This is a genomic window from Methyloceanibacter methanicus, from assembly GCF_001723285.1.
GTDB classification, from domain to species: Bacteria; Pseudomonadota; Alphaproteobacteria; order Rhizobiales; family Methyloligellaceae; genus Methyloceanibacter; species Methyloceanibacter methanicus.
Genome location: NZ_LPWG01000012.1, coordinates 286441 through 341888, shown reverse-complemented (window position 1 = coordinate 341888; position 55448 = coordinate 286441). Strand labels below are relative to the sequence as shown.

The 55448-nt window shown below is 63.7% G+C and carries 60 protein-coding genes, 2 tRNA genes and 3 pseudogenes (2 of these 65 only partly in view); 25 read left to right on the top strand and 40 right to left on the bottom strand.

Translation table 11 applies throughout. From position 1 onward, the window contains the following. A protein-coding gene (glmS, locus tag AUC68_RS11310) for a glutamine--fructose-6-phosphate transaminase (isomerizing) (protein ID WP_069437714.1) crosses the window boundary here: on the bottom strand, window positions 1–1062 show its 5' portion. It extends 759 nt beyond the left edge of the window; 1062 of the gene's 1821 nt are visible here — the first part of the coding sequence; the start codon lies at window positions 1060–1062; its stop codon lies off the left edge, out of view. Window positions 1063–1189: 127 nt separating this feature from the next. After that, window positions 1190–2539: a bifunctional UDP-N-acetylglucosamine diphosphorylase/glucosamine-1-phosphate N-acetyltransferase GlmU gene (gene glmU / locus AUC68_RS11305; protein ID WP_069437713.1), complete on the bottom strand. Its 1350-nt coding sequence runs from the start codon at window positions 2537–2539 to the stop codon at window positions 1190–1192. 266 nt (window positions 2540–2805) lie between these two features. Between glmU and AUC68_RS16825 the strand changes: the two genes are divergently transcribed. Then, the gene (locus AUC68_RS16825) at window positions 2806–3423 is read left to right on the top strand and encodes a hypothetical protein (protein ID WP_158008300.1); all 618 of its coding nucleotides are present in this window, start codon (window positions 2806–2808) and stop codon (window positions 3421–3423) included. A 17-nt stretch (window positions 3424–3440) separates the two neighbouring features. Beyond that, a complete protein-coding gene (locus tag AUC68_RS16820; RefSeq protein ID WP_069437711.1) occupies window positions 3441–3791 on the top strand; it encodes an SPOR domain-containing protein in 351 nt (116 codons plus the stop codon). Between the two features lie 93 nt (window positions 3792–3884). Here the strand turns inward: AUC68_RS16820 and AUC68_RS11290 are convergent, their stop codons facing one another. The 5 genes and pseudogenes from AUC68_RS11290 to AUC68_RS18185 all read right to left on the bottom strand — a co-directional run bounded on the left by AUC68_RS11290 (window position 3885) and on the right by AUC68_RS18185 (window position 8900). Further along, window positions 3885–5018 carry an amino acid ABC transporter substrate-binding protein gene (locus AUC68_RS11290; RefSeq protein ID WP_280138549.1) on the bottom strand — a complete coding sequence of 378 codons (1134 nt, stop codon included), beginning with the start codon at window positions 5016–5018 and terminating at the stop codon, window positions 3885–3887. Between the two features lie 222 nt (window positions 5019–5240). Next, a pseudogene (gene ypfJ, locus AUC68_RS11285) lies at window positions 5241–6232 on the bottom strand (KPN_02809 family neutral zinc metallopeptidase). Window positions 6233–6652: 420 nt separating this feature from the next. Beyond that, entirely contained in the window at window positions 6653–6997 is a 345-nt protein-coding gene (locus AUC68_RS11280; protein WP_069437709.1) for a hypothetical protein, read from the bottom strand. 68 nt (window positions 6998–7065) lie between these two features. Continuing rightward, window positions 7066–8604, bottom strand: coding sequence for a monocarboxylate uptake permease MctP (gene mctP / locus AUC68_RS11275; RefSeq protein WP_069437708.1), 1539 nt, complete (start codon window positions 8602–8604; stop codon window positions 7066–7068). After that, on the bottom strand, window positions 8601–8900 hold the full coding sequence (locus AUC68_RS18185) for a DUF3311 domain-containing protein (RefSeq protein WP_069437707.1): 300 nt from the start codon (window positions 8898–8900) through the stop codon (window positions 8601–8603). The genes mctP and AUC68_RS18185 overlap by 4 nt, the downstream gene beginning before the upstream one ends. Window positions 8901–9118: 218 nt before the next feature. On the opposite strand from AUC68_RS18185, the gene AUC68_RS11265 reads away from it, so the two are divergent. Next, window positions 9119–9194: transfer RNA gene (locus AUC68_RS11265), tRNA-Lys, on the top strand. A gap of 97 nt (window positions 9195–9291) precedes the next feature. Here AUC68_RS11265 and AUC68_RS11260 read toward each other — a convergent pair. Continuing rightward, window positions 9292–9675, bottom strand: a complete 384-nt coding sequence (locus AUC68_RS11260) for a hypothetical protein (protein ID WP_069437706.1) — start codon at window positions 9673–9675, stop codon at window positions 9292–9294. Window positions 9676–9926: 251 nt separating this feature from the next. Here AUC68_RS11260 and AUC68_RS11255 point away from each other — a divergent pair, with 251 nt between their 5' ends. Together AUC68_RS11255 and AUC68_RS11250 are read left to right on the top strand one after the other, a co-directional pair. Continuing rightward, window positions 9927–10133 carry a hypothetical protein gene (locus AUC68_RS11255; RefSeq protein ID WP_069437705.1) on the top strand — a complete coding sequence of 69 codons (207 nt, stop codon included), beginning with the start codon at window positions 9927–9929 and terminating at the stop codon, window positions 10131–10133. A 78-nt stretch (window positions 10134–10211) separates the two neighbouring features. After that, window positions 10212–10403: a hypothetical protein gene (locus tag AUC68_RS11250; RefSeq protein ID WP_069437704.1), complete on the top strand. Its 192-nt coding sequence runs from the start codon at window positions 10212–10214 to the stop codon at window positions 10401–10403. 629 nt (window positions 10404–11032) lie between these two features. Here the strand turns inward: AUC68_RS11250 and AUC68_RS11245 are convergent. From AUC68_RS11245 to AUC68_RS11235, 3 genes are all read right to left on the bottom strand, one after another. Then, complete coding sequence (locus AUC68_RS11245) at window positions 11033–11248, bottom strand: hypothetical protein (protein ID WP_069437703.1); 216 nt, start codon at window positions 11246–11248, stop codon at window positions 11033–11035. A gap of 195 nt (window positions 11249–11443) precedes the next feature. Then, entirely contained in the window at window positions 11444–11737 is a 294-nt protein-coding gene (locus tag AUC68_RS11240) for a hypothetical protein (protein ID WP_069437702.1), read from the bottom strand. 186 nt (window positions 11738–11923) lie between these two features. Further along, window positions 11924–12331, bottom strand: a complete 408-nt coding sequence (locus AUC68_RS11235) for a dihydrofolate reductase family protein (protein ID WP_069437701.1) — start codon at window positions 12329–12331, stop codon at window positions 11924–11926. Between the two features lie 139 nt (window positions 12332–12470). Between AUC68_RS11235 and AUC68_RS11230 the strand changes: the two genes are divergently transcribed. Beyond that, window positions 12471–13424, top strand: a complete 954-nt coding sequence (locus AUC68_RS11230; protein WP_069437700.1) for a DMT family transporter — start codon at window positions 12471–12473, stop codon at window positions 13422–13424. Between the two features lie 25 nt (window positions 13425–13449). Here AUC68_RS11230 and tgt read toward each other — a convergent pair whose 3' ends face one another. The 7 genes from tgt to AUC68_RS11195 form a co-directional block, all read right to left on the bottom strand. Beyond that, entirely contained in the window at window positions 13450–14580 is a 1131-nt protein-coding gene (gene tgt / locus AUC68_RS11225) for a tRNA guanosine(34) transglycosylase Tgt (RefSeq protein WP_069437699.1), read from the bottom strand. Then, window positions 14577–15662, bottom strand: a complete 1086-nt coding sequence (queA, locus tag AUC68_RS11220; protein ID WP_069437698.1) for a tRNA preQ1(34) S-adenosylmethionine ribosyltransferase-isomerase QueA — start codon at window positions 15660–15662, stop codon at window positions 14577–14579. The genes tgt and queA overlap by 4 nt, the downstream gene beginning before the upstream one ends. A gap of 15 nt (window positions 15663–15677) precedes the next feature. Then, window positions 15678–16133 (bottom strand): DMT family transporter, encoded by a 456-nt coding sequence (locus AUC68_RS11215; protein WP_158008298.1) that lies wholly within the window; start codon window positions 16131–16133, stop codon window positions 15678–15680. A gap of 71 nt (window positions 16134–16204) precedes the next feature. Continuing rightward, a complete protein-coding gene (locus tag AUC68_RS11210; RefSeq protein WP_069437697.1) occupies window positions 16205–16672 on the bottom strand; it encodes a peptidylprolyl isomerase in 468 nt (155 codons plus the stop codon). A gap of 48 nt (window positions 16673–16720) precedes the next feature. Beyond that, on the bottom strand, window positions 16721–17365 hold the full coding sequence (locus AUC68_RS11205; protein ID WP_083240664.1) for a peptidylprolyl isomerase: 645 nt from the start codon (window positions 17363–17365) through the stop codon (window positions 16721–16723). 30 nt (window positions 17366–17395) lie between these two features. Then, window positions 17396–17890 (bottom strand): pantetheine-phosphate adenylyltransferase, encoded by a 495-nt coding sequence (gene coaD, locus AUC68_RS11200; protein WP_069437696.1) that lies wholly within the window; start codon window positions 17888–17890, stop codon window positions 17396–17398. A gap of 186 nt (window positions 17891–18076) precedes the next feature. After that, entirely contained in the window at window positions 18077–18790 is a 714-nt protein-coding gene (locus AUC68_RS11195) for an OmpW/AlkL family protein (RefSeq protein ID WP_069437695.1), read from the bottom strand. Between the two features lie 401 nt (window positions 18791–19191). Between AUC68_RS11195 and AUC68_RS11190 the strand changes: the two genes are divergently transcribed. Together AUC68_RS11190 and AUC68_RS11185 are read left to right on the top strand one after the other, a co-directional pair. Then, window positions 19192–19698, top strand: a complete 507-nt coding sequence (locus tag AUC68_RS11190) for a cyclic nucleotide-binding domain-containing protein (protein ID WP_141701234.1) — start codon at window positions 19192–19194, stop codon at window positions 19696–19698. Then, entirely contained in the window at window positions 19644–19880 is a 237-nt protein-coding gene (locus tag AUC68_RS11185; RefSeq protein ID WP_141701233.1) for a helix-turn-helix domain-containing protein, read from the top strand. The genes AUC68_RS11190 and AUC68_RS11185 overlap by 55 nt, the downstream gene beginning before the upstream one ends. Window positions 19881–19888: 8 nt before the next feature. Here the strand turns inward: AUC68_RS11185 and gyrA are convergent, their stop codons facing one another. Continuing rightward, a complete protein-coding gene (gene gyrA / locus AUC68_RS11180; protein WP_069437692.1) occupies window positions 19889–22663 on the bottom strand; it encodes a DNA gyrase subunit A in 2775 nt (924 codons plus the stop codon). A gap of 514 nt (window positions 22664–23177) precedes the next feature. On the opposite strand from gyrA, the gene AUC68_RS11175 reads away from it, so the two are divergent. Next, the gene (locus AUC68_RS11175) at window positions 23178–23666 is read left to right on the top strand and encodes a bacterioferritin (protein ID WP_069437814.1); all 489 of its coding nucleotides are present in this window, start codon (window positions 23178–23180) and stop codon (window positions 23664–23666) included. A gap of 144 nt (window positions 23667–23810) precedes the next feature. Here the strand turns inward: AUC68_RS11175 and AUC68_RS11170 are convergent, their stop codons facing one another. Next, a complete protein-coding gene (locus tag AUC68_RS11170) occupies window positions 23811–24275 on the bottom strand; it encodes a single-stranded DNA-binding protein (protein WP_069437691.1) in 465 nt (154 codons plus the stop codon). 411 nt (window positions 24276–24686) lie between these two features. Between AUC68_RS11170 and AUC68_RS11165 the strand changes: the two genes are divergently transcribed. Further along, the gene (locus AUC68_RS11165) at window positions 24687–25259 is read left to right on the top strand and encodes an MAPEG family protein (RefSeq protein ID WP_069437690.1); all 573 of its coding nucleotides are present in this window, start codon (window positions 24687–24689) and stop codon (window positions 25257–25259) included. Between the two features lie 146 nt (window positions 25260–25405). Here AUC68_RS11165 and AUC68_RS11160 read toward each other — a convergent pair. Then, window positions 25406–25964, bottom strand: a pseudogene (locus tag AUC68_RS11160) (DUF2585 domain-containing protein). A gap of 126 nt (window positions 25965–26090) precedes the next feature. Between AUC68_RS11160 and AUC68_RS11155 the strand changes: the two are divergent. The 4 genes from AUC68_RS11155 to AUC68_RS11140 all read left to right on the top strand — a co-directional run bounded on the left by AUC68_RS11155 (window position 26091) and on the right by AUC68_RS11140 (window position 32641). Beyond that, window positions 26091–26870 carry an AAA family ATPase gene (locus tag AUC68_RS11155; RefSeq protein ID WP_069437689.1) on the top strand — a complete coding sequence of 260 codons (780 nt, stop codon included), beginning with the start codon at window positions 26091–26093 and terminating at the stop codon, window positions 26868–26870. Beyond that, entirely contained in the window at window positions 26807–27658 is an 852-nt protein-coding gene (locus tag AUC68_RS11150; RefSeq protein ID WP_069437688.1) for a hypothetical protein, read from the top strand. Before AUC68_RS11155 ends, AUC68_RS11150 begins: the two co-directional genes overlap by 64 nt. An 81-nt stretch (window positions 27659–27739) precedes the next feature. Next, a complete protein-coding gene (uvrA, locus tag AUC68_RS11145; protein WP_083240661.1) occupies window positions 27740–30763 on the top strand; it encodes an excinuclease ABC subunit UvrA in 3024 nt (1007 codons plus the stop codon). A gap of 87 nt (window positions 30764–30850) precedes the next feature. After that, window positions 30851–32641 (top strand): ATP-dependent nuclease, encoded by a 1791-nt coding sequence (locus tag AUC68_RS11140; RefSeq protein ID WP_069437687.1) that lies wholly within the window; start codon window positions 30851–30853, stop codon window positions 32639–32641. A 1610-nt stretch (window positions 32642–34251) separates the two neighbouring features. Here AUC68_RS11140 and AUC68_RS11135 read toward each other — a convergent pair. Beyond that, entirely contained in the window at window positions 34252–34449 is a 198-nt protein-coding gene (locus AUC68_RS11135; RefSeq protein WP_069437686.1) for a hypothetical protein, read from the bottom strand. A gap of 435 nt (window positions 34450–34884) precedes the next feature. On the opposite strand from AUC68_RS11135, the gene AUC68_RS11130 reads away from it, so the two are divergent. The 6 genes from AUC68_RS11130 (at window position 34885) to AUC68_RS11110 (ending at window position 37524) form a co-directional block, all read left to right on the top strand. Further along, window positions 34885–35592, top strand: coding sequence for a DUF1826 domain-containing protein (locus AUC68_RS11130; RefSeq protein WP_204377023.1), 708 nt, complete (start codon window positions 34885–34887; stop codon window positions 35590–35592). A gap of 129 nt (window positions 35593–35721) precedes the next feature. Continuing rightward, entirely contained in the window at window positions 35722–36036 is a 315-nt protein-coding gene (locus AUC68_RS11125) for a hypothetical protein (protein WP_069437685.1), read from the top strand. A gap of 84 nt (window positions 36037–36120) precedes the next feature. Beyond that, entirely contained in the window at window positions 36121–36597 is a 477-nt protein-coding gene (locus AUC68_RS11120) for a hypothetical protein (protein ID WP_141701232.1), read from the top strand. A gap of 90 nt (window positions 36598–36687) precedes the next feature. Beyond that, window positions 36688–36763: transfer RNA gene (locus tag AUC68_RS16815), tRNA-Cys, on the top strand. Between the two features lie 157 nt (window positions 36764–36920). Continuing rightward, window positions 36921–37157, top strand: coding sequence for a hypothetical protein (locus AUC68_RS11115; protein WP_069437683.1), 237 nt, complete (start codon window positions 36921–36923; stop codon window positions 37155–37157). 172 nt (window positions 37158–37329) lie between these two features. Then, window positions 37330–37524, top strand: a complete 195-nt coding sequence (locus AUC68_RS11110; protein WP_069437682.1) for a hypothetical protein — start codon at window positions 37330–37332, stop codon at window positions 37522–37524. Between the two features lie 154 nt (window positions 37525–37678). Here the strand turns inward: AUC68_RS11110 and AUC68_RS11105 are convergent, their stop codons facing one another. Then, complete coding sequence (locus AUC68_RS11105) at window positions 37679–38293, bottom strand: L,D-transpeptidase (protein WP_083240660.1); 615 nt, start codon at window positions 38291–38293, stop codon at window positions 37679–37681. A gap of 194 nt (window positions 38294–38487) precedes the next feature. Here AUC68_RS11105 and AUC68_RS11100 point away from each other — a divergent pair, with 194 nt between their 5' ends. Continuing rightward, window positions 38488–39159 (top strand): DsbA family oxidoreductase, encoded by a 672-nt coding sequence (locus tag AUC68_RS11100; protein WP_069437680.1) that lies wholly within the window; start codon window positions 38488–38490, stop codon window positions 39157–39159. A gap of 51 nt (window positions 39160–39210) precedes the next feature. Here AUC68_RS11100 and AUC68_RS11095 read toward each other — a convergent pair whose 3' ends face one another. The 13 genes and pseudogenes from AUC68_RS11095 to AUC68_RS11035 form a co-directional block, all read right to left on the bottom strand. Next, entirely contained in the window at window positions 39211–40380 is a 1170-nt protein-coding gene (locus AUC68_RS11095) for an HlyD family secretion protein (RefSeq protein WP_204377022.1), read from the bottom strand. Next, window positions 40373–40981: a hypothetical protein gene (locus AUC68_RS11090; RefSeq protein WP_069437679.1), complete on the bottom strand. Its 609-nt coding sequence runs from the start codon at window positions 40979–40981 to the stop codon at window positions 40373–40375. Before AUC68_RS11090 ends, AUC68_RS11095 begins: the two co-directional genes overlap by 8 nt. A gap of 53 nt (window positions 40982–41034) precedes the next feature. Next, window positions 41035–41358, bottom strand: coding sequence for an HdeA/HdeB family chaperone (locus AUC68_RS11085; protein WP_083240659.1), 324 nt, complete (start codon window positions 41356–41358; stop codon window positions 41035–41037). An 18-nt stretch (window positions 41359–41376) separates the two neighbouring features. Further along, on the bottom strand, window positions 41377–42855 hold the full coding sequence (locus tag AUC68_RS11080) for a mechanosensitive ion channel family protein (protein WP_069437678.1): 1479 nt from the start codon (window positions 42853–42855) through the stop codon (window positions 41377–41379). Between the two features lie 111 nt (window positions 42856–42966). Then, window positions 42967–44382 carry a magnesium transporter gene (gene mgtE, locus AUC68_RS11075; RefSeq protein ID WP_069437677.1) on the bottom strand — a complete coding sequence of 472 codons (1416 nt, stop codon included), beginning with the start codon at window positions 44380–44382 and terminating at the stop codon, window positions 42967–42969. 205 nt (window positions 44383–44587) lie between these two features. After that, the gene (locus AUC68_RS11070; RefSeq protein ID WP_069437676.1) at window positions 44588–44851 is read right to left on the bottom strand and encodes a hypothetical protein; all 264 of its coding nucleotides are present in this window, start codon (window positions 44849–44851) and stop codon (window positions 44588–44590) included. A 105-nt stretch (window positions 44852–44956) separates the two neighbouring features. Further along, window positions 44957–45217 (bottom strand): hypothetical protein, encoded by a 261-nt coding sequence (locus AUC68_RS11065; protein WP_141701229.1) that lies wholly within the window; start codon window positions 45215–45217, stop codon window positions 44957–44959. 637 nt (window positions 45218–45854) lie between these two features. Beyond that, window positions 45855–46277, bottom strand: a pseudogene (locus AUC68_RS11060) (cell wall hydrolase); the annotation flags it as partial. Continuing rightward, entirely contained in the window at window positions 46193–46570 is a 378-nt protein-coding gene (locus tag AUC68_RS11055; protein ID WP_141701228.1) for a hypothetical protein, read from the bottom strand. The gene AUC68_RS11055 and the pseudogene AUC68_RS11060, both read right to left, overlap by 85 nt. A 274-nt stretch (window positions 46571–46844) precedes the next feature. Further along, window positions 46845–47108: a GlsB/YeaQ/YmgE family stress response membrane protein gene (locus AUC68_RS11050; RefSeq protein ID WP_069437672.1), complete on the bottom strand. Its 264-nt coding sequence runs from the start codon at window positions 47106–47108 to the stop codon at window positions 46845–46847. A gap of 121 nt (window positions 47109–47229) precedes the next feature. Continuing rightward, on the bottom strand, window positions 47230–47688 hold the full coding sequence (locus AUC68_RS11045; protein ID WP_083240656.1) for a Gmad2 immunoglobulin-like domain-containing protein: 459 nt from the start codon (window positions 47686–47688) through the stop codon (window positions 47230–47232). Between the two features lie 159 nt (window positions 47689–47847). After that, window positions 47848–48345 (bottom strand): YpsA SLOG family protein, encoded by a 498-nt coding sequence (locus tag AUC68_RS11040; RefSeq protein WP_083240655.1) that lies wholly within the window; start codon window positions 48343–48345, stop codon window positions 47848–47850. Window positions 48346–48362: 17 nt separating this feature from the next. Next, complete coding sequence (locus AUC68_RS11035; protein WP_069437670.1) at window positions 48363–49214, bottom strand: aspartyl/asparaginyl beta-hydroxylase domain-containing protein; 852 nt, start codon at window positions 49212–49214, stop codon at window positions 48363–48365. 179 nt (window positions 49215–49393) lie between these two features. Here AUC68_RS11035 and AUC68_RS16040 point away from each other — a divergent pair, with 179 nt between their 5' ends. The 3 genes from AUC68_RS16040 (at window position 49394) to AUC68_RS11025 (ending at window position 50929) form a co-directional block, all read left to right on the top strand. Further along, a complete protein-coding gene (locus tag AUC68_RS16040; protein ID WP_083240654.1) occupies window positions 49394–49609 on the top strand; it encodes a hypothetical protein in 216 nt (71 codons plus the stop codon). Beyond that, window positions 49603–49821: a hypothetical protein gene (locus AUC68_RS16035; RefSeq protein ID WP_083240653.1), complete on the top strand. Its 219-nt coding sequence runs from the start codon at window positions 49603–49605 to the stop codon at window positions 49819–49821. Before AUC68_RS16040 ends, AUC68_RS16035 begins: the two co-directional genes overlap by 7 nt. A 358-nt stretch (window positions 49822–50179) precedes the next feature. After that, complete coding sequence (locus AUC68_RS11025) at window positions 50180–50929, top strand: ion channel (RefSeq protein ID WP_069437811.1); 750 nt, start codon at window positions 50180–50182, stop codon at window positions 50927–50929. Here AUC68_RS11025 and AUC68_RS11020 read toward each other — a convergent pair. Continuing rightward, window positions 50926–51945, bottom strand: a complete 1020-nt coding sequence (locus AUC68_RS11020; protein ID WP_069437669.1) for a glycoside hydrolase family protein — start codon at window positions 51943–51945, stop codon at window positions 50926–50928. The genes AUC68_RS11025 and AUC68_RS11020 overlap by 4 nt on opposite strands. Before the next feature lie 93 nt (window positions 51946–52038). Next, the gene (locus AUC68_RS11015) at window positions 52039–52782 is read right to left on the bottom strand and encodes a hypothetical protein (RefSeq protein ID WP_069437668.1); all 744 of its coding nucleotides are present in this window, start codon (window positions 52780–52782) and stop codon (window positions 52039–52041) included. Window positions 52783–53100: 318 nt separating this feature from the next. Here AUC68_RS11015 and trmFO point away from each other — a divergent pair, with 318 nt between their 5' ends. After that, the gene (trmFO, locus tag AUC68_RS11010; RefSeq protein ID WP_069437667.1) at window positions 53101–54519 is read left to right on the top strand and encodes a methylenetetrahydrofolate--tRNA-(uracil(54)-C(5))-methyltransferase (FADH(2)-oxidizing) TrmFO; all 1419 of its coding nucleotides are present in this window, start codon (window positions 53101–53103) and stop codon (window positions 54517–54519) included. Between the two features lie 2 nt (window positions 54520–54521). On the opposite strand, the gene AUC68_RS11005 is transcribed toward trmFO, so the two are convergent. Together AUC68_RS11005 and secD are read right to left on the bottom strand one after the other, a co-directional pair. Next, window positions 54522–55370 (bottom strand): phytoene/squalene synthase family protein, encoded by an 849-nt coding sequence (locus AUC68_RS11005; protein WP_069437666.1) that lies wholly within the window; start codon window positions 55368–55370, stop codon window positions 54522–54524. A 21-nt stretch (window positions 55371–55391) separates the two neighbouring features. Beyond that, on the bottom strand, window positions 55392–55448 hold the 3' portion of the coding sequence (gene secD / locus AUC68_RS11000) for a protein translocase subunit SecD (protein WP_069437665.1). The gene runs 2586 nt beyond the window's last position; only the last 57 of its 2643 coding nucleotides appear in the window; the start codon falls outside the window, past its right edge — the gene reads right to left on this strand; its stop codon occupies window positions 55392–55394.

Genomic DNA, 55448 nt, shown 5'->3' with positions numbered 1-55448 from the left:
CAGCGTGTCGGCCGTCTCGCCGGACTGGGAGACGAACAGAGCCGCCCCACCCGGCTCCATCGCGACCTCGCGATAGCGGAACTCCGAGGCGATATCCACGTCGACCGGCAGCTTGGCCCAGCGCTCGAACCAGTACTTGGCAACGAAGCACGCATAAAAGGCAGTGCCGCACGCGGACAGGGACAGGCGGCCCACATCGGCGAAATCGAACGGCAAGTCCGGGAGCGCGACGCGGTAATTCGCAATGTCGAGATAGTGCGCGAGCGTGTGGCCCACGACTTCCGGCTGCTCGTGAATTTCCTTCGCCATGAAGTGGCGGAAATTGCCCTTGTCCACCATGAGCCCGGCGGCATGGGACTTCACGACGGTACGGTCGACGACAGAGCCGTCGCGGCCGTGGATCGTCACACCCTCCCGCGTGATCACGGCCCAGTCGCCGTCTTCCAGATAGGCGACATCGTCGGTGAAGGGCGCGAGCGCGATCGCATCGGAACCGACGAACATCTCCCCGTCGCCGTAGCCGATGGCCAAGGGGCTGCCCTGCCGCGCGGCAACCATGAGGTCGTCGTATCCCTTGAAGATCATCGCCAGCGCGAACGCGCCTTGGAGATGGGAGAGAACCTTACGGACCGCCGCGATGGGATCCTTGCCGGCGCGCAGTTCGCGCGTGATGAGATGGGCGATCACCTCCGTGTCCGTGTCGGACGTGAACGGGGCACCTTCCGCTTCGAGCTCGGCCTTCAACTCGCGAAAGTTCTCGATGATGCCGTTATGGACCACGGCCACATCGTCGGTCATGTGCGGATGGGCGTTGGCTTCGCTCGGTTTGCCATGGGTCGCCCAGCGCGTGTGGCCGATCCCCGCATCGCCCGACAACGGCTCGGTGGCGAGCAGCGATTCGAGATTGCGCAGCTTTCCCTCGGCCCGGCGCCGCTCGATGCGGTCAGCGCCGACCGTGGCGACGCCAGTCGAATCGTAGCCGCGGTATTCGAGGCGCTTCAGCGCATCGACCAGCAACTCGGCGACCGGTCCCTTTCCGAGGACGCCAACAATTCCGCACATCGCGCCCTCCCTCTTCGTCCTACGCATCGTCATGGGCCTTGAGTCTTGGCCATGCCTGCGGGCCATCGCAACTCACGAGCTGTATCGCTTTATTGCGGGAAATACCGCTGCGTCTTCGGCCGCGATCCTATTTGGACGTGTCCCGGGTCCGCCGCTCCCGAACCTTCGCCGCCCATCCGGCGCGCTCTTCCTGCTTTGCCCGTGTGAGCGCCAAGGCATCGTCGGGCACGTCTTTGGAAATGACACTGCCGGACCCGACATAGGCCCCGTCGCCGATCTTGACCGGCGCCACGAGCGAACTGTTCGATCCGATGAAGGCGTCCGCGCCGATCTCGGTGCGATGCTTCGAAAAGCCATCGTAATTGCAGGTGATGGTGCCGGCCCCGATATTAGCGTTCGGCCCGATGCTCGCATCGCCGATATAGGTCAGATGGTTAACCTTCGCGCCTTCGGCGACCTTGGCGTTCTTGATCTCCACGAAATTGCCCACATGCGCGCCCGGCGCCAGCTCCGCGCCAGGCCGCAGCCGCGCGAACGGCCCCACGGTCGCGCGCGCGCCGATACGCGCCTGTTCGAAATGGCAGAAGCCCCGGATCGTCACGCCGTCCTCGATGGTGACGCCCGGCGCGATGACGACATTCGGCTCGATGACCACGTCACGGCCGATGACCGTGTCGTAGCTCAGGAACACCGTGTCCGGCGCGACCAAGGTCGTGCCGCCCTCCATGACGGCTGCCCGCAACCGCTGCTGCATCAGCCCCTCCGCGACGGCAAGCTCCGACCGGGAATTGACGCCGAGGACCTCCTCGGCGTTGGACAGCACGACGCGCGTCTGAAGTCCGTCCCCATAGGCCAACGCGACCGCGTCGGTGAGATAGTACTCGCCCTTGGCGTTGTCGTTGCCGATCCGCGACAGAAGCCCCGAGAGGGCCGCGCTGGAGCGGAAAGCCATGATGCCGGAATTACACAGCGTCAGCGCCCGCTCGGCGGGCGTCGCGTCCTTTTCTTCGCGAATGCCCGCAAGGCGGCTCTTATCGTCGAAGAGGAGACGGCCGTAGCCCGTGGGCTCGGCGGCATCGAACCCGATCACGACGAGGTCGGCCCCCGCCTCGAGCTCGCCCAGAACCGCTTTCAGGGTCTCGGGCCGCAGGAGCGGCGTGTCGCCGTACAGGACGAGCACCGGACCGTCGCCCGCCTCAAAGGCAGGCGCAGCCGCCTTGACCGCATCGGCGGTTCCCAGTTGATCGGTTTGCACGAAGACCTCCGGCCCCGGGGACGACAGCCAGCCCGGCCTCGCCCACGGCCTCCATGCCGGGACCGACGACGAGGGCCGCACGCGAAATCCCCGCCGCGGCGCCGTCCGCAGAACATGGGCAAGCATGGGCGCGCCGGCCAAGCGATGGAGCACCTTTGGCAGGTCCGACTTCATCCTGGTGCCCTTGCCCGCGGCAAGGACGACGGCGAGAGCCTGTGTCATCTGATTTCGAAGATCCCTCTGCGCTTCCGGGGGGCTACGAACGGTACCCGCCCAGTGTTAAGACTTCGCGCCCTGTCTAGTCCAAAGCGGCGGCGAGGGCCACCGGGCCGGACGCGATCTGTGCGCACAAATCCGTCGCGGCGCGGGAAAAATTGACCCTGTGGACGAAGCGAGTAATCTCCCAAATCATGGCAACGGCTTAACGATTTGACCGCGTGTGCTGGGCGGGTTCCGCTGCCGGCACCGCGCGACAGGAGGTTACTCCCATGGCACGACGGCGAGTTGGCGGACCTGGCAATGCCCGGACCGTGTTCTCCATCCTGTGGATCGCGCTTGGGGGGCTGTCGGCCTACTACCTCTTCACCCTCATCGCCGACCCCTCCGCGGCCGGAGGCCAAGCGGCCCGCATGGCAGCGCCCGCAGCTCCGTCTTCGGCTGCACCGGCCCAGGTTGCGGCGGCCGCGCCCGCAGGCCTTTCAGCGGAGCAATTGGCCGTCATCGACGGCAACCTCCAGACGCTCTCGAAGCAATTGGCCGTTCTGGACGAGCGGCTCCGGCCGATCGAGAATTTCATCGGGCCGGCGGCAAAGCTGCCGCCGTCGAACTCGGTCTCCACGTCGCCGCCGCGCGCAATGCCCAAGCTGGAGCCCCTGCCCAAGATCGCGCCCGTCGTATCGGCCCGCCGCCGCCAGAACCCGAACCGGAGCCTGTCGCTGCGCCGGCCGCCGCAGAGGCGCCAGAACCGGCCCCCGAACCCGCACCGGTCGTCATGGCCCCACCGGCCCCGCCAGTGCCCGCACCGACGCCCGCACCTGAGCCTGAGCCCGCACCCGTGGTCGCCGAGACTCCTCCGGCCGCTCCCGAGCCACCTGAGCCGGTCGTAACCGCCGCTCCGCTGCCCGTGGCGGAGCCCGCCACCGAGACGGAGGAGACCCAGGAGCCGGCGGAAATCGCGGCCCTCGATCCGGTCACCCTGCCCCCTGCCGCCAATGACGGCTCCACGCGCTACGGCATCGAGATCGGCAGCGTCGCCAAGCGCGATGAGCTACGGCCGCTGTGGCGGGAGTATCTGACGAAGCATGCGGCTCTGGTCGCCGGCCTGCAGCCGAGGCGGGTTCGCGCACCCGACAATCGATGGCGCCTGATCGCTGGGCCCTTCGCCAACGCCCAGGATGCGGAAGGCGCCTGCTCCCTGTTCAAGCGGGCGGAGCGGCCCTGCGCGGCGACGGTCTACGCTGGCGACGCCCTCTAGGTCGCGCCGGGTTGGAAGCGATCGCGTCTGACGTGCGGACCGGCGGCGAAGTGCGCGCACGGCCGTACGGGCTTGTCGAACACATAACGTTTGCTAGCGGCTCGGCCTGGGTATCACCGGGTCCCGCCCGGCCCAGTTGCCGGGCGCGACGAGAACGTATTCGCCATCGATGATTTGCGTGAGCATCACCGATTTCTCGCTGTTCACGCCTTGCGCGTTGAACTTCACCGGTCCGAAGAAGGTCTGAAGGTCCGTGGCGGAAATGGCGTCGCGCACTTTCTCGGGCTCGAGGCTTTGGGCCCGCGCGAACGCATCGGCGAAGACGTAGACGGCCGCCGCCGCCTGGGCCGAGACCGACGACGGCTCGTATCCATAGGCTTTCTCGAACAGACGCGCAAAATTCTCGCCCGTCCCGAACAGATCACCCTCGTGCTGCGCCGCCCGATCCCATTGCACCGGACAGAAGACGAAGGCGGAAGACTTTGGTTTGGCTTGCGTCAGGCGTGCTGTCTGGCAATGGGTGACCGCGACCATTGGGACGCTGGCCCCGGACTCCTCGATTTGGCTCACCGCCGACATCGCGGTGCTCTCATGACCGGACACCAGGAACATGTCCGGCTTGAGAGCCTTGACCTTGTCGAGCGTCGCGGACATGTCGGCGAAATTCTCCGGCAACTGATCGTCGATGATGCACGCGATTCCGAGGCGCCGCACATCGGACAGCACGCCGGCACGCACCTGCCGGGAGAACGCGTCGTCTTGCGTGGCCATGCCGATCCGCAGGTCGTTTGCCGCTTTGCCCAATTTCTTGCTGAAGGCCGCGGCGATTTCGAGCGCGGACGTGAAGTACTGATCCGGCGAGGCGGCGATGGCGAAGGCGTAGTTGTTGCGCCGGGACTCCTGCTCCCGCGCGACCGAGTGCGCGTCGATCATGGGCAGACGATTGCGCTCGACTGTCGTCAGCACCGCACGGTTCTGGCCCGCGTGATAGGGCCCGAGGATGAATTTCACGCCGTCTTTTCGGATCAGCCGATCGGTCAACTCCTGCGCCCGCAACGGATCGGAGCTGTCGTCGTAATAGCGCACCGTCAGGCGATATCGCTTTCCGTCGATATCGACGCCGCCTCTTTCGTTGATGCGGCGAATGGCAAGCTCGTATCCGTTTTTGCTGTCGATGCCGCTACGCTTGTTGGCGCCGGACAATGGCACCGTTGTCCCAAGAACCACTTCGTTGTCTGCAGCAACCGCAAATGGACTGCCGCCGGCTGTCACAGCGATGACCGCTGCGGCCGCAAAACACCGGGATATCCCCAAACTGGCCCCCGCTTATCGTTATATTGGGTCCAAAGACGGACCGCACCTGACTGACCCTGCTCAGAAAGCGCAGCCTACGCCGGATTCGGTACCGGCGCACCACATTAAGCACGAGGCATTATGCCTCGATGCGATTTAGAGTTGATCCGTATTGAACGTATCGCAGGATTGCAGTTGGCCACTCTGGAAGCCTCGGCGGAACCAGCGCACCCGTTGCTCCGAGGAACCATGGGTGAACGAATCCGGCACGACATATCCTTGGGTCTGCCGTTGAATGCGATCGTCGCCGATTGCGCTCGCCGCCTGTAGCGCCTCGTCGATGTCGCCCGGCTCGATGAGGCCCTTGTCTGCCTGCATTTGGTGGGCCCACACGCCGGCGAAGCAATCCGCCTGTAGCTCCATGCGGACCTGCAAGGCGTTGCCGCCTCTCCGCCCCATGCGCCGCTTCGCGGCTTCGACCTTGTCGGCGATCCCGAGCACTTTCTGCACGTGGTGTCCTACCTCATGGGCGATGACATAAGCCTGGGCGAAGTCGCCCGGCGCGCGGAATTTGTTCTTCAGTTCACGGTAGAAGTCGAGGTCGATGTAAACCTTCTCGTCCGCCGGGCAGTAGAAGGGGCCCATGGCGGCCATGCCGGTCCCGCAGGCCGAGCGAACCGCGCCGTCGAAGAGAACAAGGCGCGGCTCGCGGTATCGCGCGCCAAGCTGCCCGAAAACCTTGTTCCAGACGTCCTCCGTGGTGCCGAGGACCACGGCGACGAACTTCCCGAGATCGTCTTCGCTGGACGATTGCGGCCTGCCGATCTGGCCCGGGTGGCCCGGCGCAGGGAAATTCGTGGTCTGCGGCCCCTGCGGCTGCGGCAAGCGGATATCCGGGAACCCTGCCCCGCTCCCGCCGGTCGGCCCAGATTCGTGCATCAGGGTCCCGGGATTGATGCCGAAGAAGAGGACCAGGCCAAGGATCACCAGAAGGCCGAGCAAGCCGATGCCGCCGCCTCGCTTTCCGCCGCCGCTCGAGGGGAAGCGCATCCCGCCGCCGCCGCCGGGAAATGGAAATCTGAGGCGCCGCGGCCGCTGCCCCGCCGATCTTCCACATTTTGGCTCTGCCGTTGGTCACGCCACCGCATGTCACTATCCTTGTGCAGGATTTCCAATACGCATCACGCATTTTGCATGCGGCATCCCTTGGCACAAGATGCGCCGCGTCATGCCCCTGCCACGGGGCCCTCAGGCCCCCGGATTCCGGGCCGTTGCACCGCCTGCCAGGGCCATCAAACGGGTTGAGATTCCCGGCGCAAATCTTTGTGGTTATTAAGCTAACTGACAACGAATCGTCACAGAACTGCCATAGGAACTGGGCATGCTTCCCCTGCCCAGTTGAGTTCGGTCTGGGCAGGTAGTGCGTTCTGTGTAATGCGTACGAGCCTCGGCACTCCCCGCGCCGGGGCTCTTCCTTTTGGCCTGTCGAAAACGGGCCAGACGAAGCCCGCAGCCGCAGGCTCACGCCCTTCCCAGCCGGTCCCAATCCGCGCCATATCTCGCCGCGCTTAAGGATTCTGCGCAGGCGTCTCCGTTTCGGGCGCAGACGGCATCTCAGGCGCCGGCGTCTCGTCCAGCAGCGGTTCGTCGACCATCTCGTCGGGCGGAGACACATCGTCGGTCATCTCCGCGCCACCGCGCATCTCAGCTTCGGACCGCGCGTCCTCTACCGACATGTCTTCCTCATGGGCCGGCTCCGAAGACTGCGCCTCGTGCTCGCCCATTTGGTCCGCCGCGGTGTGCGTGTCGCTGTCGCCCCCGCCAAGAACGAACAACGCGATCACAAAGCAGACGGCAATCGCCACCAGGACGATGAGCAAGTACGACCGGCTTTGCGGGTTGTGTTGTGCCATGACGATCCCTCCCTATGGCTGCCGCGATCCCCGCCCCGGGGGCGAAGAGACAGTCAGTGCACCGGAGCCTATCGGCGATTCGAGCGCTGGTCGAGCGGTTCCCGCCGGGGCCAAACGCGATCCAGCACGGGGCTTAACGCCATGGCTACGAGAAAGTTCACGAGGACCGAATAGAGCGCCGCGTAGCCCGGCACCGTGAGGCCCAGGACCTCGAGCGGATAGATCGACGACACGAAGCCCCGCGTCGCCGCCATGTAGGTGCCGACCGCGGTCCCGGCGGCCCAGCCCAGCAGCAGCGCATGGGCATGGAACCCGCGCGTGAACAGTCCCAGCAGAATCGGCGGCAGCAACTGGATGATCCAGATGCCGCCAAGGAGCTGGAGCTGAATCGCATAGCTCTGGGGGATCGCCAGGATGAAGACGACGGCGCCCACCTTCACGATAAGCGACACGATCTTCGCCACGCGCGCTTCTTCCGCATCGCTACAGTCGGGGCGCCAGTATTCCTTGTAGAGATTGCGCGTGAACAGGTTCGCGCAGGCGATGGACATGATCGCGGCGGGCACAAGTGCGCCGATGGCCACGGCCGCAAATGCGACGCCCACGAACCAGCTTGGGAACATGTCGAGAAAGAGCGCCGGCACGGCGAAATTGGCGCCGTAGCGTTCGAAGCCGCCGGCGTGAAGCGGGTTCTCGCCGACACCGGCCGCGATCGCCATGTAGCCCAGCAACGCGATCAGTCCCAGCACGAAGGAATACGCGGAGAGCGCCGCGGCATTGCGCCGGATCACATGGCCGCTGGAGGCGCTCAGGATTCCCGTCATCGAATGCGGATACAGGAAGAGGGCCAAGGCGGAGCCGAGCGCAAGCGTGATATACGCACTGTAGTTCCCGAGCGAGTTGCCGGCGGGCGGCGAAAGGGTCAGCTTGGCCTTTGGAACGGCTTCGAAGATCGCCCCGTAACCACCGAGTTTTGCTGGGATAATCACGATTGCAGCGAAGATCGTGATGAAGATCAGCATGTCCTTCACGATGGCAATCAGCGCCGGTGCGCGCAGGCCGCTCGTATAGGTGAACGCGGCGAGGATGAGGAAGGCGATGATCAGCGGTATGTGGCCGGTGAAGCCTTCGGTGGAGAAGCCGAGAGCCCCGATCACCACTTCCATGCCCACCAGCTGAAGCGCGATATAGGGCATGGTCGCGATCAAACCCGTGAGCGCGACCCGCAAGCGCAAGGCCCTGGAATTGAACCGGAAGCGGATATAGTCCGCCGCGGTGACGAATCCCTCTCTCCTGGCGATCACCCATAGCCGCGGAAACACCAGGAACAGGATCGGGTAGATCAGGATCGTATAGGGCACGGCGAAGAAGCCCATCGCGCCGACGCCGTAGACGAGCGCCGGCACCGCGATGAAGGTGTAGGCCGTATAGAGGTCGCCCCCCAGCAGAAACCAGGTGACGATGGTGCCGAAGCGGCGCCCGCCCAGGCCCCACTCATGGAGCTGATCGAGATCCGCTTTACGCCAATGGGCGGCGACGAAACCGACCCAGGTGACGAACAGGAACAGCCCGACAAAGACGATCGTCGCGGTAACATCGAAACTCACGGGCGCGCTCCGGAACCGGCGCCCTCGTCCGTGTCGCCCTCGTCTGTGCTGCCGCCGGCGCGGGCGCGCCGCTCCGCTGCGACGGTCTGGCGCCGGTCGAGGTAGTAGACCCCCATGACCACCACGGCACCGGCGATGATGGCGGCGAGCTGGTACCAGTAGAAGAACGGAACGCCGAGCAGCGTGGGCTCAATCCGGTTGTAGAAGGGAACCCAGGCCACCAGCGCAAGCGGAATAATCAGCAAGAGCCGCGGCCAGAATCGCCACGGACTGCCCGTCCTTGCCCTGGTCGCCATGATTCGTCCCCCCGGATTTCTTGTTCTTGGCCCCCAGCTTCTTGGCCTCCAGCGTGCGGCGCCGGACGGGACCATACTGAATGGCGGGGGCCGATGAATAGGCCAATTTCGCAAGGCCGGCAGGCAGGCCCCCGCGCCTGCGGCGAAAGATTCGGCGAAACGGGCCCCTTCCGTGTTGACCTCCCCCCGCCTCCCGCTCCATATGAACGGCTTGGTGGGAGCGCGTAGCTCAGCCGGTAGAGCATCTGACTTTTAATCAGAGGGTCCTGGGTTCGAGTCCCAGCGCGCTCACCAAAACCCCCTCTAAGTGTTCGTTCGTTTTGGATAATCCGCCGCTCGGCTGAGAGAGGCCGCCGGCTTGCGGCTAATGCGTGGACCGTCGGGGGCCGATCTAACGCTCGTAGCGATAGCTCGCGCACATATCCGCACCGGGCGAGCCGGGCATGATCGAACCGTTGTAGACATAGAGCGCGAGCGAACGGCCCGCTTGCTCGATCGTCAGGTAGGTCGGCGGCTCGTCACCACAGAGACGGTTTCCGTGGAGCAAAACCGGATTGACGCCGGGCGGATGCAAGGTGAACACCCCGCGCACGCCTGTTGAATTAAGCCCAACTGCTGCGCCATTTCCGAATTGTATTCTGTTGGCAGAGACGACGATGTTCCCGGTGATGGCCATCGACGTGGTACTCGTGGCGGTCCAGCGGTAGCCTTTGGCGTGGGCCGCATGCAGACCAAGGCCCAGGCACAAGGCGATCAGACCGACATACCGTCCCATGGGACCCCCCCCTTTACAGCCTAGACGGGTATTCAACCATGTTGCGCGTCGGCCGTCGAGCGTGCACCGGAGCGCTCCCTGAGGATGCGGCTTCTCCTTTTGGGGCCGTGAGACGGACGTCGGCAAAAAAGCCCGTGCTTGCGTTCCGGTCCGGTGCGATCCCTGGTGGCTTCGCGCAGTTTCCACCATCTTTTTATCCGACGTCCAAGCGCTAGGAGGCCCGTCGTTCGCCGCCGCAATACGAGCGGGCGTTGGCGATCTCCGTCCGCATTCTCAGCCCCAACTTGACCAAGCGGCTCCAAGTCGCCTATCGAGACGTGGTTTCGAATTGGCGCGGCACGTTGGGCCCCTGCTCCGCCGGCCTGGCGTCGACGCCCGACGGCTACATCCATGTGCGCGTTGAGTTCGAGTCCGTCGACCACATCGCCTGCCGTGCCTTCGTCACGAAAGCGCGCTAGGCCTCCGTCGACGATAGAGCGCGGTGCTGGGGCGGCTCCGGCCCATGGCATAGACCCCTTCTTTTTCATGAGATTGCTATGGCCGACGGCAGGTCCCTGATCGATACGCTCCAGAAGCAGTTCGTGGCGTGGATCCTGTCCCTTCTGGCCGTTGCCGCTGCGGCCGTGGTGATCTGGTGGTTTGCCTCCGACCTGATTGTCGTGATCATTCATGCCTTCGAGATCATCGCCTGGCTCCTCGGCCTCATGCTTTGGCCGTTCCGCCTGTAGCGGTGCGCGGAACCGGCAAGCCAGGCATCAGTGCCGGTCTTTCGGTTGTCTTATCTACCTGAATTCGCGCAAAAGTTCTTTGGACCGGGACGGCGCGGTCATCGCTCCACGAGCGCGGGCTCCCGCCGCCCACACGCGCATTTCAAACCCCGAAAAGGGCCCGGAACGGCGCATTCCCGCGCTTTCGGGGCCGGCGATCCCGTATCACTTTGCGCCAAACCGTGGCCAAAACATCACAGCATTTCCCGCCAAAGGCCGATATAGTCGGTTGCAGAATCGACAGAAAGAAACGGGGGACCAACCAATGCGTCTGCTTATTGCTACTGCTATCATCATCTCTGCAACGATCGGCCTCGGCGGCTGCTTCGGCCACCACGAGAAGGCCGTTGTCGTCGAGCCCTTGAAGCTTGGCTAAACAACGTTGACGATGAGATAGCGATACACTCTATCTCTCCGGCAATTGCCAAAAACCCGGTTGGGCCCGCCCAGCCGGGTTTTCATTGTGCATGACGCGTCGCGATGGGCCCAAGATCGCGATGGGCCAAAAAACAACGCAGCCGCCCTCTTAACGGGAGAGCGGCCGCGCAGCCATAGCTCTGCCCAGTTCGAAGCGAACCGGGATCAGACGCTTACTTGCACTTCGTCATGCCCTTCATGGCCATCTTGGCGTCGGCCTCCGTCTTGTACTCACCCATCATCGCGAATTTGTCGGTGTCGGACGGCGCTTTGCGGCTCATGACACACTTCTTCGCCGTGTTGTCGAACATGACATAGAACGGGCCCATCGCCAGGGCGGGCGTGGCGATGGCAGCAAGCGCAGTCGCAACGATCAGAGTCTTTTTCATGGGGGTCTCTCCTAGTTTCGAACGGAGACAGGATTGCCTCGCGCACGGAAACAGAGCACCGATTGTCGATCACTGGGAACTCAACTTGGCGATAGTGAAACGCACATCGCCTTCAAGCAAAGGTGATGACAACGTGAGCCGATCTTCGACCGGCTTTAGCGATCCACCGCGCGGCCCAATCCGTCCGTGCTCGGACTACTCGGCGGGCGAGTGCGCAAAGCGGCGGCGAAGACGCAGATAGACCTTCCGCTTGAGGAAGTAGTAGGCGGGCCGGCCCATCACGGCGATGGCGACGAATTTCGACATGAACGGCGTCGCCCCCAGGACGCCGGAGACCCCGGCTTTGACACCGGGGTCGAGGTCCGAGGCCATCACCAAGGGGATCATCGGCCAAGCCACATACGCACCGACGAGAAGGACCGCGCCGAGCGTGAACCGCCAGCCGACCTGTTCCGCGGTGAACTCTGGTTCCGTGGCGGCGATAGGCATCTCCCTTAGAAACATCCTCGACGGTACAATCAAGCTTCCCCGGTGCGTCCGGGCCCGAAGACGGCACCCTGACCGGTCTTTCCCCGTTCTAGCGTCCCGTCCCGACCCGGGAAACACCCATTCGCAACTGCAATAGCCGTGAAAGGCGGCGATTTTGGGCTTGGCGCATTGCGATCGCGAACGCGCTCAGGCCCCATCCGCCGTTGCCACGAGCCAAGCGGGGTCGAACCATCGATCGGCCTCCCCATCATAGGGCAGCCGGTTGATGTCCCAATGACGAATATAGGGCGCATAGACGTCCCAGACGGGCGGACCGCCGCCCACGTAGACAACCCGGTCCGGAAACCAGCCGAACACCTCCTCCGGGTGATGGATCGAGCGGATCTCCACGATGGTGCGCTCCTTGTAGGCGTAGTCCGGGAACGCGGAGATCGTCGTGGGGCCCGCGATCACGACGTGACCGCGCGTCACATCGAAGAACCGGGCGACATCGGCCACATACTCCCTGTCCTTGTTGCCCTCCCACGGCAACGCACCATTCAGGCCGAGCTGGCCGCTTTGCCCTATGGCGATGATCGCGCGTATGTCAGCCACGAAAGTCCTCCGTCCACATTGGCCTCTCTTTTATCGGCCGATGGCTCTTTGGCAAGGAATGGTGCAAGACAGCGTTCCGGCACAACAGGGCACACCGAAACTCCGCGCCGCCAAAGGGGGCGCCTAACGGCAGAACACCATGGCGCCTCGCGTCGTCTCAAATCCCTATCAGAGCCAAGCGGTCAAGGCGATCGGGCTGATGGTGCTCGCCACGATCTGCCTCGCCGCGCTCGATACCACCGCCAAATACCTGACCGATATACAGCGGGTGCCGGTCGCCCAGGTGGTGTGGCTGCGCTTTCTTTGGCACGTGGTCTTCAGCGCTGTGTTTCTGTGGCCGTTCGCGCTGCAACCCTCCTTGCGATCCAAGAAGCCCGGAATCCAGTTCATCCGGTCGTGCCTGATGATCCTCACGACGGCGCTGAATTTCGTGGCCCTGAAATATCTTCAGCTCGATCAAAACATCGCGATCTTCTTTCTGATGCCGCTTCTGGTCGCGGCTCTTTCCGGCCCGCTGCTCGGTGAGTGGGTGGGATGGCACCGTGCGTTGGCCATCTTCGCCGGCTTCATCGGCGTGCTCGTGGTCATGCATCCGGGGATCGGCGACGTGCACTGGGCCATGTTGTTCACCTTGGGCGCCACGTTCGGCTATGCGCTGTTCAACATCGCCACCCGCTACCTCGCCGCCTACGACCCGCCAGCGGTCACCCAGACCTACACCCCGCTCGTAGGCGTGTTGATCATGACGCCGTTCGGCCTGATGCAATGGGAATCCCCGGACCATTGGTGGGTCTGGCTGCTGTTCGCCTCGCTCGGCTTCTGGGGCGGGCTCGGCCATTGGATCATCATCCTCGCCCACCGGCTCGCACCCGCGGGCGTGCTGGCGCCCTATATCTATCTCGGCCTCGTATGGATGTCGGCGTTCGGGCTTCTCATCTTCGGCGACGTGCCCACGTGGTGGACGCTCGCCGGGGCCGCCATCGTCATCCTGGCCGGCCTTTATCTGCTGGCGCGGGAGCGGCTGGCCGAAGGACGGGCCGAGAAGCAACCGGGAACACGCCGCGCGGGGTCGGAGTTCGACCCGCCGCAATAGCGGCTACGCGCTGTCTTCATAGCGCCTATGCGGTGTTTTCGGGTCCCGCATAGCGGCGGCGCACGTCCTCGACGAAATCGGCGAACGTGCCGCCGGCGATGGCGGTGCGGGCCCGCGCCATCAGCTCCTGGTAGAATTGCACGTTCGCGTAGCTCACCAGCATGGCGCCCAGGATCTCGCCGGCCTTTACGAGATGATGAAGATAGGCGCGCGAATACTGCGCGGCGGGGCAAGCGCTTTCCGGATCGAGCGGGCTGAGATCCTCGGCATACTGTGCATTGCGGAGATTGAGCCGCCCGCCCCAGGTGAAGGCCTGCCCATGCCGGCCCGAGCGGGTCGGCATCACGCAATCGAACATGTCTATGCCCTGCGCCACCGCTTCGAGAATGTCGAGCGGTGTCCCGACACCCATCAGGTAGCGCGGCTTGTCTTCGGGCAGGAACGGGGTCGTCGCCTCGAGCGTCTGCAACATGGCTTCATGCCCCTCGCCGACGGCAAGGCCCCCCACCGCATAGCCGGGAAAGCCGATGCCCTCGAGCGTCTTCGCGGAGTCCTCCCGCAGGTCGGGATAGACGCTGCCCTGCACGATGCCGAATAGCGCCTGCCCCGGGGCGCTCATGGCCTCGAAAGCCGCCTTCGAGCGCTCCGCCCAGCGCATGGAAAGGTCCAGCGAGACCCGCGCCTCCGCGCGGCTGGCCGGGAACGGCGTGCATTCGTCGAGCGCCATCTGGATGTCCGCGCCGAGAAGACATTGCACCTCGATGGCGCGGTTCGGGCGCAGGACAACCCGGGCTCCGTCCAGATGCGATTGAAAGGCGACGCCCTCCTCGCTGATCTTGCGGAGCTTGGCCAGCGACATGACCTGATAGCCGCCGCTGTCGGTCAGGATGGGCTTGTCCCAATGCATGAAGCTGTGGAGCCCGCCGAGCTTGGCGATCCGTTCCGCGCCCGGGCGCAGCATGAGGTGGTAGGTATTGCCGAGGATGATGTCCGCGCCAGCGGCCGCCACGTCCTCGACGAACATGGCCTTGACCGTGGCCTGTGTTCCGACCGGCATGAAGGCGGGTGTGCGGATGTCGCCGCGCTGCGTCGCGATCACACCTGTGCGTGCGGCCCCGTCCTGCGCCTTTACCGAAAACGAAAAGGCTCTGGTCACGCCGAATCCTTCGGACTCAACAGACACGCATCACCGTAGGAATAGAACCGGTAGGCTTGGTCGATCGCGTGCGCGTAGGCCTGTTGCATCGTCTCGAGACCGCTGAACGCCGCGACAAGCATGAACAGCGTCGAGCGCGGCAGATGAAAGTTCGTCAGCAAGCGGTCCACATACCGGAAACGATAACCCGGCGTGATGAAGATGTCCGTCTTGCCACGGAACGGCTTCAAGGTTCCGAACTCGTCCGACGCGCTCTCCAACAGTCTCAAGCTCGTCGTTCCGACGGCAACGACCTTGTTGCCACGCGACTTGACCGCGTTCAGCGCGAACGCCGTCTCGGTGGAGATCTCGCCGTACTCGCTGTGCATGCGGTGGTCGGCCGTGTCCTCGACGCGCACCGGCAAGAACGTGCCCGGCCCCACATGCAGCGTCACGAAGTGCGCCGTGATACCGAGTTCATCGAGGGTCTGGATCAGTTTCGGCGTGAAATGCAAGCCCGCCGTCGGTGCTGCGACGGCGCCCTCCTCCCGGGCGAAGGCGGTCTGGTAATCGGTGCGGTCCTGCTTGTCCGGCGCCCGCCGCGCGGCGATGTAAGGCGGCAGCGGCATCGCGCCTTGCGTCTCGATGGCATCATGGAGCGCCGGGCCGCTGAGGTCGAAGGCCAGGGTCACCACGCCCTCCTCCCCCTTGGCCACGACCGTGGCATCCAGGCTCCCGGACGCGCAAGCGCCGCCGTGTTCGCCGAACCGGATCCGGTCGCCCTGCTCCAGCCGTTTCCCCGGCTTGGCCAGGGCACGCCAGCGATGGTCGTCGAGCTTCTCGATCAAAGTGGCAGAGACCTGCGCGGTGGCGTAGCCACGGGCTCGCACGCCGCGCAGCGCGGCGGGGATCACGCGCGTATCGTTGAAAACGAGCGCGTCGCCGGGGTCGAGCAGCAGCGGCAGGTCGGCCATCACCTTGTCGGCCAGCCTCTCGGGCTCGTCCGGACACACCACCAACAGGCGTGCGGCGTCGCGCGGATGCACCGGCCGCAGCGCAATCAATCCGTCGGGCAGTTCAAAATCGAAAAGGTCTGTTCGCAAAGAAACCCATCGGGGCTAGAGCATTCGAACCATGAGCGCGCCGGCCAGAACAAGCAGCACACCCGACACGCGACCAACACTAAGCTCACGTTGAACAAGATCGAAGAGGCCGAATCGGTCGAGAAGAAGGGCCGCGGTCAGTTGCCCCGCGATGCCCAGAGCCATGACCGCCGCAATACCGATTTTCGGCGCCAGGATCAGATTGACCAGGACGTAGACGGCGCCAAGCAGGCCGCCGCCAATGAGCATATAGAGCGGCATGGATTGCAGCGCGCCAAGGTTGGTGCTGCCGCGCGCGAACAACAGCACCACCACGGCCAGAATGGCGGTCCCCACGCTGAACGACCACAACGCGGCCGAAAGCGGATGTCCAAGGCGCGTGGCAACCTCGGCGTTGATCGGGGCCTGCATCGCAATCATGCCGCCGGCCAACAGAGCCATCAGCGTCAAGACCATCGCAGTCGCGGACATGACGTTCTCCTCGGACTTGGCGCCCGGCTGGGAATTGCCGACCGGTTTGGACTTTTCGCCCGGCGCCCCGGTCATTCCGCGGTGTCGGCGGCGATCTTCGCCGAGACGATCGTGTCCGGATTTGCCGGCGGCTCGCCCCGGTTGATCTGATCCACGTTCTCCATGCCGTCGATCACCCGGCCCCAGACCGTGTATTTGCGATCCAGAAAGGTGGCGTCATCGAAGCAGATGAAGAACTGGCTGTCCGCAGAATCCGGCGATTGGGCACGCGCCATCGAAACGGCCCCGCGCGTATGCGGCTCCGCATTGAACTCGGCCGGAAGCTTCGTGCCCGAACCGCCCGCGCCCGTCCCGGTCGGATCGCCGGTCTGGGCCATGAACCCTTCGATCACCCGATGAAACGGAACGCCGTCGTAGAAGCCTTCCCGGGCGAGTTCCTTGATGCGAGCGACATGATTGGGCGCAAGGTCTGGGCGCATCTCCACCACGACGTTGCCTTTGCTGGTCTCGATGATCAGTGTGTCTTCGGGATTGGCCACGGGTTGGGCTCCTTTTGCTGTGCGTTTCGCTCGAGGGTGGCGGACCGGCTATTCGACGGTCGCCTTCTTGATGTAGTCAAGCTTCGGGAACTGGGTCACGAGATAAGCGTTCCCTTGCGCCTTGATGAGCCCTTGGTTGGGGCCATTCCCGCGCGGCGCGCCCTCGCCGTAGCCCCGATAAAGGGAATCGACCACGTCCATGCCGGAGACGACCTTGCCGAACGGCGCGAAGCCCTGGCCATTCAGGCCGGAGTTGTTGTTGAAATTGATGAAGACCTGGGTCGTGCGCGTGTTCGGGCCGGCCGTGGCAAAGGTCACCGTGCCCCGGGCGTTCGACTCGCGAACCGGATCGTCCGGGATCGTCGCATCGGTCCAGGCCGCGGACACGTCCGGGTTCCCGCTGATCCCGAACTGGACCATGAAGCCGTCGATCACGCGGAAGAAGCGCGCATCGTTGTAGAAGCCGGCTTTGACCAGATTGTAGAACCGGTCGGCCCCGTGCGGCGCCCAGCTGCGAGTCACCTGGATGACGAAGGTGCCTTTGGAGGTCTCGAACTTCGCCTTGTAGCTTTCCGGCGCCCGCGCATTGAGGGACGACGGGTCGCCGAGACTTGCCGCCGATGCAGGGCCACAAGCCAGTGTGGCCGCGAACAGCAGCGTTGCCGCGAAGAGGAGAGCGGTCCGGATGATCATGGGGTTTCCTCGTTTGTTGTACTCGAATGGTTAGGGAGCAAGTTTGCGTTTCAGAGCCAGGCTGACGGATTCAGGAACGAAGGGTGAGACATCGCCGCCCATTGCGGCAATCTGACGGACGAGACTGGCCGCGATATGGCGTGTCCCGGGCGATGCGGCAAGGAAGACGGTCTCGATCTCCGGCGCAAGCGCGGCATTCATGCCGGCCATCTGCATTTCATAGTCGAAATCGCCCGCATCGCGCAGGCCGCGGAACACGACCGTCGCCCCTACGGCGTTCGCCGCCGCGACCGTGAGCCCGTTATAGGTTTCGACGTCGAGCCCGAGCCCCAACTCTTCGGCGACCGGCTCGAGCGCCTCGCGGGCCAGCGCGACGCGTTCGTCAGGGGTGAAGAACGGGCCCTTTGAGTGATGCGCGCCGATGGCGATGACGAGCCGATCGACGAGCTTGGCCGCGCGGCGCACGATATCCACGTGCCCCAACGTGACGGGATCGAAACTCCCGGGATACAAACCGACGCGCATACCGCTCACGCTCCTCTCGACCCATGCGCAGCCCAATACTGGGGCGTGCGCCGTGGCCCTTCCGCGGCCCCTTCTAGCCGCGCCGGGGCCGTGTCGGCAAGACCGGTGCGTGCAAACCTGACGGCACATAAAAAGGGCCCGGTGTCGCCACCGGGCCCCAAGGCGTTTCCTAACTGGTCGAAAGGACTATTTCAGCTCTTCGTAGGCGCTCGTGGCGCCATGGCCGCCCAACAGATCGCCGAGGTTGAAGCGGTAACCGAAGCCGGCGGAGACGATGAGCGGATCGAGATCCACATCGGCGGTGATGCCCGTGCCGCCCCACCGAGCGTCGGTGTTGAGCCAGGTCTTCTTCACGTCGGCGTTGACATACCAGCCATTGCCGACCGCGATGTCGAGACCGGCCTGAAGCGTGAAGCCGAGACCGTCGTCGATGCCGAGGCTGGTGCCGGGGCCCAGCTTGCTGTCCTCGTCGAAGAAGGCGATGTACTGAAGGCCCACGCCGACATACGGCTTGAACGTGCCATCGGGATTGAAGTGGTACTGCGCGGTCAGCGCCGGCGGGAAGATCCACGTGTCGCCGATCGTGCCCAGGGCCGAAATACTGCCGGTCGCATCGAGGTCGTGCTTCGCGAAGCAGCAGAACAACTCGACGGCGATGTTGTCGGTGAAGAAGTAGGTCAACGTCATGGCCGGAATGACCTCGTCGCTCACCTCGCGCGCGCCGGGAATGCGCGAGCCATTCAACTTCACCGTGGCGTCCGTATCGGGCAGCACACCCGTTACCACGCCCTTGATCATGAAGTCCCCGTGATTGTCGCCAGCCAGCGCCGGCTGCTGCGTGCCGGCGAGCAAAACCACCAGGGCGAGCCCGGCCGCCAGCGCGGTCAAAATCCTGTTCATTGTCGTCCCCCAACTTGTCACGGGGGCCGCGTGCGTCCCCGTTCAATTCTGTTCTTTCCTTCTTGTGACGGTTCGCGCCGACACACCAGGACGGACAGCCGCCTTTGCCTGACTGAGGTCAGCGTTCTGTTGCTCCTCCACCCGCTGTTGCAGCAGCGACACAGTTTTTCTTGATCCTAGTCAAGTCGTTGGCGGAAACGGACCTCCCGGAGACTTGCGCGGAGCCCGCCATTGCTTGATCGGCGTCAAGGTCCAGCTCGCCCAGGTTTGAGAAGAGTCGATGGAGAAGGAGCGGCGGGCGCGCCGTGATGCAGAGTATTCACTTGACGACAGACAGTTTGAAAGAACCTGACCATCTCTCACGGGGAGACAGCGGGCATGGCGGCGCGGAGTGGCCCGACATGGTTCCCCCCGAGCTTGCCGAACACGGTACGCTGGTGCACACGCGGCACGGGCAGCCGCTGCCGCTGTCGCTTGGGGGCGAGGAGACCGTCTTCGTTGTCCGCGTGTCGACCCTTCTGTTTCGACTGACCCTTCCCGGCAACCTCCGGCAGGGGATCACCCTGCTCTATCCCGGCGATGTCTTTCGCTCCGCCTTTGCCCCGCCCGGGTCCGCGGCGCATCTGATCGCGCTGACGTCGGGCGAGGTGCTGCGCTACCGGTTCGACACGTTCTCCAGGCTACTGTCCACCAGCCCCGCAGCGCGGAACTACTTCGACCTGGCGGTGGCGCGGCAGGCGGCGCGCCAGGCGATCCATCTCGCCGCGGTCGGCCAGCTCGACAGCTCTCAGAGGATGGTCACGTTCCTGATGGAACTGGCCACCCATATCGGGTCCCGGCCTCGGAGGGGCGCGTGGTGTTCGAGATGCCGCTCAGCCGCAGCGAAGTGGCCGAGTATCTCGGCCTGAACGCCGACACCCTGTCCCGAATCATGTCGCGGCTGCGCAACGAAGGCCTTCTGACGCAGCCGGACCGTCATACCGTCTTCGTCCGTGATCTGGCGGCCCTGGCCGCCTTGTCGCCGGCATCGGGCTCGATGATGGCCCTGCGCCGCACGGCACCGTCCACCCGGGACCTGCCGGAGCTCTAGCGGGACCGCTAGACCGTCTCCCCGCCGTCGGGACCCGGCGCGCTCCCCGCGTCGCCGCCATCGTCTTCACCGTCCTCGCCGTTGCCGCTCTCGTCGGGAATATGCTCGACCGAGACCACGCGCTCGTCGGCGGCGGTGTCGAAGATGATGACGCCCTGGGTGGAGCGGCCCACGACAGAGATGCCGTCGACGGGCACGCGGATGAGCTGCCCCCGATCGGTCACCAGCATGAGCTGGTCGCTGTCGTCGGCCGGGAACGAGGCGACGAGCTTGCCGTTCCGCTCGTTGACGATCATGCCGATGATGCCCTTACCGCCGCGGCCAGACACCCGATACTCGTAGGCGCTGGACCGCTTGCCGTAGCCGTTCTCCGAGATGGTCAGCACCATCTGCTCGTGGGCGCTCAGTTCCGCGTAGCGCTCGGGGCTGAGCGCCATGTCCTCGCCGCCCTCACCTTCCGGCTCGATATCCGGCTCGAAATCGGCCCCGCCGCGGCGCACCATGTTGGCCTGACGGACATAAGCGGCCCGTTCGGCCGCTTCGGCGTCCACATGGTTGAGGATCGCCATGGAGATGACCTCGTCGCCCTTGCCGAGATTGATGCCGCGTACGCCGGACGACTGCCGACCCTTGAACACGCGCACATCGTCGACCTGGAATCGAATGGCCTGACCGTCGCGCGAGGTGAGCAGCACGTCCTGCTGGTCGTTGCATACTTCGACGCCAACGATGCGGTCGCCCTCCGCGAGCTTCATCGCGATCTTGCCGTTCTGGCGTACCTCGATGAAGTCGGAGAGCTTGTTGCGGCGGACGCTGCCGTCGTTGGTGGCGAACATCACGTCGAGCTTCTCCCACGACGCCTCGTCCTCGGGCAGCGGCATGATGGTGGTGATGATCTCGTCCTTGCCCAAGGGCAGCAGATTGATGAGGGCCTTGCCGCGCGCTTGCGGTGCCGCCTGCGGCAGGCGCCACGCCTTCATCTTGTAGACCATGCCGCGCGAGGAAAAGAACAGAACCGGCGTATGGGTGTTCGCGATGAACAGACGGCTGACGAAATCCTCCTCGCGCGTCGCCATGCCGGCGCGCCCCTTGCCGCCACGGCGTTGGGCACGGTAGGCCGAGAGCGGCACGCGCTTGATGTAGCCCTTGTGGGACACGGTCACGACCATGTCCTCGCGCTGAATGAGGTCTTCGTCCTCGACCTCGCCCATCATCTCCGTGATCTCGGTGCGCCGCGGCGTGCCGAACTGTTCCTTGAGCTCGTTCAGCTCGCCCTTGACGATGTCGACGATGCGCGCCCGCGAGCGCAGGATGTCCAGATACTCGGAGATCTGCTTGCCGAGGCCCATCAGCTCGTCGCCGATCTCGTCGCGGCCGAGCGCCGTCAGGCGCTGCAAACGCAAATCCAAGATCGCCTTGGCCTGTTCCTCGGAGAGTTTGTAGGTGCCCTCAGGTGAAACCGTGTGGCGCGGATCGGCGATCAACTCCACCAGAGGGGCCACATCCTTGGCCGGCCAGTCCCGCTCCATCAACTGCGCCCGCGCTGTGGCGGGATCGGGCGCCTTGCGAATGAGCACGATGACCTCGTCGATATTCGCAACGGCGATGGCGAGGCCCACCAGCACGTGGGCGCGATCGCGCGCCTTCTTCAAGAGATGCTTGATGCGGCGTCCGACGACCTCCTCACGGAAATCGGTGAAGGCCCGGATCAGGTCCTTGAGATTGAGCACTTCGGGGCGGCCGCCGTTCAGGGCGACCATGTTGCAGCCGAACGTGCTCTGGAGCGGCGAGAAGCGGTAGAGCTGATTGCGCACGACATCGGCCATGGCCTCGCGCTTCAGCTCGATGACGACGCGCATGCCCTGCCGGTCGCTCTCGTCGCGGATGTCGGCGATGCCCTCGATCTTCTTGTCGCGCACGAGCTCGGCGATCTTCTCGACCATCGAGGCCTTGTTCACCTGATAGGGAATCTCGGTGACGATCAGCGCCTCCCGGTCCTTCCGCACTTCCTCGACGTGAACGCGGCCGCGCATGGTGACCGAGCCGCGCCCCTTGTGATAGGCGGAGCGGATGCCCGCGCGGCCCAGGATGAGCCCGCCCGTGGGGAAGTCCGGACCCGGAACGATTTCGATCAGCTCGTCGATCTCAATGGCCGGATTGTCGAGATAGGCGATACAGGCGTCGCACACTTCGCCGAGATTATGCGGCGGAATATTGGTGGCCATGCCGACGGCGATGCCGCCCGCGCCATTGACGAGCAGATTGGGAAATTTGGCCGGCAGGACGACCGGCTCCTGCTCGCGCCCGTCGTAGTTCGGCTGGAAGTCGACAGTGTCGTTTTCGAGGTCGTCGAGCAGCGCCATGGCGGGCTTTGCCAGACGGACTTCGGTGTAACGCTCGGCCGCGGGCGGGTCGCCGTCGATGGAGCCGAAATTCCCCTGCCCGTCGATCAGCGGCAGCCGCATGGAGAAGTCCTGCGCCAGGCGGACCAGCGCGTCATAGATCGCCTGGTTGCCGTGCGGATGGTACTTACCCATCGTATCGCCCGTCACGCGCGCCGATTTGTTGTACGGGCGGTCCGGGGTGTAGTTGTTCTCGCGCATCGAAAACAGGATGCGCCGGTGCACGGGCTTCAGGCCGTCGCGCGCATCGGGGAGCGCGCGCGAAACGATCACGCTCATGGCGTAATCGAGGTAGGAGCGCTTCATCTCGTCGATGAGCGAGATCGGCCTGATGTCGGAGGAGGACGGTCCCTCGACGCCTGAATCGTCTTCGTCAGCCAAGGACGGAAATGCCTTCTAAAGTCGGTTGGTGAACGCTCGCCCATGCGAAAGAACGCTTTGGTCGCGTTGGTCTCGGGGACGCGCTCGAGGAGCTATGTCTATAGCTGATTTCAGTCCGATTCTGCAACCGCCATCGGCCGCTTATGGGCATGATTTTAGCTATATAATACAAGTAGTTGCCGAGGCACGATGCGAGGCAAAAACCGCAGGATTTTTCAACCCCTCGCAAGGGTCGTTTCGTGACGCTCCAGGGGCCATTCTTTGCGCGTTCGCGTTCGCTCGGAGCCCCGCGCGGGATCCTGTCGGGATGGCATCGTATCGTATAGGTTGCCGGGCAAGAGGGCGCGCTGGCCTGTCGCATTGAAGGCCTACGTATTAGCCCCACTTGAAAGACAAGCTTCAATGCCGACGTACCAGGACATGCTTGCCGCAGGTTTTGGCGCTCCCAGTTTTTTGGCGCTCCCAGGTCTTGGCGCCCCTGATCAAGACCTCCATTGAGAAGGAAGACGATGACATGAGCAACGAAACGACCATGAAGAACCTTCAGAAAGCGTTGTCGATGGAGCTGTCGGCGATGCATCAATATCAGTTGCACGCGCACACGCTGGACGACTGGGGGCTCGACAAGCTGGCGGCCCAGATGCGCGAGGAGATGCAGGAGGAGCTGGGGCACTCCAACGAGTACATGAACCGCATCATGTTCCTGAACGGCGAACCGGAGCTCGAGTTCTACAAGAAGCCGGTCAAGGCGAAGTCCCTCGAGGAGATGTTCAAGGCCGATCTCGCCGACGAGGAAGAGGCCATCATGTTCTACACCGAGGCGGCGATGCAGGCCGGCGAACAGGCCGATGTGGGAACGCGCACGCTCTTCGAGAAGATCCTCCTCGACGAGGAAGGCCACAAGAGTTGGCTCGAGCTTCAGCTGAGCCTGCTGGACCGTCTCGGCGAGAAGACGTTCAGCTCCAAATACGTCTCCGGCATGGAGTCGACCACCGACGCATAGACCCGGTGACCGCGATCGCGGCGTCGCGTGACGCAGTTTACGCGGCGGCCGCTTCGCGGCAGTCGCACCGCGCCTACAGCGGATGCGGGATTGGGATGACGCGCCGGCCCTAGACGAAGCCCCAGGGGAACTGCCCCTCAGACCCTAAAACGGGATTTCGTCGTCCAGTTCCTTGTTGAACGATCCGCCGCCGCTGAGCGGTTTGGTGCGGCCGAAATCGCCGCCACCGCCACTTTCGTTCATGCCGCCGCCTTGCTGGCGTCCGTCCAGCATGGTCAGCGTCGAATTGAACCCCTGCAGGACGACTTCGGTCGTGTAGCGCTCCTGGCCGGACTGATCTTCCCATTTGCGGGTTTGCAGGGAGCCCTCCACATACACTTTCGAGCCCTTGCGGAGATATTGCTCGGCCACGCGGGCGAGCCCTTCGGAGAAAATCACCACCCGATGCCATTCGGTCTTCTCGCGCCGCTCCCCCGTCGATTTATCGCGCCAGCTGTCGGTGGTGGCCAGGCGCAGATTGACGATAGGACGGCCGTCCTGGGTGTGGCGAACCTCCGGGTCTGCTCCGAGATTACCGATGAGAATGACTTTGTTGACCGATCCGGCCATGCTTCCGATCTCCCCTGCGTTTCGCGGCTGTCTTAGCGCTGCGGGCTGACTTCGCGCTGCCGCGGCTGTCTTGGCCCTGCCGCGCCTGTCTTAATACTGCGGGCTGTCTTGGCGCTGCCGCGTCACATCGCCCTTCTTCGGGCGCAGGGCCCGCAAAAGGCAATCCGGCACGATAGGCGCAAGGACCTTCGCGTGCCAGGAGACTTGAGCGCCCTGTCCCAACTGTCCACAGCCTGTCGGATCAGCGGGAACGATCCATATGTACCTGTTTTGTTCTCGCCCGTCCAGTGTGTTGCCCTCTTGTGATTCCTGAGCGCCCGCCCTATGGCTAACAAAAAGATAGACAATGTATCGGTAGCGCGCCTCTTCCTCCGGGGCCGCCTGCCTTAAGATCCAGGAAAAGCAAGAACGATGCAGCGGCAGGTCCGCCAGGGACAGACATCAACGCGCCGGAAAGGCAAGCGGCGCGACCCCCGAGTGAAGTATTTCGGCTTCACCGCCATGCAGTGGCCCTTCATCGCCACGCTGGTGGGCAACTGGTTGTTTTCGGCGGCCGTCTTCGCCGCCGGCAAGACGTTTTGGGATTGGACGCCAGACGCTTGGGGCATTGCCGACCGTCTGGCGCTCGTCATCAAGGATGCCGTGGTCGCCATCCTTCCCGGCGTCCTAGGCATTTGCATCGTTGCCGCGCAGCGGCTCGACCCCTCGATGTTCGTCGGCTCAACGCCCAAGCCGAACTCGCCGGTCGAGATCAACACCAAGTTCATCCTCAACACGTTCGAGCAGTTCACGGCCTATTTCATCGCCAATGCGGGCCTTGCCATGTACTGCCCGATAGAGGAGGCGCGCACGCTGCCGATCCTCACAGGGCTCTTCGTGGTGGGCCGGATCCTGTTCTGGGTGGGCTATCACAAGAACCCGTATTTGCGGGCCTCGGCTTCGGCGTCACGTTCTATCCGACCGTCATCGCCTATGTGTGGCTGATCCTGATCATGGTGTTCGACATCCGCGTGCCGCTCTAGCCGCCGCATCCGTCATGGCGAGGTACCCAGCCGTCCTTCGAGACTCGGGCGATCGCCCTCGCGCCTCGGGATGACGGCTGGGCTCCGAACCATGACACGCGCCGGAACTCACCGGCTGTTCTGCCACTGAAGCACGGTTTCGCTGGGCCACAGCAGCATCAGCACGTTGAGCGCGAGCCCGTCCCTGATCATGATGCCGGTAAGACCTCGACGCGACCGCGATCAGCACCGTGAGCCAGACGGGCAACCACGCCGCCAGCACGAAGCCCAGGATCATGAAGGCAACGTCGCTCACTGAATTGAGCACGCTGTCGCCGTAGTAATCGAGTGCGACCGTGGCCTCGCGATAGCGGTCGATCACGTAGTCGGTGTTCTCGATGATCTCCCAGGCCGCTTCCACGGCGATCGCGAGAATGAGCCTGGTGCCGAACGAGGCGCGCGGCGCCACCAGCCAGAACAGAAAGTAGAACAGGAACCCGTGGATGACGTGCGAGGGCGTGTACCAGTCGACGATGTGCTGGGAATTCTCCGCACTCACCACCTGGAAATGCCAGAGCTTCACGGTGCCGCATTTGCAGATCCACGGATGCCCCATCGCGTAAAGCGCGAGCGCTGTGGCCACGATCAGCGCGGCGGCGATGGCATATTGGGTACGGGTTATGGTCATGGATGGTCTCGGCACTCGCGAATCGGAGCTGATGTCGTTTGAATGGGTATAACCCATTCCCCGCCCTCCCCAGTTCGGAGCGTGCGCCCGATAGGAGACTGTCATGACGCAAGACGAGGCCATAGCATGACGCAAGACGAGGCCCTGGCGCTGCTCAAGACCGGCGCTAGCGTCTTTCTCACGGGCCGGCCGGGCAGCGGCAAGACCCACACGGTGAACCGCTACCTGGAAGACCTGGCCGAGGCGGGCATTCCTTACGCCTATACGGCCTCGACCGGCATCGCCGCCACCCATGGTCATGGGGTCACCATCCATGCCTGGAGCGGAGTCGGCGTCAAGAACGCCCTGACCCGGCGCGACCTGGACACGATCGCGAGCAACCGCCGCCTGGCGGCGCGCATCGAAAAGACCAAGGTCCTCGTCATCGACGAAGTCTCCATGCTGCCGGCGCGGACCCTGACCTTGGCCGACACGGTCTGCCGGCACGTCCGGGCGACGAACGCGCCGTTCGGCGGCATCCAGGTCGTGCTTGTGGGCGATTTCTTCCAGTTGCCGCCCGTGGTGCGCCGGCAATCCAATGACGGCATGCTGCAATTCGGCGGCGACGGCGATGAGTCGGATGCCGGGTTCGCCCACGGTTCGGCGCCTGGCGGGATCTCGATCCCACGGTCTGCTATCTGTCGGAACAGCACCGCCAGGACGACCAGCCCTTTCTCGACATTCTCGATGCGATCCGCGGCAACGCCTGCACAGGCACTCACCGGGAGCGCCTTGCCTCGCGCCTTGTCGCCCACGACACGCTGCCGCCCACCCGGACGCGGCTGTTCACCCACAATGCGGCCGTGGACGACATCAACCGGCAGCAACTCGGCAAGCTCGAGGGCGAACCGCGCATCTTTGCCATGACGGCCAAGGGCGCCCAATTCTCCATCGACGCATTGAAGCGCGGCTGCCTTTCGCCGGAAACGCTGGCGCTGAAGCTGGGAGCCGTGGTGATGTTCACCAAGAACGATCCGGCGGGACGCTACGTCAACGGCACGCTGGGGCTGGTGGAGGACTTCGACGCCGAAACCGGCACGCCGGTGGTGCGCACGAAGGCCGGCAAGCGCATCGTCGCCGAGCCCGTGACATGGAAGATCGAGGAGAGCGGCACCGAACGCGCCAGCATCACCCAGCACCCGCTGCGGCTGGCTTGGGCGATCACCGTCCACAAGAGCCAGGGCATGTCCCTGGACGCCGCCGTGATCGATCTCTCACAGGCCTTCGAATACGGCCAGGGCTATGTGGCGCTCTCGCGCCTGCGCAGTCTCAAAGGGCTGCAACTCCTGGGGCTCAACGAGCGCGCGTTGCAGGTCCATCCCCAGGCCATCGAGAAGGACGCCGAGTTCCGCAGTGCCTCGGCCGACGCGCTTGAGGCCCTGACGCGTCTCGGGCCAAAGGAGCTCGACCTGCGGCAGCAGGCGTTCATGGAAGCCCACGGGGCAAGCGCGGCCGATACGTCCGGGAAAAGTTACGACGTTGCCGCCCTACGCCAGACCCACGGCAAAGCCTATGCCCCCTGGACGGACGCGGAAGAACAGGAGCTGCGCCGTCTGCACCATGTGGGCGAAAGCGTCACCGCGATCGCCGAGATCCTGGGCCGCAAGCCCGGCGCGATCCGGTCGCGCCTGAAGAAGCTGGCGCTGCTTTCCTGACGAAAAACGGCCCGTCTTCCCGCCCCTGCGGCCTCTTATGCCTTGCGCGCTAGCCTCCATCCCCCGACATTAGCTCCCAGCATGACGGCAAAATCCATCTCCATTCGCGGCGCCCGGGAGCACAATCTCAAGAACGTGTCCCTGGACCTGCCGCGCGAACAACTCGTTGTGATCACAGGACTTTCCGGCTCCGGCAAGAGTTCGCTGGCCTTCGACACGATCTATGCGGAGGGGCAGCGGCGCTATGTGGAGAGCCTCTCGGCCTACGCGCGCCAGTTCCTGGACATGATGCAGAAGCCGGACGTGGACCATATCGAGGGCCTGTCGCCGGCCATCTCCATCGAGCAGAAGACCACCTCCAAGAACCCGCGCTCGACCGTGGGCACGGTGACGGAGATCTACGACTATATGCGCCTGCTCTGGGCGCGGGTCGGCATCCCCTATTCTCCCGCCACAGGGCTTCCCATCGAGAGCCAGACCGTGAGCCAGATGGTGGACCGGGTGCTGGCGCTCCCCGAAGGCACGCGGCTTTATCTGCTGGCGCCCATCGCGCGCGGCCGCAAGGGCGAATACCGGAAAGAACTGGCCGATCTCCAGAAGAAGGGCTTCCAGCGGGTCAAGATCGACAATCAGTTTTACGAGATCGCCGAGGCGCCGAAGCTCGACAAGAAGCTGAAGCACGATATCGACGTGGTGGTGGACCGGGTCGTGGTGCGGTCCGACATGTCCGCGCGCCTCGCGGACTCGCTCGAGACCGCACTTGGCCTCTCCGACGGCATCGCCATCGCCGAGTTCGCCGAAGAGCGCGGGCCCGGAGAGGACAAGCGCCTCATCTTCTCGGCGAAGTTCGCCTGCCCCGTTTCGGGCTTCACCATCGAGGAGATCGAGCCGCGCCTGTTCTCGTTCAACAACCCTTATGGCGCCTGCCCCGAATGCGACGGGCTCGGCACGGAGCTGTTCTTCGAGCCGGACCTGGTGGTGCCGAACGATGCGCTCTCGCTCAACCGCGGCGCCATCGCGCCCTGGACGCGCACGAGCGCGACATCGCCCTATTACCAGCAGACGCTCGAAGCGGTCGCCAAGCACTACAAGCAACCCATGACCAAGCCGTGGAAGGACCTGCCGGAGGACTTCCGCGAGATCGTGCTGTACGGCTCCATCGACGAGGTCACCTTCACCTATGACGACGGCGTGCGCCGCTACGAGACCCAGAAGCCGTTCGAAGGGGTGATCACCAATATCGAGCGGCGCTGGCGCGAGACCGAGTCCAACTGGGTGCGCGAGGAGCTGGAGCGCTACCAGTCCGACCAGCCCTGCGAGGCCTGTCTCGGCTACCGGCTGAAGCCGCAGGCGCTCGCGGTGAAGATCGCCGGGCTCCATATCGGCGAAGTCACCGACATGTCGATCCTCGAGGCCAAGGAGTGGTTCGACGCGCTCCCCGGCGAACTCACCCCGAAACAGAACGAGATTGCCGAGCGCATCCTGAAAGAGATCCGCGAGCGGCTGTCCTTCCTCAACGACGTCGGGCTCGAATATCTCACGCTCGCCCGCGCCTCAGGCACCCTCTCAGGCGGCGAGAGCCAGCGCATCCGCCTCGCCTCCCAGATCGGCTCAGGGCTCACCGGCGTGCTCTACGTGCTCGACGAGCCGTCGATTGGCCTCCACCAGCGCGACAATGCGCGCCTGCTCGACACCCTGAAGCACCTGCGCGATCTCGGCAACTCGGTGATCGTGGTGGAGCATGACGAGGACGCGATCCTGGAGAGCGACCACGTGGTGGACATGGGCCCCGGCGCCGGCTCCCATGGCGGCGCGGTCGTGGCGGAAGGCACGCCGGCGCAGATCATGCAGAACCCCGACAGCCTCACCGGGCAGTATCTCGTGGGGCTCAAGCAGATCCCGCTCCCCTCGGCGCGCCGCAAGCCGAAACGCGGCCGGCGCCTCACCGTCAAAGGCGCGCGCGAGAACAATCTGAAAAACATCGACGTGGACTTGCCGCTCGGCCTCTTCACCTGCGTGACGGGCGTGTCGGGCGGCGGCAAGTCCACCTTCCTCATCGAGACGCTCTACCGCGCGGTGGCCCGCAAGCTGAACAACGCCCGCGAGCTGCCCGGCGAGCACGACGCGATCGAAGGGCTCGAACATCTCGACAAGGTCATCGACATCGACCAGAGCCCGATCGGCCGCACGCCCCGCTCGAACCCCGCGACCTATACGGGCGCCTTCACGCCCATCCGGGAATGGTTCGCCGAGCTGCCCGAGGCGAAGACGCGTGGCTACAAGCCGGGGCGCTTCTCCTTCAACGTGAAAGGTGGGCGCTGCGAGGCTTGCCAGGGCGACGGCGTCATCAAGATCGAGATGCACTTCCTGCCGGACATCTACGTCACCTGCGACGTGTGCAAGGGCAAGCGCTACGACCGCGAGACGCTGGAGATCAAGTTCAAGGGCAAGTCCATCGCCGACGTGCTCGACATGACCGTCGAGGAGGCGGCCGAGTTGTTCAAGGCGGTGCCAAGCGTGCGCGACAAGCTGGAGACGCTCAAACGCGTCGGGCTCGGCTATATCCATGTGGGCCAGCAGGCGACGACGCTGTCCGGCGGCGAGGCCCAGCGCATCAAGCTCTCCAAGGAGCTGTCCAAACGCGCGACGGGACGTACACTGTATATTCTCGATGAGCCAACGACCGGCCTTCACTTTCATGATGTAGCGAAGCTACTCGAAGTGCTGCACGAGCTGGTGGACCAGGGCAACACCGTGATCGTCATCGAGCACAATCTCGAAGTCATCAAGACGGCGGACCACATCGTCGACCTCGGCCCCGAAGGCGGCGACGGCGGCGGCCACGTGGTCGCCACCGGCACGCCCGAAGAGGTGGCGGCCGTCAAGGACAGCTATACGGGGCAGTATCTGAAGGAGCTGCTCGACCGGCGCGGCGGCGCAACCCGCGCACCTGCGAAATCAGCGGCGAGGTCAGGCGGTGCGAAGGCCGCGAACGGCAAGAGTGCTGGCGCTGACAAGAATGCGAACGGAAAATCGGCTAACGGAAAGACGTCCGCCACCAAACCAAAACGCAGCACACGGAAGAAGGCTGTGGTGGGGGAGTAGAGCCTTAAGGACGGCTTTTCGGACTACCTATAGTAGCAAAGCTGCGTAAACTCTCTCAGGTATGGGTTTGACTAGTGGGCTAGAGCAGTGCCTGTCGATCAACGTTTCTCGTCCGTGCGCTTTCGCAACTACAAGGCGTTGAAGAATTTCTCCGTACAGTTGCGCCACTTCAACGTACTTGTAGGCCCCAACAACGCCGGAAAATCCACGATCCTTGGTGCTTTCCGCATCCTGGCGGAAGGGCTGCGACGTGCAAGGTCTCGCAGACCGGAACCGGTGCGTGTCGGCGACCTGTCTGATCATGGCTATCGCATCTTTTTGGAGAATCTTCCGATCTCAACGGAGAACGTTTTTACGAACTATGATGAGGAGAACCCTGCGAAGATTGAATTCAAACTTTCAGACGGCAACGAGCTCCATCTGATTTTCCCGGAGGTGGGCGTATGTTACCTGATCTGCAATCCAGTCGGCCGCCCGGTTCGCACTCCGGCCGTATTCAAGAGCACCTACACCGCGACCATTGGTTTTGTTCCGGTCTTGGGGCCCGTGGAACATGACGAGCCCCTATACAAATCTGAGGCGGCGCGACAGGCTTTGCTGACGCATCGCGCGTCCAGAAACTTCAGAAACATTTGGTATCACTTCGGCGACAAGTTTGATGAGTTTCGCACGCTAGTCCGGGAAACCTGGCCGGGCATGGACATAGAGAGACCCGAACCGGAATACGGGGACGGAAAAGCAACTCTACGCATGTTCTGTCCTGAAGAACGGTATCCAAGGGAGATTTTTTGGGCTGGGTTCGGCTTTCAGGTCTGGTGCCAGATGCTGACTTATGTCCTGAGATCAGAATCTGACTCTCTACTGATAATCGATGAGCCGGACATCTACCTGCATTCTGACCTCCAGCGCCAACTTTTAAACATTCTGACTGACCTCGGACCTGACATCCTTATTGCCACTCACTCGACGGAAATCATCACTGAAGCCGACCCCGGCGATATTCTGATCGTCCACAAGAAGTCTCAATCAGCGAAGCGAATCAAGGATCCCGCTCAGCTTCAAAATCTTTTCGAGGTCCTTGGATCGAACCTCAATCCCACGCTGACTCAATTGGCAAAGTCCCGGCGGGCTGTCTTTGTCGAAGGCAAAGACTTTCAACTCTTGAGTTCGTTTGCAAGGAAGGCGGGCATCGCTGACGTGGCGACGCGTGCTGACTTTGCCGTGATCCCCATGGACGGGTTTATCCCGAACCGAATCGATGAGTATTCCAAGGGGATCGAACTCACGCTTGGGGTCTCAATTTTGAAGTCCGTCATTTTCGACCGTGATTACCGGTCAGCGTCGGAAATCAAAAAGCTCTGCGACGCATTAAAAGGCTCAACAGAGTTCGTGCATTTCCATGATCGAAAGGAACTGGAGAATTTTCTGCTGGAGCAAGCACCACTTCAACGCGCGATAAAAGCGAAAGTCGGGGAACATTCCGCACGGACAGGAAAAGTTCTGAGTTTCGACGAGGATATTGGGGACCTGCTGCTTACACTCACAGATCAGATCAAACAGGAGACGAGCGGGATATACATCTCTCAAATGGTGGAGAGCGAAAAGAGAACGAGCCCTACGATAGATCGATCGACATTGACCACTCGCGCCGTCAAGTGCTTCGAGGAAGCATGGGGAGATAGTTCGTCACGGCTAAAGATCGTACCCGGCAAGAAAGTGTTCTCAATGCTCAATGCACATTTGCAGGAGCACTATGGGGTCAGTCTGACACCCGTATCTGTCGCAACTCAGTTCCGCAAAGAGGAAATTCCTCAGTCGATGCTGACACTGCTTCAGAAGCTCAACGAGTTCCGCACGACGAAGCCAGGCACAAGCTGAGTAGTTCCAGAACAGACTCTACTTCCTGCATTGGGCCGGGTTGAGTCCGTTGACCACGGAACTTGTCCCCACTCCCAAAATGACGCGAACCGCAGACCGTCTGCCCTCCGGTTAGCGAGGCGGCGCCCGGGCCTACCGAGTCACGGGTCGTTCGAACCAGCATCCAATTTTCTCATTATCTCCTGCAAGTAATGCCGGATGGTTTGCGGGTGCGGCGATTCAGCCTGTTCACTTCAACTGCGTTCGGGAGGCTTTCACGTTTGCGATTCAGAGGCGGATCAGCAATCAATATTGCTAGTGCCTCAAGCGTAGAAATAATTGTTTCTGGATTTAGGTTTCTCTGGCCAGCCACGCTTAGATCATTTTTCGTCCTTCTATAGTTTGAGGTGGAGTACCAAGAGAACATGTCCCAACGACCCGCAAGCCTGTCCGTTAGGTGGTCCCTGAGCCGCTTTCCTATCGGCGTGGAGAATGCTTTTCCTACGTATGTGGCGCGGAAGTTTTCATGCAAGATATAGATGCCACGAGCATCCCAGCAATCAACTTCTTTCTTCGTCCCGTCGATGATTAGAGTTCCTGGCAACGTTCCTTTGTTCCCGGCACCCTGTGATCCCCAATCTACAATATCGGGGTTCCAAAATTCCCCATATAGCTTAACGAGTGAAGACATGACGTCGGAACCGTGTGCCCAGTGACTATGGCTGAGTCTACCACGAAGTTTGAGGATATAGCTGCGAGGACCTGCACGGTTGGTGCTCCAAAGCATTTGAGCACCCTTCTCCCCTCACCTTATCCCCCTCCCGAAATCCTGCCGTAGACTGCGTCCATCCCTTGCTCATGAGGACGCGAGCTGCAGACCGTCTGTTGTTCGGAGCTTGGGACGCAGCGCCCGGGGTGGCGCGGTACGGATGGGCGTCGAAGTCTCAGTGGAGGCCGGCCCCGGAAAACCGCGTCTCGGCTAACGGACCAGCCTCGGGGGTCCCTAATCCGCCCACCTGCGCTGTAACGCGTGGGTCGTCGGGTGAGGTGCGCGGATCTGCGCGTGCCTGTGCCACTGGAGGTAAGCCGCGCGGCATGGGGCTCTAAAACATCGCTGCGGTGTCGAGGCGTGTTCACAACGTCCAGATACCATGCGGGGCGCCGGAAGGCTGCCCACAAAAAACAATCGGACGGCGGCCGACCAGCGCCCCGCAAGTCCTCACTGCGTGAGGGCTGTTGTTTTGAGACGTAGGGAGTTTCGCGCTCAAGCAGCCGCTAGGCCGGTAGCGCAAATAAGAGAACCTTGTCGTGTTTACGCGAGAGGTGTTTTGGCGTGGGTGCTTGGACTCGGACTCGTCATGGTGAGGTACCCGGCCGTCCTTCGAGCTCGCTGCGCTCGCGCCTCAGGATGACGGCCGGGCCTCGAACCATGCGCGGACACAATGACTCGTCATGCTCGGGCGCGCGCTCAAGCAGCCGCCAGGCGGTAGCGCAAACAAACATGCGTTCAAGCAGGCCGCTAGGCCGGTAGCGCACAAACAAGCGCTCAAGTAGCCGCTAGGCGATAGCGCAGACAAAGAGCCCTCAAGTAGCGCGAAGCGCGGTAGGGCCAAAAAGAGAAACCCCCTTCCCTAAGGCATGTCGGTGGTGACCGGCGGGGTGGCGGGCTCGGGCGCGGGGGCGGCTTCGGGCTCCGGCGCAGGCGCGGCTTGCGAGGGCGTTTCGGGCGCGGCTTCAGGCTCCGGCGCGGTCGCCTTGTGCACCTCCTCGCGCACCTCGTCGGCCACCTTGCCGGCGGACTGGCCGAGCTCGACGCCACATAGTCCCAATTGACGATGTCTTGGCTCGCCGGCTCGTCACCCACATGGTCGATGAGGAAAACCACCACGATCGTGAGGATGATCCCGGTCAGCACACCGGACAGATATGGCATCGTTGCTCTCCCTTTGTCGGCTTCCGCGGACGGGTTGCCCTCAAGCAAACACCTTTCCGGCGGGCCTTGTTCCCGTTGGGCCCCTTGGGGCGGCAAGACCATAGCCACGGAGCGTGTTAAATCCGTGTCACGGCTTGCCGGGATGCGGCGCCTTCCCCACCCCGCCCCCTGCGCTCCGAGCCTTGCGCGTTTCGGCCTCGTGTTGACGAGCCCCGGGCTGAGCCTTGCGCGGTCTTGCCGTCCGTCCCGCAATCGCCTTGACGCCCCCGGAGGATGCCACTAACAACGAGCAATTGTTACGTTATAACATCCTCTCGATGGAGCTTCCGCTTTGACGACTGATCTTCGTTTGCCGGACACGACGTTGTCCGGGCCGTCTCCTTACAGGCAAGTGGCTCCTTCGACCACCGAGGACACCGCGACGCGCCCGCGCGCGCAAACCGTGGCACAGGGTGGCGCGCCGGACGTCCTCGCGGACACTTGGTCTCCCGGCTGTGCCGCTGCGATCTGGCAGCGCCGGCCGCAGGCGGGGCTCCTGGAATGGCTCGAGGCGCTTCCGCCGGAAAGCCTCCCGGAAACCCGCCTTGTGCTGCGCCCCGATCAGGTCGAGAGCCGTTTGGAAGCTCTGTGCGCGCCGCGCGGCACGACGGATGCTTCGTATGGGTCGCTGCTGGCCGGCGATATCGGGATCCTTGCGCGATTGTTCGCGCGGATCATGAAGACCGACAAGGTGACCCTTCGCCTGGACGTGCTGCACGACAACGCCTGCCGGAAGTTTCACCTCGACCATGTTCCGGCACGCTTGCTGTGCACCTATCGCGGTCGCGGAACCGAATATGGACGATCGCACGCGGGCGAGGATCCGCGTGAGATCCGTCGGCTGCCAACGGGAGCGGTCGGCCTCTTCCGCGGGCGGCTTTGGCCTGGGCCGGAGCATTCGGGCATCGTGCACCGGTCTCCCCAGATCGCGGGGCTCGGAGAGACCCGGCTTCTGCTGGTGATCGACCCGGCCAAGGAAGACGACGAACGTCCGTCCTAGGCGGGCAAAGCGAACCGGGTCCCGGCCGTGTCTTTCGCGCTAGGATTGGCTGGTTTCGGTGCGCGCCGAAACGGCAAGAACAACGAGCAAGAACGACGAGCAAGAAGAACGAGAAGGAGACCATCGCTCATGACCGAGACCAGTGTTGAGGCGCATAAGGATCATCTGCGCTACGAGCAGGAGCATTTGAAATGGTCGGCGGACCATATGCGGGCGCTGGCAATTCTCAAGCGGGTCGAGGCGCACCTCTTCGCCCATGAGGCCGAAATCGCGGCGCATCGCGCGGAGATCGCCCGTCACGAAGAGTCCATCGCGCACGGCGACGCGCACGCCCCCAGCCCCTCGAAAGGGGAGCACGAGACCTTGGGCCGCGCCCACACCGAGGCCGGGAAGAGTCACGATCGTCTCCTCAGCGCGATCGCCGGTCTCGAAGAATTCCTTTGAGGGCCGACGGCGCCGGTTAAAATCTGGGACTGGCGGACACGTTTCCCCGCCGCCGCGCCGCGCAGACCCCCCGAAGGAGCCGACATGCCCGACCCCCAAACCAACGCGCTTTCCGACCGCCTGCGGCGGCTTCCGGGCCAGATGCTCTTGGCGCTGGTCAACGGCACCGCCGTCCTCGTGATCGTGGCGGCGCTGCTCGCGCTTGCCGCCACCGCAAAGGTCACGCATCTGGCCGAGACCGTCGCGGCCACCATGACCGACGCGGTCCTCGCGCGCGTCGACGTGAAGCCGGGCCGCGTCAAAGCGCAGCTCGGAAACCTCACCGCCGAGATCCAGGCCCTGCGGACCGCGCTGCAGGAGAAGGAGGCGGAAAAGCGCGCCGCGCTCGATCCGGCGATCGCGCAGCTGAACGCACGGCTCGAAGCGCTGGAGACCGCGATCGGCCAGCTCAGCGATGCGCGGTCGCGTCTTCTCGACGCAGCAACGGCGCGTCTCAGTCTCTCGTTCGGCGAAGCGCTCCAGGATTTCGGCGCCTGCAAGATGCGCGCGCCAAGTCCGTGAGCGCATGTGGGCGCGCGGCGTTTTCGGGCGGACGCGGGGAACGGTGCTCCGCCCTTGACCGAAAGGCTGCCGGGGCGTTAAGCGATGGCCGCCCTGGTCGTCTAAACGGTAAGACTGCGCGGTCTACAGGACCGCGTGTTGTGCGGTTCGACTCCCACTCAGGGCAAGAGCCGGCCCGCTTCCGACGCGGCGCCGCCTCGCCCGGCAAACGCCCTTCTTTTCTCGAAAAACGCGCATTTTTCCACTTGCCAGGGGGCGCGTTTGACCCACTATTTTCGGTTGCGCGGCGACTGGCCGCGTCTCTATATGAAGGAACGAACAGAATGCTCAAGCTCTTGAGTGCGTTGACGTTTGGTACGGCGTTGCTGCTTGGGTTCGCCTCCATGCCAGCCCCTTCTTTCGCCCAGGACGACATGGGTGAAGAGATCATGTCCGAAGAAGGGATGACGGACGAGGCACCGGCCGATGACGAAATGATGGACGAGGCTCCGGCCGGAGACGACACGATGGACGAGGCTCCCGCCGAGGAAGATCCGATGGAGGAGTCCGAGGAGGGCTAACGGATCCCACGGTTTTCATTCGCGAATGAACACCACGAGGCGCCGGCCGCAAGATCGGCGCCTCATCTGCTTCCCCAGCCGCTTGTTCTGGATCAAAACGGCTCTTCAACCAACTTTGCTAGGCTTGCCGGCAAGAACACCCAAATCCCGGAAACGCGAACCAGGAGTAACCATGAGCATCGAAAACCTCACGCTCGAGGAAGTGGAGCGCCGCATTCAGATCGTCGAGGAGAATTTGCGCGAGCTGATGGAGCAGGCCGCCGCGTTTTCCGGCGCCGCCGACGAAGAGCGCAATGCGGCGCGCATCGCCGATCAGCAGGAAAAGCTCGATGCGCTCCTGGCGCGGCGCGAGCAGCTCATGGCGTAGAACGGTTTGATGGGAAAGCCTCCCGCTCGAAAAGCAAGAAACACGGAGGCGCCAAGAAGCCCTGCTCAAAGTGCCCGAAGAAGAAGCCGTGCTCGAAGTGTCCGAAGCGCCGCGAGACCAGCTAGCCCGTTTTCACGATGCGCGAACCAAAACCCTAGCGTTGCCGCCTGCGGAACAGGCCGCGGAAGGGGCCGGCGCGCTGCCCCGTTTCCGTCGGTCCGAAGGCCTCACCTTGACCTCGCGTGCGCACGGCCGGCGGGGCGGAACTCGCGGCCCAGTTGCCGGCAGGATCCGACCCCGCGACGACCACTTTGGTGCCGCCCATGCCGTGGCTTTCGACCAGGGAATAGAGCGTCTCGGCGTTCTTGAGCGAAAGCCGCACGCAGCCATGGGAGCGTGGCGTGCCCATGCCCGGATGATTGGAGCCGTGAATGGCATGGCCGCGCGTGGTGAAGAATATCGAGTGGGGCATCCCTGCACCGTCCCACTCGTCCGAATAGTGCATCTTCTCCATGCGAAAGGCGGCGTAGTTGCCCGTCGGCGTCGAATAGCCCGAGGCACCGGTGGAAACAGGCCAGCGATAGCGCGTCTCGCCGTTCACGGAGACGGTCATGGTCTGGGTGGGCTTGTCGATGTTGATGAGGATGGCGGCGAAGGCCTGGCTCGTCAGCATGCAGAGCATTGCGGCGAGAAGGCCCTGCAAGAGTCCATGCCGCAAGACGCGATTCCGACAGCGGCGCCCTGCTCGATCCGTTGCTTTGACACTCATGGCGTTCGTCCCCGCGATGGCACATTGGCCGTGTACATCATAGCATGAAGCGGCCGGGTAAGCATGACGCCGCCACTCGCGGTCCCGCCGGAGCCGCGACCCGCTCGGCACCGCATATGGGGTGGTTTTGCGCCGGCGCAAGGCTGCAGGCGTGCCATGGCGGCCGGATCGGGCCGTAAACGAGAAGGGAAACCATGTCCAAGGTCGAAATTTCCTATTATTCCGACGTGCTCTGCATCTGGGCCTACGTGGCCGAGCGGCGCCTGGACGAGCTCGCGGAACAGTTCGGCGATCAGATCGACATCGTCCCCCGCTACTGCTCCGTGTTCCCCGATGCATGGGGGAAGATCGAAAGCCGAGGCGGGTTCGAGCAGTTCAACAAGCATCTCAAGGAGGTCGCGGCGCGGTTTCCCCATATCACCGTCCATGACGACGTGTGGCTGCGCGGCCGCCCGCGCACTTCCGCCAGCCCGCACCAGTTCCTGAAGGCCGTCAAGCTGGTGGAGGGCGACAGCCCGGCCCTCCCCTATCTCGACAGGCTGTCCACGCGTGCCGCGCGGGAAATCCGCCATGCCTTCTTCGCCGAGGCCCTGGACATCGGCGATTGGCAGGTTCATCGGGAGATCGCGGCTCGCATCGGCATGGACTATGGGGCCATCGAGCAGACGTTCCGCTCGTCGGAAGCCCTCGCCGCGCTCACGATCGATTACGGCATGGCCGGCGACAATGGCGTCGCCGGCAGTCCCACCTTTCTCATGAACGAGGGGCGGCAGAAGCTCTTCGGCAATGTGGGCTACCGGCTTCTCGAAGCCAACGTGCAGGAGCTGCTGCGCCACCCGAATGAGGACGAAGCCAGCTGGTGCTGAGGCCGGCAGCGAAAGCCTAGTGCGCCCCGCCGCCGGCAAGCCCGATGCCGGTCACGAGCGCGATCCAGACTTTGATCCGGAGACCCCAGGCCTTGATGATGCCGAGCCCGCCCAGGATGTGGCCGAGAAGCCCGTGGGGAAGATTGCGGTCGTAGGTCTGTACGATACAGCCGCTGCCATTGACCAGGAGCTCCCGATGCTCCGGGTAGACCATCTCGAGCAGCACGACCACCTCGCCCCGCTTCGAGAACTCCGAGGCTCGAGCAGCCGCCCGGTCGGGGCCACCTGCCCCGCGGCGATTTCCGGCTGTATCGCCGTGATCCGCGCGGGCAGCACGGCGTCCGTCATCGCCACGTTGAAGTTCGTATCGCAGGCGACCTCGGCCGGCATCCCGACATAGAGGACCGAGCGCGCGACCTGTGCGAACCCGGCGAGGACGCGCTTGGGATGGGCCTTGTCGCGATCGGGAATGATGAGCATCGCCGGGTTTGAGGCAAATTGCGCGGCACGGGCACCCACATGCAAGGTGAGTTGATCGACAACCCCGTCCACCTCGGACCGGACCGTCGTCTTCTCCAACTCCACCTTGGCTTGTTCGAGCGCCGCATTGGCGCTTTCGCGCTGCGCGGGCAGGACTTCCTTCAGCTGGAGATTGGCCTCGTCGAGGAGCGCCTCCGCCTGCGCCACCTTGGCCTCGCCCGCCGACTTGTCCGCCACCGCAGCCTGATAGCGGCGCTCGTTATAGGCCGGCGACTTGCGCTTCTTGAGCTCGGCCTGGTCGTCGAACACCTCGATCGCCTGCTGCAGCTCCGCTTTCTCGCGATCGAGGGAGGCTTGCGCGGAATGGATTTCCGCTTCGGCGGAGGCGAAGGATTTGTCGATCTCGGCGAGCTTGAGCTCGGCGGCCTTCACCGCGGCCTGTTCGGTCGCGTCGTCCACGGTGAACAGAACCTGTCCCGGCTTCACGCGGCTGCCGTTGTCGACCTCGATGCTCGTGACCGTGCCACCATTCTCACTGACGACCGGAACCGTGCGAAACGGCACGAAGCCCGTGTAGGACTTTGGGTAATAGTAGAACACCGTGAAGAAGACGATGAACGCCAGGGCCAGCCACGCGAAGAGCGCGATATGGACGTTGTACAGCGTGATGGGAATCCCCTTCCAACGGAGATACAGCACCCGCAGCACGAACGGGATCGAGGTTACGGTCAGCTCAATCACGTCCGGTCCCTCCCTTCGCGCCTGCTTCCTTATCCGCGGGTGTCGCCGGCGTCCCTTGCGGCTCTTGCTCCGCCCCGCCAGACGGCTCGGCCTTGGCGGCGCGCGGGCGCCGCTTCGCAGCGGACTGTGCCGGCGATTTCTCTGAAGGTTTCGCTGACGGTTTCTCTGGCGGCTCCTCATGCACCCGTCGTCCGCTGTGGTCGTGCTCGCCGATATGTTCGTGCTGCAATTCGTCGAGCAACGCCCCTTCCAGTTCGCCTTTGAGGATGTGCTCCTTCCGCGGCTCGAACCACAGCATCAGGTCGCGCGCGAGTGCCGTCGCGATGAGGGCCAATGGCAGCAGAATGCTGAAATGACTCAGAGGCGGGAAGATCTCATAGGCAAAGGCGATCATGAGAAGCGTGGGGATCGTCGTCTTTAGCGGCGTGCCTTCATTGTGCTCCTCGGCAAACCGGTCGAAACGCGCGTAGAAATGAAAGACGGCGAAGATCAGAAGAAAGAGAAGGATCAGCGCCGCGAATGCGGTCGTGTCGGTCTGCCCTGGCGGCGTCCACCAGGGGACCGTTTGCGCGTCCGCGCCTGTCGTCGGTTCTGCCGTCACGCCCGTCCCCCTGCCCCTAACGCAAATGGCCGATCAAGCTTTCGCTCGTCGCCTTATGGCTTCATCAAGGTCTCGACCGCCTCGAGCAAATTCGTGTCGGGATTCTCCAGACAATAGTCGCGCAGCTTCTTCTCATTGCCCTTCAGCCTCTCGACATCGACAACGGTGTTTCCGCTCTTGCCGCTGTAAAAGCCGCTCAGCCAAACGGCGATCGTGTCGGGGCTCGCGACCTTATAGAGCGCGAACTGATCGCACGTGATCTTGCTCACATCGATGGTGACCTGTGCCGATGCACCGGTGCCGCACGTTGCCGCCAGCACCAACGAAAGCGCAAACGACCGTGTGGCCGCCGCAAATGACTTCAGCCGCAGAGACATGTGAAGGACTCCTGATTTCTACTTGCCGTCGTCGTCATGACCCTCGTCGCCTTCGGAAATCGATGCTCTATCGGCCGAAGGCGTCCTCTTGATGGCGGGCGTCGGCGTGGCTTTCGCCGGATCCGTCGGGATGAAATGCACATCCTGCTGCGGGTACGGGATCGAGATGCCCGCGGAATCGAATAGCTCCTTCACATAGCGCATCAGGTCCCAATAGACCGTCCAGTAATCGGAGGTCTTGACCCAGGGCCGGCAAATCAGATTGACGGAGCTGTCCGCCAATTCGTTGACGCGGATCGTGGGTGCAGGGTCCTTCAGCACGAGCGGATGGGCATCGACCGCCCGCTCGAGAATCTTCAAGGCCTCCGGGATCGAGTCGTCGTACGAAATGCCGAAGACCAGATCGACGCGGCGCGTGTCGCTTGCGGTGACGTTGGTGATCACATTGCCCCAAACGTTCTTGTTGGGGATGACGATGACCTGGTTGTCCGGCGTCGTGACCGTCGTCGCCACGATATTGGTACTCTTCACCGTTCCGGCGACGCCGCCGACATCCACATAGTCGTCCACATCGAAAGGACGATAGATCATGATCATCAAACCCGCCGCGAGGTTGCTGAGCGAGTCCTGCATGGCGAAGGCGGCGATGATGGATGCGCCACCAAACAGTGCGAAGAGCGGTGTCACGTCGACCCCCAGCCCCGACAAGACCAGCATCAAGCCAAAGGCCAGCACGAGCCAATAGATGATGCCGACGACGAAAGCTTGAAGGAGATCCGAGATGTTCGGCACATGCCCGATCCAGCGCCGGACCAGCTTGCGGACCATCCGCGCCACGAACAGCAAGACGAGGAAAGAGAGGAGGACGATCCCGACGTTCTTGGCGAGCGCGATGCCGCCGTCCTCGCTGGTGGTCCAATCCATCGCCCAAGCCAAGAGGGTCTTGGTGTCGGCCTTTCGCGTCTCCTCGAGGAAGATGGCGTTCTGATAGTCGCGGTAGACGGTGATTTCCTTGTCGTCGCCGCCCTTCTTTTCCCAGGCATTCAGAACAGCGCTGTAGCGATCGAAGAGATTGTTCCGCTCGGCGTAGAGGGCTGTCAGCTTCTCGCGCTCGGCGTCCTCGACCGTGCCATCGACTTTGGAGAGAGCGATCTGCGTGTCGACCACCTCTTCGGTCTTGCTCTTGACGATCTCCAGCCACTTCGCGGCGAGGGCCTTGAGCTGATCTACGGTGAGCGGAACGGTGAGCAGTTCGAGATCTTCCAGCTTCACCGTGGGATCGGTGAGTTCACTGGAAAGTCCGTCGTCCGGCTCGGCCTCGTCGGTCTGCTGGGGTGCGGCGGCGGCAGGCGCGGGCGCGGCGGCAGGCGCGGGCGCGGCGGGCGCCTCGGCCGCAGCGCCTCGGTCGGCAGCATCCTGTGCGAATGAGGTTTGTGGCAGAGCCAGCGCTGCGAGCCCGCAAAGAAGCAGCCCGCAAAGAAGGACCAGTCGCGACATCGTTTCCCCCCCACTTCCGGTTACGATCCAGGCTTTTACTAGCCGTTTCGGCTCGGCTGTAAAACCCTTAAGCGCGCATGCATCGCGCGCTCGGTTCGGTTACGCGCCATTTCAAAAATAGAACGTGCTGGCCATCAGGAAGTAGACCAGTACGCCCACCACGTCATTGCTCGTCGTGATGAACACCCCTGTCGCCGCGGCGGGATCGATGCCGATGCGGTCGAGCGCCAGGGGAACGAAGGAGCCGACAATCGCTGCGATCGTGGTCACCGTCAGCAAGGACAGCGATGTCGCCAGCGCCAGCCGCACGGGATCCTCGACATCGAAAACGAGCGACCCGGCGAAGATGAGCGTCGCGAGAATACTGCCCGCAATCGCACCGTTGAGGAGCGCCCCGAGAAGCTCGCGCCCGAAGCGGAAGATCAAGCGGTCGCCGGGCCAGTTGGAGCCCATGGCCAAGGCCTGAACCGAGACGACCGAGGCCTGCAGGCCGGCGTTTCCGGCCATCGACATCACGACCGGGATGAAGGCCGCGAGGATCGCCGCCTTCTCGAGCTCGTCCTCGAAGGAACCGATAATGAGGGCCGCGATGGTCGCGCCCACGAGACCCGCCAGAAGCCAGGGCAAGCGGTTGCGTACGATGAGCGGAACGGAATCCGTCGGCCGCGCATCCTCGTTCACGCCGCCAAGCTTCAGCATGTCTTCGGCGGCTTCCTCCGCAACGACACGCGCCAGCATCTTGGTCGTGATCTGTCCGACGAGGCGTCCGTCGTTATCGACGACGGGCAAACTCTTGAACTCCGTGCCGGCCGCGGCGAGCGCCGCCGCTTCCTGGTCCGTCGCCGACGAGACGATGGGAAACTCGGTCGACATGATTTCGGACAACGGCGTTTCCGGCGACACCAGCAACAAGGCACGCGGCTTGAAAGCGCCGATCGGCCGGTTCTCGCCGTCGATGACGAAGACCGTATCCACCGATCCGATCATGTCGGAGGCGCTTTGCAGCGCGGCCACGGCCTCGGCGGCCGTACGGTCCGGCGCGAGCGCAACATGGCGCCGCTGCATGATCTCGCCGGCACTCTCCTTGCTGAAGCCCAAGGAGGCTTGAATCTGGTCGAACTTCTTGAGGTCCGGGCCCAGGCGATCCTGGACGTCGTCCGGCAGGTCCTGAAACGTCTCGAAGGCCATTTCGGGCGGCATCCGGAGGATGAGATCGCGCAGTCGCCCCACCGTCTCGTCCCGGGTGATCGCCGCGCGGAATTGCGGCCGGAGTTCGGACAGGACCCGCGAAGACGTCTGGTCGGGCAAGATGTCGAGGAGCTTGCGGGCAGCCTTGAGGGGCAACCGGACCAACAGCTCCATGATGTCCTCGGGCGACCAGCGCGCGAGGATATTCCGGACGGTCTTCTTGTCCTTCTCGCGAATGAGCTGCCGCAGCGCCAGAATGGCGGCATCGTTGGCATCGGCGGCGACGCCCTCGCCTTCCGGAATCCATCTCAGATCGGACACGGGCTGGGCATCGACCATCGTTCACCTCTGGATGGCCCGAGAGACGGGCGCGATGCGGGGCAATCTTTCTGGCTCGGCGGCAGGTGTGCCGCACAAGACGTGACCGGTCAATGTGGCGAAGCGGCTCGACGTTGGAGCACGGAACGCGCCGCCAGACGGAATGTCGGGGGAGCTCTTCTGGTGCGGTGCAGCGCTTGGTGCGCCGCACCGCGCCCTGCGAGGCCTATTTGGCCGTCATGTTGCGAATCAGTCCGGCAATGAGCGTCAGCACGATGCCGCCCACGCCGCCGCCGACGATGTCGCCGACCCAGCCTTCGATCATTTGGCCGGCGAAGTTGCCCATCAGCTGCCCCAAGACACCGCCACCGACGGCGCCCGCGATGGCATTGCCGATCGGGCTGAGCGAATAGTTCTTTGCCGCCGCACCCACGGCGCTGCCACCGACAGCACCGGATACGGCCTGCACCAGCAGGCTTGTAAGATCCATTTGGTAGTCCCTCCCTTACCCCCGCACGTGGTCGGCGGGAACGAACACTTTAAAACGCTTGGAGGGGGTTCGTCACTTGTCTGAATGCGCCAGCCGGAAACGGCGCTATTCGATCCGGCTGAAGACGCGCACGGCAGCATAGGCCAGGAGCGACAGGACGAAGACGCCGCCCACGGCGCCGAGCACGGCCATGCCGAGCGGCAGCCGGTCGGCCTCCGCGATGCCGAGAAAGTCGAACCCTTGGACGGCGAACACGCCGACAAGTCCGATCCCGATCGCGAACACCGTGACGGCGACGAGCACAGCAAAGCGCCGCACTTGCCTTCGGCGCTCCAAACGGCTGCTGAACATGGCGCGTCGTGTCATCGATGCGATCTTCGCAATCCAACATCCAGAACAAGTCCCGTGGGCGAGTCGGAGTCGAAGGATTTGGCGCCGCCGGAAGGGAACCCACCGCAACGGCCCCTGCGGCGAACGCTGTGGAGCGGTTCGGTCATGGCGCGCCTGTGGTAGCCGCTACAAGGCCGGCCAGCAAGCGCCGTCCTGATGCGCGGCAGGCAATTTCCCGATCACGAGGCCTAGCGGCTTTGTCTTCTAGCAGTCTTGCCTTCGCGCGGTCTTGTCTTGGGGACGATGTCCCGCCGGGGAAGAGATGATGGATGGATAGATGGGTGACGGATATGCGGCTGTCTCGCGCGAAAAGCCACCCGCCGTGTTAGTCGGCCCGGTGCCCGCGTGTGGCGCTGCATTCGCCGAAGGTCGGCGTATCACCATAAGTCAGGCAAGCCGCCTGGGCCGTTTCCGCAGGCGCGAGGGTCATGGGCAGTGCGGGGCCCTGTTCCGTCACGCAGCCCGCGAGAGCCAGAGGCGCAAGCACTATCAACAGCCATCGCATTGCTTCACTCCCGTGTCAGCCAGAGGACGATGCTAACGGCTTACAGATATGGCGCAGATGGGGAAATGCAAGGGGGCGACCGGCTCGGCCGCCCCATCGTGATCGGATCTAAGCGCTTGGGTCGATGTAGAAAATATGCCGCCCAATACGCGCGGTCAGCTCGAAAAACTTGGCCCAGTGCGGGCGAACATAATCCGCGTGATAGTGGGTCGCGGACGCCAACGAAGCCAGAACCTGATACTCGCTCCGCTCGCGCTCATTGGGATTGTTGGCAAGCAGCCAAGCCGCGTAGCCACGCACGCGATACCAGACCGTGGTATTGCGGATCTTGTCCGCCTTGCCGTCACAGGCAAAGGAAAACTGGCAGCGGTTGTGGCGGTGGCTGTTCTGATAGACCACACCACAGACCGTGTTCGGATAGTTCCTGCTGGCGACCCGGTTCAGGATCACCCGGCCGACCGCCAGTTGACCGCGCCATGGCTCGCCACGGGCTTCGAAATACATTCCCTCGGCCAGGCACCGAAGCTGCGCGCGGCCTGCGCATCGAACTCGATCGGCCCCGTCCCCTGCGCAGCCACTTCCAGGGCCGCGGACGTCACGCCGCTAACGGGCATCTCGACGGCGGCTTGATCCGACGCGTCTTCCGGCTCGCTCAGCGCGGCTACGACTTGCGCGGCGGCACCGAGGCCCGCCTTTGAATTGTGCGCTGCAACGAAAGAATTGTCATTTTGCGCCACGTCACCAGCAGAGGCCGGTACGGCGAGTCCAAGCAATGCGAAGACAAGAAGAAGTCCCCTAATGCTGAAGAGTCCCAGACCCCTCATAGATAAGCCTCACAGTTGTTGACACTGTGCGGGAGAAACCCGCTGAGGCCGGGGCTTTTGCTAGATAATTCTGACGAAGGCAGGTTCAGGTTGTGACGAAAACGTGGCCTCGCCGTAACAAACTGCGGCAAAATGTTTCAGTGGGAGGGTCATGTTGCGGCGCAGCAACGCTCCATCGTCCGTCCGAGGCCGTCCCTGGACGGCGAAGCGCCGCTCCGCTAATCCGCGGAACGGCGCAAAGAGACGTCAATACGTTGATATTACGCGCTATTTTCTAGGCCAAGATCTTCCTGATCAGCTTCACGACCACCAGGAGAATCACCGCGCCGATAAAGGCCGCAATGATCGATCCCAATATGCCGCCGCCGAACGTGAGGACGATGCCGATTTGGGGCAGCAGAAGCCCCGTCACAAGAGCACCGAGAATACCGACGACGATATCGCCCACGAGGCCGTATCCGGTCCCTTGGACCAGCAAACCCGCGAGCCAGCCGGCTATGGCGCCGACGACCAAAATAATAATGAGTGCTTCCAGCATTGTTCCCCCCTTTGCTGAAGACGTTGTGCTCATTTAGACGGCGTATTCTACCACAATGCCCGGCGGGCATTGCGCGAAACGTCGCAGTATTACCAGTTTTTACAGAGCGCCATTTGGCCCATTAAGGCTTCAGGACAAGTGGAATCACCGTCCGGCCCGGCGGGAATCCTTCGCCGTCCGACACATCCTCGTCGAAAACCTCGAGGTGGCCGATCTGCTGAACGGTGACCGTGTAGGGAATCGTGAAGCTGAACGCGCCAGGACCGTCGACACCGCCGCCGGTGGTATTGCCGCTGGCCAGCACCGCACCGTCCCGCGCCAGAAGCTTCCACTGCACGTTGCTCTCGAAACTGCGCGAGCATCCCGTCACTTCGAAGCCGCTCTCGACCCGTTCGCCCGCTTTCGGGCCCGTGGCGATCACGAAGGCGGCGTCATCGAACGCGCCGTCCTCGTTCGAGCAGGTGTCGGTCTCCTCGCCTTCGACGAGACTCCCCATCGCCGCTGCGGAAACGGCGCCAAGCGCCAGGCTCGCACCCAAGACCCCACCGGCGAGCATCCTTCGCATCGTGTCATGCGTCATTGCATCCTCCTCAGGTCGTGACTCTCCTTAGTCCCCGGGCCATAGCCGCAAGACGGGTTTTGCCCCGATATGGACACAATTCCCGACGCGCGATCGGGTTCCGGTCCGAACGCGCGGAAGACCCGGCACATGCGCCGAGAATCGGGACCGGGGCCCCGTTCAGCACCGCGCAGCGATCTCCGTCAAAACGGACTCGAGCACGCGCCGGGCTGTCGCCTCGAGCCCGGGCGCTTCGCTTTCCCGCGGGCCCGCAATGCACACGGGATCGCCCGCGAACGGTGCCAGGAACGCCAACACCTGGCGCGCGGCCTCCGGGTCGTCGACGTCGACGATGGCGACGGATCTCTCGAGGGCCCCCGCATGCCGCACTGCGCGCCGGGTCCCTTCCGAGACCGCAAGACCGCCCTGCCTGACCAGGACCAGAAGCGCGGACGAATCCCGGACGTTCCAGTCCGTCCGCTGCTCGGGTTCGCGGGACGGCGTCTCGCGCAGGTTCGGATAGAGCGCCAGCACACCGGGCGGCTGCGGCAGATCTTCGGCCCAGCCACCCTTGGGGCACCAGCCGCCGTAAGGCGTTCCCGTCGCGACCGCCGCCTCGAGGGCCGCGCGATCGCGCCTGTCTGCCCGCCGGAGATCACCGTCGGCATGGCCCGGCAGTCACTGGGGCCGGCCGCTCACGCCGCCTCGGAACGGGGCGCCGGCGGTTCGGTGGACTTCGCACCGGGGCGCAGCATCTTCCAGTTCTTGTAGAAGACCTTGTTGGCCCGCTCGACCAGCACCGACACGCCGGCGATCAGGCTGCCGAGGGCGGCCGGATAGGCCGTGGGGCGCACGATGTCCATGAACACCACGAAACGCCGCGCGTCGTAGTCGTTGACGGAGCGATGGATCAGCGTGTCGTCGAAGATGTAGAGCGGGTCGTCGCGCCAGAAGTGCTTCTCCCAGCCGCACTGAATGTACACCTTGTCCGTATCGACGGGCGTGAGGTTGTACAGAACGCGCAAGGTCAGCCGCAACGGGCCGTAGTGAAACGAGGTGGATTCCTGGCCGGAAAAGACGGAGACGGCGATTGTCTTGACGTATTTGTAGTCGCGCTTCAGCGCCTCGACGGAATGCTCCTTGCGCTTGCCGTACCACTCATAGACGTACATGCCACGGCGGCCGTCTTCGAACGTCTCGTCGATTTCGGCAAGGATCTCGTCCTTCTGCGCGCGGAAAACGTCGAGCACCGAGTCCACCTCGGCGCGCCATTCCGGCGGGAGGTCGTCGAGCTTGTAGACGCCCTTGTTGCGGTAGCAGAACAGATCGACCGCCAGATTGAGCGGCGACAGAAGCCAGGTCGTGATGCCGTTTCCGAGGAAGTATTTGCGGAACACCATGGCGTCCCGGCGCTTGTTGCGCATGACGTCGATCAGGCCGCAACCGAGATAGAAGACGGTCAGCAACGGCACGAAGACGAGCCCGAGGAAAAGCACCACCCCGGCGATTCCAAACCGCCTGATCGCCTTCTTCGTCGCACGCTCCATCGGCACTACCCCCTAGATCACAACTGCGCGATACGGCCCCCGAAATAAGCCATTCCTATGGCGATGTCCAAGCCTGACGCGCAGGATGGACCTTCACGCAGGCGGGGCGAAAATCCACGCCCAAGCCCGCCAGGAAGAGGTGCCGGAAGGCGCAGGGGACAGGATCGCAAGGGAGCGCGATGTCGTTGAGAGTGCTACTGCTGGGCTTCGTGGCCGGGTTTCTGGCCACGATCCTCTTTCACCAGGGGCTTTGGTTCGTCTTCAACCAGATCGGGCTCATCCCCATGAGCCGCCCCGCCTGGCCGACCGGTGCCATTCCCCCGCTGGGAATCCCCGCGCTGATATCGAGGCCTTCTGGGGCGGCCTTTGGGGGCTGGTGCTCGCCCCCTTGCTGACGCGGTTCAGCGGATCCGCCTACTGGCTGTCCTGGATCCTTGCGGGCGCCATCGCCCTGCCCCTGGTGGCCTTCTTTGTCGTGCCGCCGCTGAAGGGCCTCGAGACGCCGCCGCTCTGGCCGCGCTATCTCGTCTCGATGATGCTGAACGCCACCTGGGGCTTGGGAACCGCGCTGATCTTGCGCGGGCTTGGCGGCGCACGCTCGTCCTGAGAGGCGGATGCGGCGCGGGCTTGGCCGGCGCACAAGGGATGAGCGCGACGGCACCGCGTGGTAAAGAGTGAGGTTCGGCGTTCTAGTCCCCCGGGATCGCGGCCTATACTATCGGTCGCCGTCACTTGCCGTTCCGACTTGCCAGAGATAACGCGGGCTCCGCCTCAGCCAGATGACATCCGCCCCCACGAAAGCTTCCAAGGCACCTTCCAAGGCACCTAACAAGGCACCTTCCAAGACAAGGCACGTATCCGCCACAAAGGCGGTCGCCGCAGGCGACGAGCTCACTGACTTGGAAGGCGACGGCATCGCTGAATCACCTGAGGCCGGGACGAACGGACAATCGCTCCGCCAACGCTTGCGGCTGCTTTATCACGGCCATAGCCGCGCGGCCCACCGGTTTCGCTACGTGCTCCTGGCCTTCGACATCGTCACCGTGGCCTTCATCATCGCCACGTCCTTTACGCCCGATCAGCCGTGGATCGAATATCTGGACGTGTTCTTCGGCGTCATCATCCTGACGGACTTCCTTGCACGTCTGTGGGTAAGCCCCCATCCGGCCCGCGAATTCCTACACATTTCCACCTGGGCGGACATCATCGCCATCTTCTCGTTCCTGGCGCCCATCGTCGGAGAAGGCCTCGGCTTCCTGCGGGTGCTGCGAACGGTCCGCCTGCTGCATACCTATCAGCTCATGTCGATGTTGCGCGCCGACTTCCCCTTCTTCCGCAGGAATGAAGAGACGGTCATCGCCGTCGTCAATCTCATCGTGTTCCTCTTCATCACCACGGGCCTCGTTTACGAGACGCAGCACTACCGCAATCCGTCGATCGGAAACTATGTCGATGCTCTCTATTTCACCGTCACCACGCTGACCACGACGGGCTTCGGCGATATCACGCTGGAGGGGTCTCTCGGCCGGCTGATCGCCGTCATGATCATGATCTTCGGTGTGACCTTGTTCTTGCGGTTGCTGCAGACCCTGCTGCGGCCGCAAAAGGTGCGCTATCCGTGCCATGGTTGCGGGCTGCAGCGGCACGAGGTGGACGCGGTCTTCTGCAAGGCGTGCGGCGCCAAGCTCAATATTCCCGACGAGGGCCGGTTCTAGCACACACGGACCGGGCCCCGCCGGCGCGGGCGGCTACCAGTCCGCGTTCGTCCCGCGCGTGTCCACATGGACAAAGCTCGGATAGACACCGACGCCGCCTTTGAACATCCGTTCCTGCGAGCCGTCGGTCCGCAGTTGCTGGCGCAAGACACTGGCCCATTCCGCAGGACCGGACGGGGACTCACAATGAAATCCACGGCGCAGAACCTGAGATGCTGACTGTGCTTCGCGCCGCCGACCTTCCCGTTGTAGGCCGGGCTCCGATAGACGCTGGTGGTCTGGATGGGCGCGCCCATCAAACCCCTGAGCCGGTCGAGCACCTGCGCCGTCTCGGCGATGTTCTTCCAGAGATCGCGCGGCGGCTTTCTGTTGAGACCGCGCGCCGCGCTCTGCGGATTTGAGTGCGCCGCCCCCATGACCAGAAACTCGTAGGGTTTGAAGAAGCGCAAGCCCAGGCCTTCGATGAACGCTTCGAATTCGCTGTCGAAGTCGCCGGCGACGGCCGGCTCGATGCCGACCGGATCGGCGGCGGGTCCCGTTGCCACGTTCAGCGTGGTTCCGCCAAGCTGGAGCGGCTTACCGAGAAAGAGATTGCGCTCCTGCCCCCGGCGCCGGACCAGCCCGTTGAGCTTGATCTTCCTGCGCCCGGACGTGCCGTAGACCCATCTCAGGAACTCGTCGGCCGCGCCGGCGTAGTCCTTGCCGTTCAGCTTCCGGCGGAGCGTCGAGCTCTTGAAGTTTCTATTGCCCACGTTGAACGCGAAGGACACCAGCGCCGCGAACCGATCCGCCGTCAGCGGGACCGATACGTTTTCTTCGACACACGCTTCGTGCTCGGCGAGATCGTCCTTGAGGATTTGTTCGGCTTCCGCCCGGGTGATGCGGCGCCCGGCGAAGACATCCTTCCCCGTGTGCCCCCAACCGATCGTCCAGATTCCGACCGGGTCCTTGTAGGCCTCCAGTCTGAGGCCTTCAAAGTGCTTGATGAGTTCCAGTCCGCGATGATTGATCGCCATGTTCGGTCCTTCGCTGTTGTGCCGGACCGATGTCGAGCGCTCTGTGCGGCGAGACCTGCCGCAGCCTGGCGTGCCTGCTTCTATGGAGTGGTCTTACGCCGTCCGCTGGACTTCGCCGCGCCAATGCTCCGCATGCTGCGTGAATGTCGAGACCACGGCCTCGAACGTCGCATCTTCGGCCACGGCGCTGCCGCGTGTCGTCTGCACGACCTCGAAGACGCCGCGATAGTCGTTGTAGCCGTGCAGCTCTTCGTGGCGGCGCCACCACAGATCGCCCATCAGGAAAAACCGGATCCAAGAAAACAGGCAGTCGGTCCAATCTTCGAGATAGGATTGTAGCTGAAGGCTGGGGCACGAGAATAAAGTCGTGTCGTCATCGCGCGTGACCTTCACCAGGCGCCCATCGAGGAAGTGGTGTTCGGGACAGTCGATGAACACGAAACTCATGCGGTCATTGTCCGGATAAAGGCCCCGCGGATCGAAGAGCCGGAAGTCGATTCCCTGCACGCGCACCTCGTCGAGGACGATGTGGTACGCATCCCCATCCGGCGCGACCCGGACGGGAAGCCCTGCTTCGCGTGCCCGCGCGATCAGCCGCTCGGGGTGCTCGGTGATGTCGGAGGACACGAGAATCTCGCCTTTGCAGAGCTCGTCGACCAGTTCGATATTCGCGCGCGGCGGCCTATGGCCCTCGCCCACGACCGTGAGATGCGGCCGATCGCCGGGCCGCAAATAGCTGTCGCTCAGCCGCGCGAGCCGCTGCAGGTAGTTCAGCAAACGCGTCCGCGCCTGCGCGCTGCGGCAATTGCCTTTCCAGACGACGTTGACCGGGGACATGATGACTGAGCGACTCCTAATCAGGCGGGGATAAGCCCAAGCCCGGCCCCGCACGGCATTGGACGATCGCACCCTGCGCCGCCCCCGCAAAACAAGCAAGGCGGTCCGCCAAATAAGGTTTCCCGCCGCTTCACGGGATCGCTCGAATCACAGGGAGACGGTGAACCACGGGTCAACGCGTTGCCCCGGAAGGGGGAGCCTTCTCGAGGTGCGAGGAGCGCACGGACGTTGCAGCGCCGTCTCTGAAAACGCCGCGGGGCGCCCATTTTCCGCACCAAGGCGCTTGAAAGAGCCGGGCCCGAGGGCCTAGCTACACCCATGACAAAGACAGTGCATGTGATCGGCGGCGGCCTTGCGGGCAGCGAGGCGGCTTGGCAACTCGTTAAGGCGGGCGTGCCCGTCACCCTCCACGAGATGCGGCCCGAGCGCCAGACCGAGGCCCACAAGACGGACGGGCTTGCCGAGCTCGTTTGCTCGAATTCGTTCCGCTCAGACGATTTCGAAACAAACGCCGTGGGACTGCTGCACGAGGAAATGCGGCGGGCCGGATCCATCGTCATGGCCTCCGCGGACGCTCACAAGCTCCCGGCCGGCGGCGCGCTCGCCGTGGACCGCGACGGGTTCTCTCATGCGGTCACCACGGCGCTCGAGAGCCATCCCCTCGTCGAGATTGTCCGGGGCGAGGTGTCCGGTCTGCCGCCGGACGATTGGGACAACGTGATCATCGCCACGGGGCCCCTCACCTCCGAGGCCCTGGCAAAGGACATCGCCGCTCTGACCGGCGAGGCCGAACTCGCCTTTTTCGACGCCATCGCCCCCATCGTGCACTTCGAGTCCATCGACATGGATGTGTGCTGGCGCCAGTCGCGCTACGACAAGGTGGGACCCGGCGGAACCGGCGCCGACTACATCAATTGCCCGCTCGACAAAGCGCAATACGATGCCTTCATCGCGGCGCTGCTCGCCGGCGAGAAAACCGAATTCAAGGACTTCGAGAAGACACCCTATTTCGAGGGCTGCCTGCCCGTCGAAGTCATGGCCGAGCGCGGCGCCGACACGTTGCGCTACGGTCCGTTGAAGCCCGTGGGCCTCACCAATGCCAACCGGCCAGACGAGAAGCCCTATGCGGTGGTGCAGCTTCGCCAGGACAATGCGCTGGGCACGCTGTGGAACATGGTCGGCTTCCAGACCAAGCTGAAATATGCCGAGCAGGTTCGCGTCTTCCGGATGATCCCCGGGCTGCAAGACGCGGAGTTCGCGCGGCTTGGCGGCCTGCACCGCAACACGTTTCTCAACAGCCCCGTCTTGCTGGACGGCGCGTTGCGTCTCAAGGCGCAGCCGCGCCTGCGTTTCGCCGGCCAGGTGACGGGCGTCGAGGGTTATGTGGAGTCCGCCGCGATCGGGCTGATTGCCGGGCGCTTCTCCGCATCCGAATGCAAGGGCGAGCCGGTGTCGCCGCCGCCCCCGACGACGGCCCTAGGCGCGCTCCTCGCCCATATCACCGGCGGACATTTGAGCGCGGACAGCTCAAGCGGCAGCCGCAGCTTTCAGCCGATGAATGTGAACTTCGGTCTGTTCCCGCCAATCAGCGTTCCGCGCCAGCCCAAGGCGAAGGAGCCGCGCGCCGACGGCCGGCGCCCGAGCAAATCTCTGGCGCGCAAGACCGCGATGTCCGCCCGGGCGCTTGCGGATCTGGACGCGTGGCTTCAACAGGGCCAGTCGGTCGCCGCGGAATAAGCTTACCGCGCACGCATCAGACGCCAGAGACGATAGACCGGATTGATGCGGGCGATGTCGCGGAGCGGGTCGTTGACCTTGGCGAGCGCATTCAGATAAGGCTCGACCAGCGCGAGAGGCAGAAACGCCGTGCGTCCGGCCTCGTCGAGGCCCGTACCCTTCATGCCCTCGCCATAGAGGTTGAACCGCGCCTCTTCCAGCGCCGCGCGCGCGGTATCCCGCATCTCGGCGAGAAGCGCGATCAGCCCCGGCGCGGTGTGCCCCGCGAAGATGTCTTGCGGCGTTGTGCCGACTCTTTCGAGGGCATCGGCGGCGAGATAGGTCCGTCCCTTGGCGGCCAGCACCGGCAAGCTCCGCATCACCCGCACAAGCCCATAGGCCTCGCCGGCAGCCTGCGCGATCACGCCTTGGTTCTCACCTTCGGCACCGACGATCTCCGCCGCCAGCGCGAACAACCCGCCGGTCGTATCGAAGAGATAGGCCTTCAACGTGCGGGTATCGGGCATGACGGTTTCGCCGATATCGAAACTACGCGCATCGATGAGCCCCGCAATCCGCTCCCGCGACAAGCCACGCCGCGTGAGCACCGCACCGAAGGCATCCGCCACGGGATGCCCCGTCGCCTCTCCGGTCTCCGCGCGCGCAATGGCGTCGCGCCACCATTGGAGGCGGATGGCGCCGAGCCCCGGCTCGCTGACCTGGTCGGCAATGCGGGCAAGTTCTCCGTTGAAGGCGAAAAGCGCGAAGAGGTCGTCCCGCGCCGGCGATGGTGCGAACAGCGTGGCGATGGCGCGGTCTGGGTCGGCCTTGCGGGCCATGCGCCGGACCGTCGCTGCTTGCTCCCGCTCCATCAACAGGATGGCCTCGTGGCTTTAAGCGCCCGCCGCGGCCTCTGACTTGGCGCCTTTGGCGGTGCTGGTGCTTCCGGA

Excerpts from the sequence above, each read along its gene's own strand:
- glmU (WP_069437713.1), bottom strand. The coding sequence starts at position 2,539 with ATGACACAGGCTCTCGCCGTCGTCCTTGCCGCGGGCAAGGGCACCAGG.
- AUC68_RS16825 (WP_158008300.1), top strand. The coding sequence starts at position 2,806 with ATGGCACGACGGCGAGTTGGCGGACCTGGCAATGCCCGGACCGTGTTC.
- AUC68_RS11280 (WP_069437709.1), bottom strand. The coding sequence starts at position 6,997 with ATGGCACAACACAACCCGCAAAGCCGGTCGTACTTGCTCATCGTCCTG.
- AUC68_RS18185 (WP_069437707.1), bottom strand. The coding sequence starts at position 8,900 with ATGGCGACCAGGGCAAGGACGGGCAGTCCGTGGCGATTCTGGCCGCGG.
- AUC68_RS11260 (WP_069437706.1), bottom strand. The coding sequence starts at position 9,675 with ATGGGACGGTATGTCGGTCTGATCGCCTTGTGCCTGGGCCTTGGTCTG.
- AUC68_RS11250 (WP_069437704.1), top strand. The coding sequence starts at position 10,212 with ATGGCCGACGGCAGGTCCCTGATCGATACGCTCCAGAAGCAGTTCGTG.
- AUC68_RS11245 (WP_069437703.1), bottom strand. The coding sequence starts at position 11,248 with ATGAAAAAGACTCTGATCGTTGCGACTGCGCTTGCTGCCATCGCCACG.
- AUC68_RS11240 (WP_069437702.1), bottom strand. The coding sequence starts at position 11,737 with ATGCCTATCGCCGCCACGGAACCAGAGTTCACCGCGGAACAGGTCGGC.
- AUC68_RS11230 (WP_069437700.1), top strand. The coding sequence starts at position 12,471 with ATGGCGCCTCGCGTCGTCTCAAATCCCTATCAGAGCCAAGCGGTCAAG.
- AUC68_RS11215 (WP_158008298.1), bottom strand. The coding sequence starts at position 16,133 with ATGTCCGCGACTGCGATGGTCTTGACGCTGATGGCTCTGTTGGCCGGC.
- AUC68_RS11205 (WP_083240664.1), bottom strand. The coding sequence starts at position 17,365 with ATGATCATCCGGACCGCTCTCCTCTTCGCGGCAACGCTGCTGTTCGCG.
- coaD (WP_069437696.1), bottom strand. The coding sequence starts at position 17,890 with ATGCGCGTCGGTTTGTATCCCGGGAGTTTCGATCCCGTCACGTTGGGG.
- AUC68_RS11195 (WP_069437695.1), bottom strand. The coding sequence starts at position 18,790 with ATGAACAGGATTTTGACCGCGCTGGCGGCCGGGCTCGCCCTGGTGGTT.
- AUC68_RS11190 (WP_141701234.1), top strand. The coding sequence starts at position 19,192 with ATGGTTCCCCCCGAGCTTGCCGAACACGGTACGCTGGTGCACACGCGG.
- AUC68_RS11175 (WP_069437814.1), top strand. The coding sequence starts at position 23,178 with ATGAGCAACGAAACGACCATGAAGAACCTTCAGAAAGCGTTGTCGATG.
- AUC68_RS11170 (WP_069437691.1), bottom strand. The coding sequence starts at position 24,275 with ATGGCCGGATCGGTCAACAAAGTCATTCTCATCGGTAATCTCGGAGCA.
- AUC68_RS11165 (WP_069437690.1), top strand. The coding sequence starts at position 24,687 with ATGCAGCGGCAGGTCCGCCAGGGACAGACATCAACGCGCCGGAAAGGC.
- AUC68_RS11155 (WP_069437689.1), top strand. The coding sequence starts at position 26,091 with ATGACGCAAGACGAGGCCCTGGCGCTGCTCAAGACCGGCGCTAGCGTC.
- uvrA (WP_083240661.1), top strand. The coding sequence starts at position 27,740 with ATGACGGCAAAATCCATCTCCATTCGCGGCGCCCGGGAGCACAATCTC.
- AUC68_RS11125 (WP_069437685.1), top strand. The coding sequence starts at position 35,722 with ATGACCGAGACCAGTGTTGAGGCGCATAAGGATCATCTGCGCTACGAG.
- AUC68_RS11120 (WP_141701232.1), top strand. The coding sequence starts at position 36,121 with ATGCCCGACCCCCAAACCAACGCGCTTTCCGACCGCCTGCGGCGGCTT.
- AUC68_RS11115 (WP_069437683.1), top strand. The coding sequence starts at position 36,921 with ATGCTCAAGCTCTTGAGTGCGTTGACGTTTGGTACGGCGTTGCTGCTT.
- AUC68_RS11110 (WP_069437682.1), top strand. The coding sequence starts at position 37,330 with ATGAGCATCGAAAACCTCACGCTCGAGGAAGTGGAGCGCCGCATTCAG.
- AUC68_RS11105 (WP_083240660.1), bottom strand. The coding sequence starts at position 38,293 with ATGAGTGTCAAAGCAACGGATCGAGCAGGGCGCCGCTGTCGGAATCGC.
- AUC68_RS11100 (WP_069437680.1), top strand. The coding sequence starts at position 38,488 with ATGTCCAAGGTCGAAATTTCCTATTATTCCGACGTGCTCTGCATCTGG.
- AUC68_RS11085 (WP_083240659.1), bottom strand. The coding sequence starts at position 41,358 with ATGTCTCTGCGGCTGAAGTCATTTGCGGCGGCCACACGGTCGTTTGCG.
- AUC68_RS11080 (WP_069437678.1), bottom strand. The coding sequence starts at position 42,855 with ATGTCGCGACTGGTCCTTCTTTGCGGGCTGCTTCTTTGCGGGCTCGCA.
- mgtE (WP_069437677.1), bottom strand. The coding sequence starts at position 44,382 with ATGGTCGATGCCCAGCCCGTGTCCGATCTGAGATGGATTCCGGAAGGC.
- AUC68_RS11070 (WP_069437676.1), bottom strand. The coding sequence starts at position 44,851 with ATGGATCTTACAAGCCTGCTGGTGCAGGCCGTATCCGGTGCTGTCGGT.
- AUC68_RS11065 (WP_141701229.1), bottom strand. The coding sequence starts at position 45,217 with ATGACACGACGCGCCATGTTCAGCAGCCGTTTGGAGCGCCGAAGGCAA.
- AUC68_RS11055 (WP_141701228.1), bottom strand. The coding sequence starts at position 46,570 with ATGAGGGGTCTGGGACTCTTCAGCATTAGGGGACTTCTTCTTGTCTTC.
- AUC68_RS11050 (WP_069437672.1), bottom strand. The coding sequence starts at position 47,108 with ATGCTGGAAGCACTCATTATTATTTTGGTCGTCGGCGCCATAGCCGGC.
- AUC68_RS11045 (WP_083240656.1), bottom strand. The coding sequence starts at position 47,688 with ATGACGCATGACACGATGCGAAGGATGCTCGCCGGTGGGGTCTTGGGT.
- AUC68_RS11035 (WP_069437670.1), bottom strand. The coding sequence starts at position 49,214 with ATGGAGCGTGCGACGAAGAAGGCGATCAGGCGGTTTGGAATCGCCGGG.
- AUC68_RS16040 (WP_083240654.1), top strand. The coding sequence starts at position 49,394 with ATGTCGTTGAGAGTGCTACTGCTGGGCTTCGTGGCCGGGTTTCTGGCC.
- AUC68_RS11020 (WP_069437669.1), bottom strand. The coding sequence starts at position 51,945 with ATGGCGATCAATCATCGCGGACTGGAACTCATCAAGCACTTTGAAGGC.
- AUC68_RS11015 (WP_069437668.1), bottom strand. The coding sequence starts at position 52,782 with ATGTCCCCGGTCAACGTCGTCTGGAAAGGCAATTGCCGCAGCGCGCAG.
- trmFO (WP_069437667.1), top strand. The coding sequence starts at position 53,101 with ATGACAAAGACAGTGCATGTGATCGGCGGCGGCCTTGCGGGCAGCGAG.
- AUC68_RS11005 (WP_069437666.1), bottom strand. The coding sequence starts at position 55,370 with ATGGAGCGGGAGCAAGCAGCGACGGTCCGGCGCATGGCCCGCAAGGCC.